Annotated in this window: 51 protein-coding genes and 3 pseudogenes (2 of these 54 only partly in view); 32 read left to right on the top strand and 22 right to left on the bottom strand. The window is 65.1% G+C overall.

What is annotated here, in order from left to right:
• The 3 genes from E3328_RS21270 to E3328_RS21260 form a co-directional block, all read right to left on the bottom strand.
• On the bottom strand, positions 1-2,151 hold the 5' portion of the coding sequence (locus tag E3328_RS21270) for a copper-translocating P-type ATPase (protein WP_209452260.1). 69 nt of this gene lie to the left of the window's left edge; only the first 2,151 of its 2,220 coding nucleotides appear in the window; it begins with the start codon at positions 2,149-2,151; its stop codon lies off the left edge, out of view.
• Positions 2,152-2,215: 64 nt separating this feature from the next.
• Entirely contained in the window at positions 2,216-3,217 is a 1,002-nt protein-coding gene (locus E3328_RS21265) for a potassium channel family protein (protein WP_135366651.1), read from the bottom strand.
• Positions 3,218-3,522: 305 nt separating this feature from the next.
• Positions 3,523-4,776 carry an RNA-guided endonuclease InsQ/TnpB family protein gene (locus E3328_RS21260; RefSeq protein ID WP_135366650.1) on the bottom strand — a complete coding sequence of 418 codons (1,254 nt, stop codon included), beginning with the start codon at positions 4,774-4,776 and terminating at the stop codon, positions 3,523-3,525.
• A gap of 226 nt (positions 4,777-5,002) precedes the next feature.
• On the opposite strand from E3328_RS21260, the gene E3328_RS21255 reads away from it, so the two are divergent.
• Positions 5,003-5,314, top strand: a complete 312-nt coding sequence (locus tag E3328_RS21255) for a hypothetical protein (protein ID WP_135366649.1) — start codon at positions 5,003-5,005, stop codon at positions 5,312-5,314.
• A gap of 36 nt (positions 5,315-5,350) precedes the next feature.
• On the opposite strand, the gene E3328_RS22785 is transcribed toward E3328_RS21255, so the two are convergent.
• From E3328_RS22785 to E3328_RS21235, 5 genes and pseudogenes are all read right to left on the bottom strand, one after another.
• On the bottom strand, positions 5,351-5,479 hold the full coding sequence (locus tag E3328_RS22785; RefSeq protein WP_281275824.1) for a TRASH domain-containing protein: 129 nt from the start codon (positions 5,477-5,479) through the stop codon (positions 5,351-5,353).
• Positions 5,480-7,009, bottom strand: a pseudogene (locus E3328_RS21250) (type B DNA-directed DNA polymerase); the annotation flags it as partial.
• 5 nt (positions 7,010-7,014) lie between these two features.
• A complete protein-coding gene (locus tag E3328_RS21245; protein ID WP_135366648.1) occupies positions 7,015-7,308 on the bottom strand; it encodes a DUF8156 family protein in 294 nt (97 codons plus the stop codon).
• A gap of 2 nt (positions 7,309-7,310) precedes the next feature.
• Positions 7,311-8,249, bottom strand: a complete 939-nt coding sequence (locus E3328_RS21240) for a hypothetical protein (protein WP_246023083.1) — start codon at positions 8,247-8,249, stop codon at positions 7,311-7,313.
• Between the two features lie 385 nt (positions 8,250-8,634).
• Positions 8,635-9,291, bottom strand: a complete 657-nt coding sequence (locus E3328_RS21235) for a helix-turn-helix domain-containing protein (RefSeq protein WP_135366647.1) — start codon at positions 9,289-9,291, stop codon at positions 8,635-8,637.
• 135 nt (positions 9,292-9,426) lie between these two features.
• On the opposite strand from E3328_RS21235, the gene E3328_RS21230 reads away from it, so the two are divergent.
• The 4 genes from E3328_RS21230 (at position 9,427) to E3328_RS21215 (ending at position 11,938) form a co-directional block, all read left to right on the top strand.
• On the top strand, positions 9,427-9,684 hold the full coding sequence (locus E3328_RS21230) for a hypothetical protein (protein ID WP_135366646.1): 258 nt from the start codon (positions 9,427-9,429) through the stop codon (positions 9,682-9,684).
• Positions 9,685-9,791: 107 nt separating this feature from the next.
• Positions 9,792-10,424: a hypothetical protein gene (locus tag E3328_RS21225; RefSeq protein ID WP_135366645.1), complete on the top strand. Its 633-nt coding sequence runs from the start codon at positions 9,792-9,794 to the stop codon at positions 10,422-10,424.
• Positions 10,425-10,463: 39 nt separating this feature from the next.
• Positions 10,464-11,612: an acyl-CoA dehydrogenase family protein gene (locus tag E3328_RS21220; protein ID WP_135366644.1), complete on the top strand. Its 1,149-nt coding sequence runs from the start codon at positions 10,464-10,466 to the stop codon at positions 11,610-11,612.
• A complete protein-coding gene (locus E3328_RS21215) occupies positions 11,609-11,938 on the top strand; it encodes a hypothetical protein (RefSeq protein ID WP_135366643.1) in 330 nt (109 codons plus the stop codon). Before E3328_RS21220 ends, E3328_RS21215 begins: the two co-directional genes overlap by 4 nt.
• Positions 11,939-11,992: 54 nt before the next feature.
• On the opposite strand, the gene E3328_RS21210 is transcribed toward E3328_RS21215, so the two are convergent.
• Positions 11,993-13,021, bottom strand: coding sequence for a Cdc6/Cdc18 family protein (locus E3328_RS21210; protein WP_135366642.1), 1,029 nt, complete (start codon positions 13,019-13,021; stop codon positions 11,993-11,995).
• Between the two features lie 403 nt (positions 13,022-13,424).
• On the opposite strand from E3328_RS21210, the gene E3328_RS21205 reads away from it, so the two are divergent.
• On the top strand, positions 13,425-13,949 hold the full coding sequence (locus E3328_RS21205; protein ID WP_246023082.1) for an SWIM zinc finger family protein: 525 nt from the start codon (positions 13,425-13,427) through the stop codon (positions 13,947-13,949).
• Positions 13,950-14,316: 367 nt separating this feature from the next.
• Entirely contained in the window at positions 14,317-14,556 is a 240-nt protein-coding gene (locus E3328_RS22925; protein WP_449404992.1) for a DUF7344 domain-containing protein, read from the top strand.
• A 233-nt stretch (positions 14,557-14,789) separates the two neighbouring features.
• On the opposite strand, the gene E3328_RS21200 is transcribed toward E3328_RS22925, so the two are convergent.
• Both E3328_RS21200 and E3328_RS21195 read right to left on the bottom strand, forming a co-directional pair.
• Positions 14,790-14,996: a hypothetical protein gene (locus E3328_RS21200; protein ID WP_135366641.1), complete on the bottom strand. Its 207-nt coding sequence runs from the start codon at positions 14,994-14,996 to the stop codon at positions 14,790-14,792.
• 293 nt (positions 14,997-15,289) lie between these two features.
• A complete protein-coding gene (locus tag E3328_RS21195) occupies positions 15,290-15,811 on the bottom strand; it encodes a hypothetical protein (RefSeq protein ID WP_449404991.1) in 522 nt (173 codons plus the stop codon).
• 181 nt (positions 15,812-15,992) lie between these two features.
• Here E3328_RS21195 and E3328_RS21190 point away from each other — a divergent pair, with 181 nt between their 5' ends.
• Positions 15,993-16,556 carry an OsmC family protein gene (locus E3328_RS21190; protein ID WP_135366640.1) on the top strand — a complete coding sequence of 188 codons (564 nt, stop codon included), beginning with the start codon at positions 15,993-15,995 and terminating at the stop codon, positions 16,554-16,556.
• A gap of 560 nt (positions 16,557-17,116) precedes the next feature.
• Here E3328_RS21190 and E3328_RS21185 read toward each other — a convergent pair.
• A complete protein-coding gene (locus tag E3328_RS21185; RefSeq protein ID WP_167837508.1) occupies positions 17,117-20,728 on the bottom strand; it encodes a tetratricopeptide repeat protein in 3,612 nt (1,203 codons plus the stop codon).
• A 12-nt stretch (positions 20,729-20,740) separates the two neighbouring features.
• Here E3328_RS21185 and E3328_RS22295 point away from each other — a divergent pair, with 12 nt between their 5' ends.
• The 3 genes and pseudogenes from E3328_RS22295 to E3328_RS21175 form a co-directional block, all read left to right on the top strand.
• Positions 20,741-21,148: a hypothetical protein gene (locus tag E3328_RS22295; protein WP_167837507.1), complete on the top strand. Its 408-nt coding sequence runs from the start codon at positions 20,741-20,743 to the stop codon at positions 21,146-21,148.
• 69 nt (positions 21,149-21,217) lie between these two features.
• A complete protein-coding gene (locus E3328_RS21180; RefSeq protein WP_135366638.1) occupies positions 21,218-22,654 on the top strand; it encodes an FAD-binding oxidoreductase in 1,437 nt (478 codons plus the stop codon).
• A gap of 287 nt (positions 22,655-22,941) precedes the next feature.
• Positions 22,942-23,469: pseudogene (locus E3328_RS21175) on the top strand (HAD-IC family P-type ATPase); the annotation flags it as partial.
• 67 nt (positions 23,470-23,536) lie between these two features.
• Here E3328_RS21175 and E3328_RS22420 read toward each other — a convergent pair.
• Together E3328_RS22420 and E3328_RS21165 are read right to left on the bottom strand one after the other, a co-directional pair.
• Positions 23,537-24,139 (bottom strand): hypothetical protein, encoded by a 603-nt coding sequence (locus tag E3328_RS22420; RefSeq protein WP_209452259.1) that lies wholly within the window; start codon positions 24,137-24,139, stop codon positions 23,537-23,539.
• 6 nt (positions 24,140-24,145) lie between these two features.
• Positions 24,146-24,448 (bottom strand): hypothetical protein, encoded by a 303-nt coding sequence (locus tag E3328_RS21165; protein ID WP_135366637.1) that lies wholly within the window; start codon positions 24,446-24,448, stop codon positions 24,146-24,148.
• Positions 24,449-24,740: 292 nt separating this feature from the next.
• On the opposite strand from E3328_RS21165, the gene E3328_RS21160 reads away from it, so the two are divergent.
• The 15 genes from E3328_RS21160 to E3328_RS21090 all read left to right on the top strand — a co-directional run bounded on the left by E3328_RS21160 (position 24,741) and on the right by E3328_RS21090 (position 36,911).
• Positions 24,741-25,088, top strand: coding sequence for a four-helix bundle copper-binding protein (locus E3328_RS21160; RefSeq protein ID WP_135366636.1), 348 nt, complete (start codon positions 24,741-24,743; stop codon positions 25,086-25,088).
• A 27-nt stretch (positions 25,089-25,115) separates the two neighbouring features.
• Positions 25,116-25,493 carry an SPW repeat domain-containing protein gene (locus tag E3328_RS21155; RefSeq protein WP_135366635.1) on the top strand — a complete coding sequence of 126 codons (378 nt, stop codon included), beginning with the start codon at positions 25,116-25,118 and terminating at the stop codon, positions 25,491-25,493.
• Between the two features lie 94 nt (positions 25,494-25,587).
• Positions 25,588-27,375, top strand: coding sequence for a DUF4396 domain-containing protein (locus E3328_RS21150; protein ID WP_135366634.1), 1,788 nt, complete (start codon positions 25,588-25,590; stop codon positions 27,373-27,375).
• Positions 27,372-28,607 (top strand): cell wall-binding repeat-containing protein, encoded by a 1,236-nt coding sequence (locus E3328_RS21145; RefSeq protein WP_135366633.1) that lies wholly within the window; start codon positions 27,372-27,374, stop codon positions 28,605-28,607. Before E3328_RS21150 ends, E3328_RS21145 begins: the two co-directional genes overlap by 4 nt.
• Positions 28,604-29,113, top strand: a complete 510-nt coding sequence (locus E3328_RS21140; RefSeq protein WP_135366632.1) for a hypothetical protein — start codon at positions 28,604-28,606, stop codon at positions 29,111-29,113. The genes E3328_RS21145 and E3328_RS21140 overlap by 4 nt, the downstream gene beginning before the upstream one ends.
• A 182-nt stretch (positions 29,114-29,295) precedes the next feature.
• Positions 29,296-29,559 carry a patatin-like phospholipase domain-containing protein gene (locus E3328_RS21135; protein ID WP_135366631.1) on the top strand — a complete coding sequence of 88 codons (264 nt, stop codon included), beginning with the start codon at positions 29,296-29,298 and terminating at the stop codon, positions 29,557-29,559.
• Between the two features lie 118 nt (positions 29,560-29,677).
• On the top strand, positions 29,678-31,030 hold the full coding sequence (locus E3328_RS21130; protein WP_135366630.1) for an FAD-dependent oxidoreductase: 1,353 nt from the start codon (positions 29,678-29,680) through the stop codon (positions 31,028-31,030).
• Positions 31,027-32,277, top strand: coding sequence for a M20 family metallopeptidase (locus tag E3328_RS21125; RefSeq protein ID WP_135366629.1), 1,251 nt, complete (start codon positions 31,027-31,029; stop codon positions 32,275-32,277). The genes E3328_RS21130 and E3328_RS21125 overlap by 4 nt, the downstream gene beginning before the upstream one ends.
• A gap of 92 nt (positions 32,278-32,369) precedes the next feature.
• A complete protein-coding gene (locus E3328_RS21120) occupies positions 32,370-32,588 on the top strand; it encodes a YgaP family membrane protein (protein ID WP_209452258.1) in 219 nt (72 codons plus the stop codon).
• A gap of 2 nt (positions 32,589-32,590) precedes the next feature.
• Positions 32,591-33,184 (top strand): class I SAM-dependent methyltransferase, encoded by a 594-nt coding sequence (locus E3328_RS21115; protein ID WP_135366628.1) that lies wholly within the window; start codon positions 32,591-32,593, stop codon positions 33,182-33,184.
• Between the two features lie 130 nt (positions 33,185-33,314).
• Positions 33,315-33,551: a sulfurtransferase TusA family protein gene (locus tag E3328_RS21110; protein WP_135366627.1), complete on the top strand. Its 237-nt coding sequence runs from the start codon at positions 33,315-33,317 to the stop codon at positions 33,549-33,551.
• Entirely contained in the window at positions 33,548-34,693 is a 1,146-nt protein-coding gene (locus E3328_RS21105) for an NAD(P)/FAD-dependent oxidoreductase (RefSeq protein WP_135366626.1), read from the top strand. Before E3328_RS21110 ends, E3328_RS21105 begins: the two co-directional genes overlap by 4 nt.
• 2 nt (positions 34,694-34,695) lie before the next feature.
• Positions 34,696-35,322 carry a helical membrane plugin domain-containing protein gene (locus E3328_RS21100; protein WP_135366625.1) on the top strand — a complete coding sequence of 209 codons (627 nt, stop codon included), beginning with the start codon at positions 34,696-34,698 and terminating at the stop codon, positions 35,320-35,322.
• 116 nt (positions 35,323-35,438) lie between these two features.
• Positions 35,439-35,777, top strand: a complete 339-nt coding sequence (locus E3328_RS21095) for a thioredoxin family protein (RefSeq protein WP_209452257.1) — start codon at positions 35,439-35,441, stop codon at positions 35,775-35,777.
• A 15-nt stretch (positions 35,778-35,792) separates the two neighbouring features.
• Positions 35,793-36,911 carry an aminotransferase class V-fold PLP-dependent enzyme gene (locus E3328_RS21090; RefSeq protein ID WP_135366624.1) on the top strand — a complete coding sequence of 373 codons (1,119 nt, stop codon included), beginning with the start codon at positions 35,793-35,795 and terminating at the stop codon, positions 36,909-36,911.
• 122 nt (positions 36,912-37,033) lie between these two features.
• On the opposite strand, the gene E3328_RS22865 is transcribed toward E3328_RS21090, so the two are convergent.
• Entirely contained in the window at positions 37,034-37,261 is a 228-nt protein-coding gene (locus E3328_RS22865; RefSeq protein WP_167837511.1) for a HalOD1 output domain-containing protein, read from the bottom strand.
• Positions 37,262-37,293: 32 nt separating this feature from the next.
• Here E3328_RS22865 and E3328_RS21085 point away from each other — a divergent pair.
• Positions 37,294-37,555: pseudogene (locus tag E3328_RS21085) on the top strand (NAD(P)/FAD-dependent oxidoreductase); the annotation flags it as partial.
• 166 nt (positions 37,556-37,721) lie between these two features.
• Here the strand turns inward: E3328_RS21085 and E3328_RS21080 are convergent.
• The gene (locus E3328_RS21080) at positions 37,722-37,994 is read right to left on the bottom strand and encodes a hypothetical protein (RefSeq protein WP_135366623.1); all 273 of its coding nucleotides are present in this window, start codon (positions 37,992-37,994) and stop codon (positions 37,722-37,724) included.
• A gap of 143 nt (positions 37,995-38,137) precedes the next feature.
• Here E3328_RS21080 and E3328_RS21075 point away from each other — a divergent pair, with 143 nt between their 5' ends.
• On the top strand, positions 38,138-41,497 hold the full coding sequence (locus E3328_RS21075; RefSeq protein WP_135366622.1) for an alpha-L-rhamnosidase: 3,360 nt from the start codon (positions 38,138-38,140) through the stop codon (positions 41,495-41,497).
• Positions 41,498-41,689: 192 nt separating this feature from the next.
• On the opposite strand, the gene E3328_RS21070 is transcribed toward E3328_RS21075, so the two are convergent.
• Positions 41,690-43,051: a restriction endonuclease gene (locus tag E3328_RS21070; RefSeq protein WP_135366621.1), complete on the bottom strand. Its 1,362-nt coding sequence runs from the start codon at positions 43,049-43,051 to the stop codon at positions 41,690-41,692.
• 435 nt (positions 43,052-43,486) lie between these two features.
• Here E3328_RS21070 and E3328_RS22285 point away from each other — a divergent pair, with 435 nt between their 5' ends.
• Complete coding sequence (locus tag E3328_RS22285) at positions 43,487-43,624, top strand: hypothetical protein (protein WP_167837506.1); 138 nt, start codon at positions 43,487-43,489, stop codon at positions 43,622-43,624.
• A 1,315-nt stretch (positions 43,625-44,939) separates the two neighbouring features.
• On the opposite strand, the gene E3328_RS21065 is transcribed toward E3328_RS22285, so the two are convergent.
• The 4 genes from E3328_RS21065 to E3328_RS21045 form a co-directional block, all read right to left on the bottom strand.
• Positions 44,940-47,069: an ABC transporter substrate-binding protein gene (locus E3328_RS21065; RefSeq protein ID WP_246023081.1), complete on the bottom strand. Its 2,130-nt coding sequence runs from the start codon at positions 47,067-47,069 to the stop codon at positions 44,940-44,942.
• Between the two features lie 80 nt (positions 47,070-47,149).
• A complete protein-coding gene (locus tag E3328_RS22280) occupies positions 47,150-49,378 on the bottom strand; it encodes an endo-1,4-beta-xylanase (protein WP_167837505.1) in 2,229 nt (742 codons plus the stop codon).
• Positions 49,379-50,344: 966 nt separating this feature from the next.
• Positions 50,345-51,826, bottom strand: coding sequence for an alpha-N-arabinofuranosidase (locus tag E3328_RS21050; RefSeq protein ID WP_135366620.1), 1,482 nt, complete (start codon positions 51,824-51,826; stop codon positions 50,345-50,347).
• 818 nt (positions 51,827-52,644) lie between these two features.
• Positions 52,645-53,751: a Gfo/Idh/MocA family protein gene (locus tag E3328_RS21045; RefSeq protein ID WP_135366619.1), complete on the bottom strand. Its 1,107-nt coding sequence runs from the start codon at positions 53,749-53,751 to the stop codon at positions 52,645-52,647.
• 175 nt (positions 53,752-53,926) lie between these two features.
• Between E3328_RS21045 and E3328_RS21040 the strand changes: the two genes are divergently transcribed.
• Positions 53,927-55,072: a Gfo/Idh/MocA family protein gene (locus E3328_RS21040; protein WP_135366618.1), complete on the top strand. Its 1,146-nt coding sequence runs from the start codon at positions 53,927-53,929 to the stop codon at positions 55,070-55,072.
• 42 nt (positions 55,073-55,114) lie between these two features.
• Here the strand turns inward: E3328_RS21040 and E3328_RS21035 are convergent, their stop codons facing one another.
• Entirely contained in the window at positions 55,115-56,482 is a 1,368-nt protein-coding gene (locus E3328_RS21035; RefSeq protein WP_135366617.1) for a nickel pincer cofactor-dependent isomerase, group 22, read from the bottom strand.
• Positions 56,483-56,599: 117 nt separating this feature from the next.
• On the opposite strand from E3328_RS21035, the gene E3328_RS21030 reads away from it, so the two are divergent.
• Together E3328_RS21030 and E3328_RS21025 are read left to right on the top strand one after the other, a co-directional pair.
• The gene (locus E3328_RS21030) at positions 56,600-57,445 is read left to right on the top strand and encodes a fumarylacetoacetate hydrolase family protein (protein ID WP_135366616.1); all 846 of its coding nucleotides are present in this window, start codon (positions 56,600-56,602) and stop codon (positions 57,443-57,445) included.
• A gap of 121 nt (positions 57,446-57,566) precedes the next feature.
• On the top strand, positions 57,567-57,671 hold the 5' end (the start) of the coding sequence (locus E3328_RS21025) for a mannonate dehydratase (protein ID WP_135366615.1). It continues 942 nt past the right edge of the window; the window shows 105 of its 1,047 coding nt (coding positions 1-105); its start codon is at positions 57,567-57,569; the stop codon falls past the right edge of the window.

Genomic DNA, 57,671 nt, shown 5'->3' with positions numbered 1-57,671 from the left:
GCGGAGGAGCTGGGCGTTGATCGCGACGATGACCGTGCTCAATGACATCAGGAGAGCGCCGATGGCGGGCGACAGGAGGACGCCGATCGGCGCGAGGACGCCCGCGGCCAGCGGAATGGCGATGACGTTATAGCCGGCGGCCCAGACGATGTTCTCCTGCATCTTCCGGTAGCTTGCGTTGCTCAGCTTCACGAGGCGGACGACATCCATCGGGTTGTTCTGGACGAGGATGACGTCGGCCGACTGCACGGCAACATCCGTCCCGCTGCCGATGGCGATGCCCACATCGGCTCGCGTCAACGCGGGCGCGTCGTTGACGCCGTCGCCGACCATCCCGACGAGTTTGCCCTGGTCCTGAAGCTCCTGTACTTTCTTGTCCTTGTCGTCGGGCAGTACCTCGGCGAAGACTGTGTCGATCCCCAATTCGTCGGCGACGGCCTCGGCCACGTCCCGAGAGTCACCCGTCAGCATGGCCACCTCGATGTCTAAGTCGTGGAGCGCGTCGACGACCGCGTAACTCTCTTCGCGGATAACGTCGGCCATCGCGAACGCCGCGAGCAGTTCTCCATCCCTGACTAGATAGACCACAGTCTGGGCATTTTCGCCGGCCTCGTCGGCAAAGGTCCGCAACTCGTCGGGAACGTCGCTGTCGAGATGGTCGAGGAGGTTCGGGCCGCCGACGTAGACCTCCCGACCATCGACGATGGCGCGAACCCCTCGGCCCTTCATCGCCTCGAAGTCGACAGCGTCAGGGGCATCGATTCCTCGCTCAGCGGCGGCCTCCCTGATGGCACGGGCGATCATGTGCTCGGAGTCGCCTTCGACTGCGGCGGCGAGTTCGAGCGCTTCGTCTTCGTCCACGCCGTCGACAGTGGCCGTCCCGACAACACCGTGTTCGCCTTGCGTGAGCGTTCCCGTCTTGTCGAAGATGATCGCGTCGAGGTTTCGCGCGTCCTCCATCGCGATCCGGTCGCGAATGAGCATCCCATTGCGGGCGGCGAGCGACGTGTTGATTGCGACCACGAGCGGGATCGCGAGGCCGAGTGCGTGCGGGCACGCGATGACGAGGACGGTGACGACTCGTTCGATGACAGCCGCGTCGAACGTGGTCGCGATCGTCCAGGCGATTCCCGTGACGACGGCGGCGCCGAGGGCGACGTAGAACAGCCACCCGGCGGCTCGGTCTGCGAGGGCCTGCGTCTTCGATTCGCTCTCCTGTGCCTCCTCGACGAGGCGCATGATCCCCGCCAGCGTCGTCTCGTCACCCGTGGCGTCGATCCGCACCCGGAGACTCCCGTCGCCGTTGACCGTCCCGCCGATGACCTCGTCGCCGGGTTCCTTCGAGACTGGTTTCGACTCCCCGGTTATCATGGCCTCGTTCACGTCTGAATCGCCTTCTTCGACGACGCCGTCAGCGGGGACGCTCGCGCCGGGCCGCACTAAGACGAGGTCGCCCTCCGAGAGGTCGCTGACTGGTACTTCCTCGGTGCCTCCGGACTCGGTGAGCCGCTCGGCGGTGTCCGGCATGAGCTTCGCCAGTTCGTCGAGGGCGCTCGACGCACGCCGGACGGACCGCATCTCGATCCAGTGGCCTAGCAACATGATGTCGATCAGGGTCACCAGTTCCCAGAAGAACGCCGACTGGGTGGGGAAGACGACGCTTGCGAGGCTGTAGACGAACGCGACGGTGATCGCCATCGAGATGAGCGTCATCATCCCCGGCGCCCGGTCTTTCAGTTCCGGCACTGCCATCCGGAGGAACGGGACCCCACCGTAGGCAAAGACGACGACCGCGAAGACGGGATTGATCCACTCGCTGCCCGGAAATACCGGCACTGTGAAGCCGAGTTGGGTCTGGAGGAACTCGCTGTAGAGGAGGACGGGGATCGAGAGTAGCGTCGAGACAAAAAAGCGCCGTCGGAACATCTGTTCGTGGCCGGCGTGCATCCCACCGTGGTCACCGTGACCCTCGCCGTGGTCGTGACCACCTGCTTCGTGTCCCGTGTGGTGGTCGTGTTTCTCCTCGATCGCCGATTCAACCTCGGCGGTGTCGTCGGCCTCCTCCTCGATCATCGACTGTTCCGTCCGCGAGTCGGCTGAATCTCCGCTTTCCTCTCCGTTCTCCGTATCGTGGTGGGAGTGGTCGTCCATTGGTCTCTCAGTGGGCAGAAGTACGGCACCAGGGGTGATGGATTTGTGGTTTGTTCTGGCGTCCTCACTGACGATCTGAGAGGGGCCAGCGCCGTTCGTCGGCTTCGATGAGTCCCAGTAGTGTCCGCCGGCGATCGTCGATCGAATCGAGCGACTCGTCGAACTGCTGGTCCGATACCGTCGGGATCCCGCTGTCTCGAAGGACGCCGAGCGCTGGAGCCGGAGGCGTCCGTTGGGCCGGTTCGACAAATGCTGTGTCGAGCGTGTTCAGGTAGTCCTGAACACTCGATCGGGCCTGGCCGATGGCGATTTCACTTGGACGATCCTGTTCCGAGACCCCGAATTCTAGAAGAGTCAGCCCCTCATCGAGCACGGCAATATTCGTCACCGGTGCCTGTTCTGTCTGCGGCGTGTAGAAGTAGTGAAGGATCGGGTACGCCTTGTGGTTCGACGTGAGGGTATCGAGCTGGCCGGAAATCGAGTTGAGCGGTACTTCCAGTCCCTGGAACGAGTCACCGTCCCAGCTTCGCTCAAGAATTTCGGTACTCCCCCCGCCAAGGCCGTGGATGCTACTGGCGAGCGACCGTTTCTGCGTGACCGCACCGAGGACGTTGAGCACGTACGTCACGCTCAGCGTCACGAAGAGCATCCCGCTGGCGGTCGTGAGGCCGGTGACGATCTGCCAGAGGCCGTCCCGCGGGGTGAAATCGCCGTTCCCCATCGTGAAGACCGAATAGCCCACGAAGTAGAACCGCTCCGTCCAAGCGATGGGGCCCGGATCACGAGTATCCATCAGCGTGCTCTCTCCGCCGGCGAAGAGGAACGTCCAGCCGAACCACAGAAGACAGATCCAGACAGTGAGACTGAGTACGAGAACTATTGGTCCGGCGAGCGAAAGCACTCGGGGTCGGTGACCTGCTACCCTTCGAAGCAACCGCCACGTCCAGCTCATCAGTCGAGTCGTAAGCGGACCGGCCCCACCTTCGACCCAGAGCGTCGTCCACAGTAGATCGATGACGACCAGAACGAGAAACGACGTGCCGAGAAAGAGGTAAGCGAGATTCATCACCCGAATACACTAGAATCGCACTCGTAATATCGATACCACGGCGCGTCTGAAACGCCGACCCGACGGATTGTGTCGAGGACGTTTAAATACTCGAACAGCCCAACCATCACCGCTATTTCGCTCTCGAGACGGAAAGTCACCCACATTGCGCTCCAGTTACAGTTGATCCTCCCCTACTACGTGCTTCGATGGCTGGGAAAACGCACCGGAGGGCTGGACGAGTCTGGAGTAGGTGATTCTCTTGAGGACTCCGGATGACATCCTCCGCACGTGAACGGCGCGGTTTCCCAAGCGTTGGGATATTATGGTTCGCGGGTCACCTGTTCTTGTGGGGCTACTCGCCCCGTGGATTTGTCGAACAGGCGCACCGCTGGCTGTGCCATCCAGCCGGTATCCCTATCTCCCCCGTCACAGGCGAGAGTCGGGAGTACCTTCTGCCGGATGTTCTCGGCTCCGTTCACGTCGGCGTTGGCGACCAGTCCACACGCCTCACAGACGTACAGTCCGCGCTCGACGCGCTGGCTGTCGTCGGTGGTCCCACACGACCCACAGGATTTGGACGTCTCACGCTCATCTACACGCTCAACGCTGATACCGCGTTCAGCGGCTTTGTATTCCAACATCTCCGTGAACCTGTCGAACGCCCATCCATGCAGGTCAAGGTTGCCGTGATCGCCCCAATCGGCGCCCTCACGGATACCAGTCAGGTCGCCCACGGCGATCGTCCCGACGTTTCGGGCGGCACACTCAGTTACGATGTCCTTCGAGACAGCGTGAAAGAAGTGTGTCCGGCGCTCGTCGCGCTTCCGGTCCAGTCGGTGTGCTCGTCGGGAGGAACTGTCGTCGCACTTCGCTCGCTCCTTCTGGAAGTAGTACTCATCCTCTTTGAGCGCGCCACCGGGATACAGTAACGCGTCGTCGCCAACTGCAACGGCGGCGAAGTTGCAGATGCCGAGGTCGATACCTGCTACTCGGTCACCGGGTGGGTCCGGGTTGTCAACCTCGACATTGCAGACGATGTGCAGCTCCCATTCGGTGCCGGTCCAGACCGCCCGGACCTGCTGGACGTTCTGGACGGTCACATCCGGGTCAGCGGCGTACTCACAGAGGATGAAGTCTCGCCGTCCATCTTTCAGGTTTCGACCCTTCGAGAGTCGAATCCGGTTGTGGTCGGAGTCGTGCTTGAACCCGTCCTCTTTGAACGTGACTGTCGAGCGCGGGTGGTCGTCGCCGTGCTTGCGGTAGCCGGGCGGGTTCGCGTTTTCGTCACCGTTTCCACGGAGTGCGTACCACGAGTCGAACGCCTCAGCCAATTCTTCGAGAATTGCCTGACTGGATTGTGCGTTCAAATCCGCGTAGCGTTCGTGACTCTTGAGGTACGCTTTGAGAACACCGTGGTCTGGTATCGTCCCGGTTTCGTGCCAGATGCGGTCACACGTCCACCGGGCGATATTCCAGAGTTTCGAGGCTGCGAACCCGAGCAAATCGAGATCGTTACGCACCTGCCGGTGGTTGCGAATGGACGCAACGTAGGTGCGAGTGACCCGATTCGCCATACAGAGTCTATTGGAGGTGAGGCTGATAAGTTATCGCCTACCAGAGTGAAAGTGAACGGAGAATATCCGACCTGGCTGTCACCCGGGTCCGTTGTATCAGAGCGTACGCGATTCACGCCCGGCCTGCAGGCCGGGATTCTCTCGCTGGTAGCAGATAGTTTGTGGAAACTAAACGCAACAGGATTGCGCCAAGCCACTTCCGTGTCAGACTCGTACTACGCTTGCTATGAGTACCGACACAGAGACGGTCGAGGGCTACGTCATGGACGTTGGCTGCATCCGAAAGAACGCGCGAGACGAGCTATTGGAGAACGCGAGGGTCCACACCCGCGACTGTGCACTCATGGGTCACTGTATCGAGAGTGGATACGGAATCGTCACTGAGGACGACCGTGTGACGATACTCGATCCCGAAGCCACCCCAGAAGTCGTGAACGTCGTCGAAGCCTCGGACAGAGACGAGGGAATCCGCCTCCGGGTGACTCGCGAGCAACATGACGATGCCATGGAAACGACAGATGTCACCGAAATCGAGTGAGCTTGCCCACGTAATTCAGGCTTCGCCAGCTACCGCCTATAATGTCTCGTACTCTTCTTTGAACATCGACTCGCACGACGAACAGCAGGGATAGTATCGTCGCTCCTCGACCGTCACCGAGATCCCGTCCCCGGTGATCGGCTTTCCACACTGGGCGCACTCGATGGTGATGTCGGCCGCAAGCGTGTCGAGGTCGGTCTGGTCGCCGAGTGGGACATCGGGTGCCGGCGTCACCCAGATCGAATCGACGATGCCGTGGACGACCTCGCAGCCTCCGGCCTCCAGTCGCTGTTTGGCGTCCAGCAGGATCTCCCGGGCGAAGGCGTTGATCGCCTCGTGGCACTCGATCCGGCCGAACTTGGCGTTCGCGAAGCCCTGGTAGCCGAAACAGGCGACCAAGATCCACTTCAGCGCGTCCGAGCGACCTTCGAGGGCGGCCAATCGGTCCTCGTCGGGGTCGTCGGCTGCACGCTCCTCGCGGATGGCCGCCTTGATCGCGTCGCGGTCCTCGATGATCGGTTCGAGGACGTCGACGAGATACCCCCGCTCGTCACAGATCGCGTAGTCGAGGCCGGGCACGTCCGCGCGGTCACGATGGCAGTCACACCGGATCACGTCCGGCGAGACATTCCGCGTGCAGATGATGTTCGGATAGAGACTGGAGAAGTCCAGTTCGTGGACATCCTCGTGGACCCCCGTATCGGGGGCGAAGATGAACCCGCCGCGGTCGGCGTCGTGCAGCGTGTCCATCGGCTTGAACAGCTCGTGGCGCCAGGAGTTCCACGGGACGAGCACACCGCGGGCGGTCGCCTCGCGTACCTGGATCGCGGTGAGGACGGTGCCGATCGACGCCCAGGCGAGTTCCTGGACGGGCTTGTGCGAGCGCTCGACCAGGTCGACGACGCCGGCGAGGTTGGTCTCGTCGTACAGGAACGTGGCCGACTCGTCGATGATCGCTCGCCCGGGGACGTTGTACCGCGCCGGCGAGTGGCCCACCCGGCCGTAACTCGTGTAGGTCGACTGCCCGGCGAGTTGCTGGGAGTCCACATCTGGCCAGCGGCTCAGCGTGAACTCCTCGATGTCGGCCCGGGCAGCCATGCCGTAGAGCGTCGGCACGATATCGGCGGTTGAGCAGACGAGTACATCGGGGTCTCGTGCTTCGACGGCGGTCGCCACAGCGTCGAGGATCGTCGCCGGGCTGCCGGTGACGGTGTCGCCGGCGACGGTCAGCGTCTCGTACGTGTCGCCGGCCGTCTCCGTGAACGGAACCGACAGCGAGAGCGTCGTCAGGTCCCCGGTGGGCGTCGGGTCGACCCCGCGTTCGAGACAGTAGCGGAACTCGCGGGTGAAATCGACGTTGTAGCAGGCCAGTTCGCCCACGGGGTAGGCGTCGAGCCGGCGGGCTTGCCGGGCGAGCGACGCCACGCGGTCGATGTGGGTGGCGTCGACGGCGAGCAGGCGTTCGGGGTCGCGCCGGAAGCCGGGGCGTCGCTCGACGACTTCGACGCCAGCCACGGCCGGGTGGCGCTCGTAGCACTGGCGGAGGCGTGCGAGGTCGATATCGGCCTCGGGATCGCGAGGCCCGACGAAAAAGCGGGGCGTGTAGTGGTCGACGACCGTGGGTTCGGCGCCGTCGTCGGTGACCGTCCATTCGAGGACGCGCCCGTCGTCGAGGAAGTCGATCGTGAACGGCATTGCAGTCAGTGAGCCTCTTCGGGGTCGTCGGGGACTGATTCGACGCGTGCTTCGAGCGTCTCGACCCGCGATCGGAGGGTATTGATCGCTCGTTGCTGTTCGAGCGCGATGCTCACGAGCACGGGATACATCGGCTCCCGGTGGTTCAACAGGCCGCTTGCGTCGGCGTGCTCGCGAGCGTGGGTGAACAGCTGGTCGAAGTACGGCTGGTCGCCCCGGCGCAGGGCACGGCGGTAGTCGTCCCAGCGGGTTTCGAGCGCGGTGAGCGTGTCGCGGAAGGTCGGGTTGGTGCGACCCATCCTCAGTACCCCCGGCCGGGCTGGCCGGCCCACGTGTCCAGCAGCGGGGCGCCCGGTTGGCGGGTTGGTGCAGTCGTAACCCCGTCGTCCGTGTCGGCGTCCAGCGACGGGCCCGTCGGGGTGGCGGGCTGGCACCCGGCCCCCTCGGCGCGGGCGGCCAGCAGGTCCGCCCAGTAGGCCAGCGTCGTCTGATAGGCGTCGCCACCGGCGACGGGGTACCACTGGGGTTCGAAGTCCTCGCCGGTAATTCGTGGGCCCATCCGCGTCGCCTCGCACGTGTAGCGGTGGGTCGCGGCCGCCTCGACCGGGTCGGTCAGGCCGTCCTGCTTCGTTCGAGTGCAGAGGACGGGCACGTCGTAGGCGTCGGCGTACTGGCGGAGGCGGGCGAGGCTTCGGGCGAGTAGTCGGCGTGTCTGGGCGTCACACAGCGTGTCGTCGGCCCGGTAGAGCGCATCGACGGCGGGGGCGACAACGAGCCCGGGCGTCGGCTGGGCGTCCGTGCCGTCGGTGGTCGCGTCGTCTTGGCGGAACGCATCGGTAGTCGCCGTCGCTTTGACGTGGGCGTTGACTGCGGCGGGCAGGTCCGCGAGCGCGCTGAAATGCTGGTAGGCGGTGAAGCCGCGGGCGACGTGGATGCGGTCGAGGAGGCATCGACTCGGCGCGATCTGGGTTAACGTCGCCGTCGTCGCGTAGCCCTGCGCGTCGACCCAGAAGGCGGGACCGTCTGCGTCGAGCAGGTGGTCACAGACCAGCGCGTGGACGACCGGGACGTTGCGGTCGGCCTCGATATCAAGGAGCGTCAGGCCGGGATCGAGCGCGGGGAGCAGGCCGTCGACACGCTGGTCGGGCGCGCCGGCGACGGTCGACTGATTGTGCTGGGCCGGTCGCGTCGGGGTTTTTGACCGGCGCCGTGGCGCGTCGTTTCCGGTGGTCTCTGGCATACCCGATCGTTGCCGGGACCACTCGGTAAGGGCTCGCGTGTCGCTTCCGGAGTTCTGGAGAACGGTTAGCGTCGGGGGCTTGCGGCCGGAACCGTCGGATCGGCGGCGTGCTTCTGGCTTCCGGATCCATTTCCTGAACGCGTCTGGTGGCTGTCCAATTCGGACCGCGCTGCCATTTCTGCGGGTGTCGTGGGGCTATTCACTCGGTGGTTGTTTCACCAGAAGACTAGCTGAATTCGGTGGTACGGTGACCTGCGTATGACTCGATGGTGGTCTAGTCACCGCAGCGAGGGTAACGTCGGTCATCGCCGGCTGTCGTTCAAACGAATAGGCAACACTACCGAAAGAACGCCTCGGGCCATCGATACGGTTCCTGACATTCATCTCAGTCCCTGAATAGACCCTGAACGAGTTTCGATTCGGCCTTTCGGAGGTGCTCAGCTGCGGTCGATACTCCACAGTCTAACACGTCTGCAATGTCCTCAGTTGTCGCCTCGCGGGGCGTGCTGTAATACCCGAGTTCGAGGCCAGCCTGCACCGCAGTGCGTTGCCGCTCGGTCAGACGATGGCGAATTTGTTCGGCGCTGACCTGCGTGCCGCCGACCGACTCGATCTCGACCCGAACCGTTGGCGGGACGCGTTCGATAGCCGTCTGGATATCGGACTCACGACCCACGAGCGTGAACGTATAGCTCCCGTCGGCGTTCCACGTCGCCGGGGGTACCGTCATCAGACTCCCGCGCTTGAAGTTTTCCCAGAGAGCACGGGCATCGGAGGTCCCAATACCGGACACGAAGCAATAGCTCTCGCGCTCAGATTCTCGGAGCAGTTCGTATTCTGTGATGGCGTCGTCGTTTTCGAGTGCGGTTTCGAACCGGTCGACGTCGCCGGAGAGACGGAGCAAGAACGCCACCGGCGTTGTCGTTACGTTCCAGTTGATCACCTCGACCTGGACAGGTTGGTCATCGGCTTCCGTCACGTCGTCGAACGTCTGCGGTAGCTCGGATTCCTCGGGATGGATCGTAATCCGGGTCCGCTTCATTATGAGGGCTGCCTGGCAGCGGAAGTGGGGCCTGTCAACGGACTACACACGGTAGATCCGTCGTCCAGGTCTGGTATAAATGGGAGGGAAATGTGGGGCAGAACCGGCTTGCCGCCATGCCGCCTGTCAATACCTATGTCACGAACCGGTACCGACGTCCAGACCACCGAACCGACCTCGCCAGAGCGCGACGCCGTACGGCCGAGTTGGCGGGCGGGGGTACTCAGCGCCGTGTTTATTTCGCTGCTCGTGATCCCCGCTGGATTGACGTACTACTTCCTCGTACTCGGGCCGCCCGAGACCGGCTACGAACAGCTCACTATCGGATTGCTCGCCATGCTCCCGGGGTTCGCGATGGGCGGAGCCGGATTGCTGGTAGCTGCCCTCGATTGAGCGATGAGAGCACCTCCCCCTCGCCGCAATACTGACGGTCGTAGGCCCCGATTGAGCGATCGAACATCTCGAACCGGTGCGAGAACCAGTGCCCGTCCAAACCACCGATGAGCGCGTCAGACCAGCGCACCCAGTGGCTCACTGTCAGCCGGGGTCTGAGCAGCCTCGCTCTCGGCGCCACTGTTGTCGCGAGCGGTATCCTCTTGATTCCGTCGCCGCTTAGTGACGTGTTCTTCAGCGGCATCGTCCTCAGTAGTGTTCTCTTCGCCGCGATCGGAGTCCTGGGTGCTTGGACGAACCGAACGCCGCTCGTCTGGCTCGCTGCGGCCCTCTTGACCGGGCTCGCGATACTCGGCCTGCTGTCGATCGGGTTCCTCATCGCCCCAGGGGCGCTCCTGATGATCGGCGCTGCCATCTCCAGTCATCTGGGTGGCTCTCGTTCGGGCGTTCGAGACGCGATCATCGCCGATCCACCGACGAGACAGAATCGGGTCGTGCGGACGCTAATTGGTGGGGTCGTCACGGTCGCTGGAATCGGGTTCGTGTACACTGGTGCGTTCAGACAGGAACTGTTCGGCGCCTGTGCGACTGAATCCCTGTCCTGCGCTCTGGCGATGGCACACTGGGACGCGATCGGCCTCACCGTAGTCGGACTCTCCGCAGTTGCCATCGGCGGTTGGCTCCTCTGGCAGCAGATGCGCATCACCAGGACGCTCTCCGCGGCTCGAAGTAATCACTGACATGCCACGATACGATCACACGCCGCAGAGGTGGCTACGATGAATTTCGAATTGACGGACACACAGCGTGACCTTCGGGACGAGGTCCGGACGATCGCACAGGAGGAGATCAGGCCACAGGCGATCGACCTGGACCGTCGCGAGGCCTACCCGGCGGACATCCTCGCTGAACTCGGTGAGCGCCGGCTCACGGGTCTGACGCTCCCGGAAGAGTACGGGGGGCGAGGGGAAGGTCTGGTCGAGTTGGTGGTGATGACCGAGGAACTCGCGGCGGCGCTGATGTCGGTTGCGAGCACAGTTGCACTTCACCTCGGCGTCGCATCGATCATCGCTGAGCACGGGAGTGAGCCGCAGCGTGAGCGGTATCTCCCCGAGATGGCCTCCTACGACATGGTCGGCGTCCTCGGATTGAGCGAAGCGAACGCCGGGAGCGACAAACTCGCGATGGAAACGACGGCCCAGCGTGATGGCGACGAGTGGGTACTGAACGGCCACAAGCAATGGGTGACGAACTACCGGGACGCCGACGTCGTATTGACGTACGCGAAGACCGGGCCGGACGAGGACGCACCGCGAAATATTAGCGCCTTCCTCGTACCGACCGACGCATTCGAGGTCGAGAACGTGTGGGAAACGCTCGGCGCGAAGAGCGCGAAGGCGGTCAAAGTCTCCCTCTCGAACGTCCGTGTGACGGACGAGCAGTTGGTCGGCGAGGAGGGCGAGGGGTACGTCGATCGGCGGTCCGTCTCGACCGGTGTGAACGTCCCAGCACGAGCCGTGGGGATCGCCCGGGCTGCCCTCGATGATACCGTCGAGTTCACGAGACAGAGAGAACAGCACTCCCGGACTATCAGCGACTTTCAGGGCGTCAGGTGGCGGGTCGGGAAGATGGCCGAGCGCGTCGATACGGCCCGGCTCCTGACCCTCCGGGCTGCGGCCCGGGCGGACAGCGGTCTGGACGTGAATCGAGAACTGAGTATGGCGAAGATCCACGCGACAGAGGCAGCGGTCGAGAACGCCAACGACGCAGTTCAACTCCACGGTGGAATCGGCTATACGACCGAGCGACACGTCGAACGGTACCTTCGGGATGCCCGACTGCTCACCATCGCTGGCGGCCCGAACGAGGGCCACAGGGACACACTAGCAGACGCGGTTTTCTCGAGAGATCGGACGGGAGTGCAATGACTGCCACGAGAGAGTCCATCGCGATCGGGTCGACAGCCGTAGTTGTCGCGGCTTTTCTCGGTGTGCTCGGATACTATCTCGTTCAACCGGGATACTCGCAGACTCGACTGGTGTTTTTCATCGTTCTCGGCGGGCTGGCGGTGCTGGGGGCGGCGGGAGTCATCTTCCAGCGCGAACGGGTTGCTGTTAGCGGGGCCGGTGGGTTGCTAGTAGTCGGCTTCTGGCAAGCCGTCCTCTGGGTATACATTGTTCCCGTTGTCGTAGTGCTCTTCGCTGCAACGTTCAGTATGCTGAAAGACCGCTCGTCCGATCCGATCATACACTGATATGCCCAGTGAACAGGCGGTTCCCTATACTGCACAGAAGCCACTGCCCCCCACTCACTGCGTCGGCGATGTTGTCGCCGGATCGACGAGCGCGTATTCGCGGTCGCGGCTCGTCCCTTCTGCGGTGAGGAGATTGTACTGAGTCATCTTCGAGAGGTAGTTCCGGACGGTCCGCTTCGTGCGCGGGTCCTCGACTTCGTCCGTGTAGTGGTCGTGGATCTCGCCGGGCCCCAGCGGGCCGTGCTCGCGAACGATGTCGTAGACGACCCGCTGGTGGGGCGTCAACGAGTCGAGGTTGGTCTGTCGGATCGAGTCGCGGGCGTCGCTCGCGGCGTCGAGCAGCAGCTCGTCGGTGATGCGGTCGGTGCCGCGGCGGTCGGCCGCACTCGCGGCGGTCCGGAGGATGCCGATGGCGAGGCGGGCGTCGCCGGCCGCGGCGTCGGCGATCCGGCGGAGCTGGGCGTCAGTGATCGCGTCGGGGTCGAGCCCGCGCCGGACGCGGGCGGCGAGGATGTCCTGCAGCTGGTCGACGTGGTACTTGTCCATCCGGACGTGCTCGCTCGACCGGAGGCGACTGACCAGCCGGTCGTCGACGCGGGCGATGAGGTCCTCCTCGCTATTCGCGATGCAGATCAGCCCGAACTGCGGGAGGCTGTGCAGGTCGTAGAGCACGTCGGGGTTCTCCAGCTGGTCGGCCTCGTCGAGGATGACGACGGTGCGGGGCCCGTCGTACTGCTGGAGGCGTTCGACAAGTTCGTCGTGGGGCGTCGACTGGCGGTGGATGTCGATAGTCTTGCCGAGCGTATCCAGGATCTGGTAGAGCGTCCGGAAGCGCGTGTAGTTGCGCCAGCAGTTGACGTAGACCGTCTCGATGTCCAGCACCTCTTCACGCAGCCGTTCGGTGACGAACTTCGCGAGGCAGGTCTTGCCCGCGCCGCTCGGGCCGGTCACGAGGGCGGTGTCGGCGGGTTCGCCCTCGGTGATCGGGTCGAGGACGCTGGAAAGGTGGTTGACTTCCGCGTCGCGATGCTCGATCTCCCGCGGGACGAACCCGGCGCGCAACACGCGAGCATCGCGGATCATGTCTGGTACGGAAGTGATCCGACTTGGACTACTAAAACGTATGCGGGCCGTTTCCGGAAAGGGTCGTGTGAGGACGGCGAATCGGATGATCAGGGCCGCTTTCCGGTGGTCTGAGTCGGTCCGGTCGTCGCTTTCCGGAAACTGCCCTGGGGATCGGCGGGGTCAGCATTGGGTCGACCGGGGGCCGGTGAATTGGGCCGATTCCCGTCTTATGTAACAACTGCTCTTCGAGACTCGTGGAATGTTACATAAGACCGATCGAATCAACGAGAGGCCTCCCACGGGAGACACCTCTGGCCGAGAATTGCCTGTTTCAGTCCGCTGCCCCGAAGTGCGTGAGTCATTGGAATCAGGTGAGCGCTCGGGTTGGTTTGTGTGCGCCACTAGGGGCGGGGCGCTCACAATGGGGCGCTCCGATGAACCCATGCATCCGTTACAAGCACTCTCGTTCAACAGTCGCATCGCCAAGCGTGCCCAGTACGAAGCCTTCGAGTTCGAACTCCTCTCTACGGAGATTCTTGTCCGGAATGGGAGTCATGCGAATCCGAGCGACCACGAGTATCTCGTAACTGTCGAGGACGGCATCCCCGCTACGTGCGAGTGTCCGGCTGATACGCACTACGAGGGCGCGTGCAAGCATCGCGTCGCTGTCGCGATTCGCCGGCCCCTCCTCGAAGCGGTCTCGGCGAACCAGAAACCCCAACCGATAGCTGCGGACGGTGGACAGTTCGAACCACCAGCGCCACAGAACGAATCGAACACTGACGTCGATCCGAATAGTAACGAGGAGAAGCCAGCGACGGATGAGGGGGCTGTCCCGACTGTATCGACGACTTTCCCTGCTGGGAGTGCGTTCGAACCGGCAAGCGAGAACTCCCAAACACTGTGTGAGTTGGTTCTGTGCCACAGAAAGGGCACAGCGTTCTGAACTGGCCCAATCACAGCGGATTCGATTTGGACACCGGTATGGGTCCAACCAGTAACTCGTCGGACTCCTCGACAGACCGACACGCGATCTGAGGAGTTTGAAAGTACATCAAACACCGGGTTCGGGTCCTCGAAAACGACATCTGAGTTCTTAACCAACGGTTGATTCAATCGTTACTTGGTTGGTTGATAATCTCCATCGGCGATAGTGAGGTCTCCATAACTACCGACCTAGCAGAACTGTAGCGGAAACTATCTTCACCACGCTATTCCAGTTTTTCGGTGGAACCAGTGGTCTCACCGGCCTCAGACTTCGTACGAACCGCTCTGGCCCAAAACTCTACCGGGCCGAACTATAATATACTATCATGAAGTATAATGCCAGACGAGGACGGGCCGTCAAACGGATCGCTCGCCAGGTCGCCGTTCACCGAGAGGAACAACCGAATACGGAAGATATCGAAGTAGCCCTTCAACATCACCACCTGCCGAAATTAGCCAGTGCGGGGATTATCGAGTACGACATCGGAAGCGAGACGATACGGTACCATGGCAACGACCAGCTCAAGGAGGCGTATAGCCGAATCCGCGGCCTCGATCAGAGATGAACGACGGCACTGCCGACTGTTGCCGCCACTGACCCACATCAATTGGTACAGACAGACGCATAGCCAAATCGAGATGGGAGCCGAGAGCTGTCTTGTAGGGGTGTTCGGTTTACCAGGTGAACCAGATAAGGTGCGCCGACCAAACTAGCTCCTACGCTCGCTCTTCTCGGATCCAAGTGTCCACTTGCTTCGCCAGTAGCAGAGCTTTCTAGGAACGGCCCGTCGTCGCTCGGTTAGCGCTCGATCGGTACGGGGTTAGAGGTACAGACCACGCCGGTGTCGTTCCCAACGATGAACCACTCGGTTCCCTCGGGGTCTTCGATGTGCGTCGCTATGGTGGGGTCGTCGCCGTCTACCTGTTCGTGACCCGGCCGCTCATCGGATGGGACACGTTCGGACCTGAACCTGTCTGAGGCGCTCTCGTGGTTTGTCTCGTTCATGGCCTCTCACCGTGCTGAAAGTGACCGAATCCGGAATGGGGCGACCGACTCGCTTCATCTGTATACTCGTCCGGTAGCCCGGTGAGTGTTCGGCCTACAGACTCTGGTCCGTGACACTCGACGAGGATGACTGGGGCCCAGTTGCGCTCGAGTATCATCTACTCGCGGTAACTGGCGTTCAGATTCTTCGAACGGTGTCTCGGTAAGACAGCCCTGAGGTCACGGTTCGGTGAGTGGGGCCTCGGTGATGGCGACGTCAACGACGAGTGCGTCGTCGGTATCGTTGATGCCCTCTACTTCCCGGCGATGACGAGATTCGACAGCGGTGTGGGGCCGATAGCAACCGGGTCACCGGCCTCGATCCCGCTGGCCGCCTGCTGGAGAGCGACGTGGGCGGTGCATTCCTCGGGGTGGTGGACGTTGGTGAAGTCGATTTCGTCGACAGTGACATCGATCCGGTCGCAGTTGCCAGAGAGCGTGACGGTCTCGTGGTCGTCGATCCGGTCTCGGTCGAGAACGGTGAAGGCGTGCTCTGTCGGTTCGTAGCCGCCACTCGGCCCCGGAATTCCCGCGACGAGATTCAGCGTTTTCAGGCCCTGATCTGGTTGCGGATCGAACCGGGATCGCGGTCGATCGTCTCGGCGACGCGCTTGGCTGTGACAGGCCCGTCGGTCTGCTGGTAGCGATTCACGAGAGCCGTGAGAATTCGATGTCGGCTTTCGGAGATCTCTGCCTGACTCATTTCCGATCGGTGTACTCTCCGCACGCTGGTAAACCGTTGCCTTTGGCTCCTCCGTGAACCGCCCCGGGGTCAAGCCCCGAGGCACTCGGCCTGCCCCGCCTGTAGAGGTCGATATGTCGAATAGCTTGATCTGGTCGCAGTTGGCTGTTGCTGAACATCGAGCGTCTATCAGCCCCGGAAATGCGTGTAATCGACTATCATACGTCAATACGGTGTTATCAGGTCTCCCGACGTAGCGATGGTGGTGAATCCAAATGGCAGCCTCAGAACGGTCGGTCGTAAACGGTGTCGACATCTCGGCGCTTGAAGGAGCGGTCGAAGGGATTACTGACGATCCCGATGTCGGTTCGTTCACGTTCCGGGCCGAAACCGAATGGAAAGACGCACTCAAATCCGTGACGACGATCGACGAGTTCGATCAGGCGGGCGAGACCATCCACAGTCGCGAGTTCGCGCTCGAGGGCGACGAACCCGAACAGATCCTCGGCGAGCGGACGGGTCCGAACGCCGTCGAACTCGTACTTGGCGCACTCGGTTCGTGTCTGAGCGTCGGCTACGCGGCCAACGCTGCACACATGGGGATCGAACTCGACAACCTCCGGTTCGAGATGGAAGGCGACGTCGATCTCCGTGGATTCCTCGGCATCTCAGAAGACGTCAGACCCGGCTACGAGTCGGTCACGTGCACGGTGTACGTCGACGCCGACGCGCCCGAGGACGAACTCGCAGAGCTACACGAGCGCGTTGAATCAACCTCCCCGCTCGTAGACATAATCGCGAACGAGGTCCCGCTGCAGACCCGACTCGTCGTCGAATAACAGTGTCACCCGACACTGTCCACCAATAGAGATTATATTATCAGTTGAGGAGCTATTAATGGCCGGTGTGAGAAGGTCAAGTACTCGACTGACGATCTCGCGTATTCCTATATAAATTAATTACAGGTAGGGGATTGAGAGTTAAGGGCCAGGAGTACCTAAACAAATTGGCCAAAAGCTGATACCAATCCGCTCTTAAATGAGCATGCCCGCACACACGGGCAACGAAGCCATCCACTTCGTTACGGGCACCGAAGCCCGACCACCCACACACCCACCCAACTTCGCTGCGGGATGCGCTCAGTGCCCGAAAACTCGGGCACCCCTTCCCGCTGATCTGTTCATCGTCAGTGACGCGTCGGCTCTCAGTTTTGAGTTTTGGACCGACAGGAGCGACGATGACGGACACTGATAGCGACCGATCTCTCGTGAGTGAAGGCGACGCCCGAGCACACTTCGAGTCTACCGTGTCACCTCGACCACTACCCGCGGCGGCCCCCTCTATCTCGCCGAGCTCAACACGAGTGCCTCCGTTCCGGGGGGCTCTGCGAGGTACCGTGCTACACCTGCTCTGTTTTCGCAGTACGGTCGTGGGGACTGGTCTGTTCGACTCGGTCGATCGTTCGCTGGACTCCGGCCTCGTGAGCAAGGTCTCTCGCTTCGTCGAGGTACGAGCGCCCCCGCTCGGTGTTACCCCGGTCGAACGCGACGAGCGCCAGGACGTGAAGCGTCTCGGCGGCGCCTTTCGTCCGATCGGTCGAACGATAGGTATCCAGCCCGGCCTGTGCCCGTTCTTCCGCCTCGGACAGTCGTCCCGCTCGATACGCGATTCGCGAGGCGATCTCGTCACAGGCAGCGAGGCTGGCCTGCGTCTCCATCTCTTCGGCGAGCGTCCGTGCTTCTTCGAGGTACTCCCGTGCGGAGTGGTACTGCTCCGCCGCAAGTTCGATACGGGCGAGGTTTCGATAGGCGGCCGCTACGCCGTACCTGTACCCGCTCTCTTCGAACGCGTCCAGGCTGTCCTCGGCGTACTGGCGGCTCTTCGTCAGGTTCCCACGCTGGCGCTCGATCTCGCCGAGCAAGTGGAGTGATTCGGCGACGACACGGCGAACCTCTACAGCTTGACTCAGTTCGAGCGCTTTCGTCGCGTGGTCGACCGCCGTATCGAGGTTGCCGCGCTCGGACTCGACGCTCGCGATGTTCCACAGCGCGTTGGCTTCGGTGTGTCGCTCGCCCAACTCCCTGGCCAGCCGCAGCTTCTCCCTGAACCGGTCGAGCGCCCGTTCGAGTTCGTTCCTGTCCCGGGCGAGCACGCCCATGTTTCCCAGTGTGTTGGCCTCGTTTCGGCGGTCGTTGATCTCGCGGGAGAGTTCCAGGGCCTGACCGTACCGCTCGATCGCCCGGTCGTACTCCCCTCGTTCCGAGAAGATCGCCCCCGATGCAGTCAGGGCGCGGGCGCGTGTTTTTTCGTCCCCAGTGCGTCGTGCCGCCTCGATACAGCCCTCGTAGCGCTCCAGTGCCTCGTCGAAGTCGGCCCGCTTGTACGCGATGTGGGCGTAATCCAGTCGAGCTGACGGCTCCCGGTCGTTGATGTCTCCTCGCTTTGCGACGCGGATGGCCTCTTCGGCGAGTTCCGCAGCTTCGTCCAACTGCCCCCGGTCACTCAGGATCGATACTTTCCCCGTCAAACAGTCGACCCGCAGTCGTGTGACTTCGGTTGACGGCAGTTCAGTCGTCGACTCAAGCCGCCGCTCGAGCGACTCGTACTCCGCGAGCGCCTCGTCGTGCATCCCGTGGACCCGATACATCCGCCCCCGCCAGCCCGTGATGCGAGCGGCCACTACGTCGGGGCACTCGGACGGCAACTCCAGGCTCGTCTCCGAGCTGGTACCGAACATCGGCGCCAGTCGGTAGTAGGTTAGTCCGACCTGGAAGAGGCGAGTGACGAACTCCTCGCTCCAGGTCGTGGGATGGTGTTCGATCTGGCTGAGGTACGGGGTGGTGTGTTCGAGTTCCTCCAAGATACGGTCTCGGTGCTCCGGGTCGTCGACGAGCGAGAGCACGGGCTGGATGCATCGCTCGAACCGAGCGGCCGGGTCGGGAGACGAGCGGACGAACTGTTCGAGAAAGCGGACGGACCAGAGTTCGCTGTTCGTCCGGTACTCGCGCCCGAACTCCCGGTTCGTCGATTCGAACAGAAGAGTCCCCTCCAGCCGTTCGAGCGCCTGTGAGACGGTCGATGTTTCGTACCGGCTCGACAAACTAGAGAGCAACTCCGGAGCGATAGGGAGCCCTGCCGCGTTGAAGACGTTGACGAGCAGCGCGAGATCGCCCAGCGAGTCCGCCTCGCTGTCGACGAACCGATCGTACCAGTAGCGGACATCTTCTTCGAACGTCGTCGCCGTCGACGTCTCGTACGACGCCATCGAATCGAGTCTGGTTAGCAGGAGCTGCTGCGCCAGAAACATCTCCCCCGGCGTCACCTCGTCGTCCGGTCGGTTGGTGTCGTGAATGCGCTGGAGGACCGTTCCGCCGTCCAGGTCCATCTCGCCGTCCGTCGCCCGGGTAGCCGTCTCGACGAGACTCTGTGCCTCGCTCTCGGTGAGTTCCGGCATCGACACCTGTGAGAGTACCTGCCGGCGAACGGAGTCCAGTCGGGCGTCTTTGAGCGGTTCCGTCGGATCGTCCCACTCGCGCTGTCGGGAGTCGAGCAGGAACGTCACGTCCTCGTCGTCTCTGAACGTCTCGACCACGGAGAGGATCCGACGGGATTCCAGCCGGAGAGCGTCCTCGACGACCACCAGCGCGTGACCCTCGGAACGCTGGAGAAAGGCTTCGAGCGTAGCGACCGACTCGAATGAACGCCCGTGGTCGGTTTCCCGATACACCACCGGGCCACGGTCACGAGCGTACCACTCGCGGGCGACCATCTTGCAGACGGTGCTCTTCCCCGACCCCGGCGGCCCGAGGAGGACGGTGTCCGTTCCGTCGAGCAATCGGTCGACGAGTTCGCTCGTCAGGGACCGCTCCGCTTCACCGTCCGATTCGACCGTCCGATCGATGGCCAGCCCGTCGTCTATCTCTGCGAAGGAGAGGCCGACGCGTAGTGCCGTGTCCGGGGGTAGCCCCTCCGATTCGAAGTCGGTCTCGGCGAGCACCTCGAAGCCTTCCTCGCGAAGGTCGAGCGGGACGGCGCCGGATTCTACAGTCGTGTGAGAGGACTCGCCGACCACCGGCGACAGCCGTGACTCCGCCCCCGTTGAGATCGCTTCGAAGTCTTCGGTTCGATCGGTAGCAGCGGCTTCGAGCTCACGGACCCGGTCGAGTGCCCACTCGACGGCCGTATCGTCTTCCGTTGCCAGCCCGCCTTGCATCGCACCGTCCTCGGAGTACACGGTGACGGTGGCTTCACGCTGTTCGGGAGATTCGGAGACGACAGCACCGTACGACGGGCCGTCGTTCACGAACTGTATCTCGAAGTCGCCCTCGTCGGCAAGCTCGCCGAGGATCCCGGGATAGTACGACAATAGCGATTCACCGAGGTCGGTCGAGACGACCAGTTTCAGTGACCCCGCTTCCTCGACGACGAGCCGGCGGAAGACACGGAGGAGATGCGGGCCGGAGAGTGTTGGCAGATAGACGTGGACGCGTCGACCGGTAGCGATCTGCTCCGAGATGACCTCGAGTGGTCGAAACGGCGGAGACTCCGTCAACCCGATCGTTGTGGCGTTCGCAACGAATTCGCGGGCGACCTGTTCGTCGTCCGGGAGCGACGCGAGTAGCTGTCGGGCCCCGAATATCGACCGGGCCTCGGATCTGTAGTCCCGGTACTGCTCGGCCAGGAGCGCCCCGTGTGGCGTGACCGTATAGCCGTCCGCCCGTTTCTCTATCAGGTCGGTCTCCTGCAACTGCCGAAGCGCTCGCGAGACCGTCGACCGCGAATGCGGGAGCTGGTCGACGATCTCGTTGGTCATCCACTCGCCGTCCGAAAGCAACTCGAGAAACTCGATCCGCTGGGCGACGCGGTCGAGAACGTCGTCGAGATCAGCTGCACCATCCGCCATTGCCTCCTGTTTCGTAATTCCCATACTATGAAATCGGCGGAAGCGGCCGAACTCCTGAGACAGTGTGTCGGGGACTGCAAATACGATGTCTCCGGCGAACAGTCCCACCGGGAACTTCCCATGACGGAGATCACAAACACCGACTACCTGCACAACAGCCGCCCCTTCATCGTTCGAGCGATTGGACAGACCGACGACGGCCGTCGCGTCGAAGGGCTCGGGGCGTCGTACCTGACGCGGGGCCGGGCGACTGACAAGGCGATCGCGGACGCCGAGCGGAACGCCGAGGAGTTCGATGTCGGATTTCAGATCCTGAACGTCGACCACCGGAAGACGGCGATCGCCCTCAAGGAAGACGAGTTCGACATCCAGAAGCGGCGGCTGGCCTTCCCACCGTACAAGGTCCGGATCTCCGCTTATCGTGGCGAGAAGAGCGTCGACGCATCGAGCAGTGGCTGGCTGCGTTTCTCGGGAACGGTCGCCAGTGCGGTCCAGAACGCACAGGCACGACTCGGGACGTTCGACTGACTGTTTCAGGTGGTGGGCCAGCGTCTCACCCGGTGAGTATCTGGTGGTAGTGCGTCTTTTCTCGCCCGAATGTCCGACCACAAGCATCCCCTCGGTACTGTCGCGGAACTCGGTGATGAGGCTATCGCGGGGCTCGATGAAGGCCTGCGTGGCGACCTCGTCCTCCCCGACAGCGAGGGCTACGAGGATGCCCGCAACGTGTGGAACGGCCTGATCAACCAGTATCCAGCCGTCATCGCTCGTGTGAAGGGCGCGACCGACGTGGCGACGGCCATCCAGTTCGCCCGCGAGCACGACCTCGAGATCGCCGTCCGGGGCGGTGCGCACCATCAGGCGGGTAGCGCTATCGTCGAGAACGGTCTCGTCGTCGACCTCGCGGACATGGACGGCGTCCACGTCGACCCCGAGGCGAAGATCGCCCGAGTCGAACCGGGCACCCGCGCCGAGGACGTACTCGCCGAGACCCAACAGCACGGCCTCGCGTTCCCCACCGGCAGCGCAGGCGACGTCGGTATCCCCGGCTCGACGCTCGGGGGTGGCATCGGGTGGATGCGGCGCAAGAACGGTCTCGGGATCGACGCCCTCCGGAGCGTCGAACTCGTCACTGCCGAGGGCGAACTCCTGAAGGCTTCAGCCGACCAGAACGAGGACCTGTTCTGGGCGCTACGCGGTGGCGGCGGCAACTTCGGCGTCGTCACGAGCTTCGAGTTCGACCTGTACGAGGTCGGCCCGATGGTGCAGGGCCTGGGTATCTTCTACCCCTTCGATCTCTCCGAGGAGGTCATGGAGACCCACCACCAGGTGATGGCGGACGCGCCCGAGGAACTGACCACCATCCTCCTCTCCGGGCACGTCCCGAACCTCCCGCCGATGCCCGACGAACTCGCGGGCACGGACGCCGTCGCGATGCTCGGCTGCTACGCGGGCGACCCTGAGTCAGGTGCGGAAGTCATCGAACCGCTTCGCGAGATCGGCGAGCCACTTATCGACATGAGCGACGTGATGCCCTACGAGATGCTCCACGACCTCGGGACGCAGATGTACCCGTGGGGCCGCAAGTACACCCATCGGTCGGTGTTCGTCGACGACCTCTCCGAGGACATCCACGAGACCGTCGTCGAGCAGACGGAGGTGGCGCCGACGCCGATGTCCGCCGTCGGTATCTGGCCGCTCGGCGGGAACATCGGTCACGGCGGCGACTACGCGTTCCCCTGGGACGACAAGCAGTACATGATTACCATCGAGGGCAACTGGGAAGCGTTCCAGAACGAACCGACCCTCGACTGGGCCGCCGAAACCGAACGAATGATCCGCGAAGCAGGTGGTGAGGGCGCCTACGCGGGCTTCACCGGCGTCGAGGAACGCGACTGGGAGGACTGGACCGAGCAGGTGTACGGCGAGAACTACGACCGTCTCTCCGAGATCAAGGCCGAATACGACCCGGACAACGTGTTCAGCCGGAACGTCAATATCGACCCTCAGGAGCGACTAGTCACCCAACAATAGCTGCCATCCAAATCGAGGTTTCGCGGTGGTGAACGCTGGTCGAGATTGAAACACGGTCTTCTCCCGTACGAGATCGGTTCTTCTGGCCCGGTGTCATGCAACTCACCGTCCTGCACGCACGTATCTCCGACGAAGCTCGGCTATTCATGGATTCAGTAGTCGGTAACGCATCCTATCTCGATTCGTCCAGTCAGTGGTCCCATATCGTTCGTTCACCCCGTTCGTGGTAGCATAGACGAGACTACCGTCCACGATGGCATCACCTACGCCGAGCGCGACGCCGGCGAGATGAAACTCGATCCGCAAACGCTGTCGCAGATGAACTGGGGATCGATACGGTGTTTGCCGAGGTACTCCCCGAAGACAAGGATAAGAAAGTTCAGGAGCTACAGGACCAGGGCAAACTCGTCGGGATGGTCGGTGACGGCGTGAATGACGCGCCCGCCCTCACCCGTGCTGACGTCGGGATCGCAATCGGAAGTGGCACGGACGTCGCCGTTCAGTCGGCGGATGTCATCCTCGTCCAGAACAATCCGATGGACGTCGTGCGACTCGTGAAATTGAGCAAGGCGAGCTACCGGAAGATACAGGAGAACATCGTCTGGGCAGCGGGCTACAACGTCTTCGCCATCCCGCTGGCTGCCGGAGTGCTCGCGCCCATCGGGATCCTTCTCTCGCCGGCCGTCGGTGCTCTGCTGATGTCTCTCAGTACAGTCATCGTGGCGATCAACGCGCAACTCCTCCGACGGGTCGATCTCTCGGTAACGGATCTACCGGGTGTCTCACCGTCTGGACAGGCACAGCCAGCGGACTAGAACAACGGCTAATCTCAGGGAACAGTTCGCGAATCCACCCGGGAAGCCATCATCCCTTCGAACACTTCTAGGGGGGTTCATACCCCCGGTACTCTCTCCAGAAACGCCGTACTTGAGCGAGCACTCCCCGGGATACGACGCCAGTAACGTATTGTCTCCCGAGCGTCGTAATACGGTATTTCCCCCGCTCGACCTTCGTAACGAGGTCGTGGCACTCCAGGACACCCAAGCGCCGGTTGACCTCTTCACGGCTGTAATCGATATTGTAGGCGATGATCGTCGGAGTCAGGACCAATTCTTTCGAGTGAAAGAGTTCGAGGATCGCGTCGTCGATCGGCGACATCCAGTCTGCTCGCTCTCTCACCTGGCTGGGGTGCTCCAGGAGGACGTCCGCCCACGCGTCACGACGGAGATCGTTTTCAAGGGGGTCGTAGAGTCCGATAATGACCAGAAGGGCGGCAAGACCGTGGATCCAGTGAACGAGAGCCGGGAGGAATAACTCTGTGGCCGGCCCACCAACGAGAAACAATACCAGACCAGCGACGGTGAGCAGTAGATACCGCTGGTAGTCTACGACCGACTGCTTGAAAAAGAGGAAATAGTAGATGCCGATCCCGGTCACGAGCCCGATTGTGAGGTTGTAATAGACAAAGAGAGATGCGTCAAGCATCACCACTCACCCCGCTCCGGCGCTGTTGTCGATCTGTCGGTGGGTAACGACCACCAGCCAGAGGAAGATCGCCACGACAGTATAGAGTGCACTCCGGAGCGTCTCGAGCAGCACGGTGTCCGGTTCGACGAGAAAAACCACGACATGGTACACGATCATCGCCGACATCGTGAGCGTGAGCAGGGCGATAACCGTCCCAAACGGCGATTCACGGAGCGTCTGCCAGTAGAGGATAGAAAGAACCCCTGCTCCTGTTGCAGTGATGACCGCAAAGAGTGTACTCAGGGTGTGGACGGTCGTATCGACCATACCCAAGATAGGGCCTTGACATCCTTTAGTCCGGTTACCAAGTAAGCCCGTAGCCCGGGTGAGCACCCAGTGATCTTGGGAATGTCGTATCTAAGATGAGATTACACGCTAGACTGACTACATTGCTTCCGACCCCGGTGATATCGGTAGTTCCATTCTGCCGAAATCCAACGTTATACCCTGTCTCACGGATTAGAGTTACAAGACAGCTCCGTGATTGAGCCATCTCACTAGTTTCCAGTTCTAACTGACGAGTGGATAACAAAGACCGATGCTCTCGTGGTCAGAATCGATGGCTCTGACCCAGATCGACCACGTGAGCGAGAACGATCTGATGGCCGAATGCATCGACAACTGCTTCGCAGCCGTTCAAGCTTGCGAGTGGTGTGCCGACGAGTGTCTGGGCGACCCGGAGATGGAGCAGTGCGCGCGGCTCTGCCGGGATGTCGCCGACTTGACGGCGATGCACGCCCGGTTCATGGCCCGCAACTCGAACTACAGTCCCCAACTCGCCCAGGCCTGTGCCGGCGCGTGTGAGGAGTGCGCCGAGGAGTGCGAGCGCCACGATGCCGACCACTGCCAGGTCTGTGCCGAGGTACTTCGTGATTGTGCCGAGACCTGCCGCGAAATGGCGTCTTGAGCGCCATCTCGGAGTACGCTTAATCAAATGAACTCTCCAACCCGTTGGATCACGCTCGCAATCGGAGGGCTCGGTATCTGGCTCATGGCAGCTCCGTTCGTACTCGGAGCCCCGTCGATCGATTCCTGGAACGACGTGATCGTCGGTGGTGCACTTTCGCTCCTCGCCGGTCACAACCACTCGTACGAACGGAGACAGGGCAAACCGAGTCAGTGGATTGCAAGTGTCCTCGTTGCACTTGGAGTCTGGCAGTTTTTTGCCCCGTTTCTCGTCGGCGTCACCGGGCTCCTCCGATGGAACGACGTCGCAGTCGGCGTGTTAGTGTCGGCGTTTGCCGGATATAACGTGTACGCCGCACAGTTCCTCAATCGTCCGAGTAGCCACACCGCACTGGACGAAACCTGACACTCAACAATGAAACCGTGTAATAGGAAAGTTCAGCGGGGGAGTCCCCCGGTGTTCGATTGTACTGGGCGACAGTCATGGAGGCGATAGCAGTATGGACGTCTGGAAGGGTCTCGCGATCGGTGTCGCCGCCATCGTGGCCATCATAGTCGCGATGCAACCAGTCTACGTCCTCGGGCTCACGATATTCGACTACGGTGACGTCCCAAGTCAGTCGTACTCAACGATGCAGACGAAAGACGTCAGCCGCATCCCGGCCGACGATCCAGCCCGCCAGAGCGAACTCACGGCGCGAGCAGCACGACCGCCGCAGTCCGGCCTGAACTACTCGACTGTCGTTCGGGTACCCGAGAACGACTGGCAGGCGGCACTCGCAGCGTCGTCGCTCCGGGAGCGTGAGGATGCAGTGTTACTGTTCGGAAACGCCAGCCGCCCGAACAGCTCGAATACGACGGCCCCTGGCAACGTTTCGACCGTGAATATCTCCGGCGGGGATCCCGTCGAGACGGCAGCGTCCATCGCAACCCGCCAGAACGGCTCCGACGAGATGAGTCCGAACAACGTTATCATCGTGAGTTCGGAGGAACCACAATGGGCGCTTCCGGCCGCCGCGTGGAGTGCATACTCGGGCGATCCAATTCTCTATGCGAACGAGGACGGCATTCCGGATGCCTCGCAGCAAGCGATCGCTGAACTCAACGCTTCCCACGCGTACGTCCTCGCCCCGCCCGATCTCGTGGGCGACGGTGCACTGTCGGACCTCAACATCGAGTGGACGCGCGTGTCGGGAGATACGCCGCAAGTCCACGCGGTCGAGATCGCCGAGTATCGTGACGAGTCGCGCGACTTCGGCTGGGGGATTCACGAGCGCGACAAGGTCGGGTACTACAACTTCATGCTCGTCAATCCGGGCCAGCCCCAGGATGCAGTCGCGACGACGAACCTCCAGTGGGGGAAAGCAGGGCCGCTCCTGCTCGTCCACGAGGACGGCAGCCTCCCAGCGATCACGGAGAACTACGCCTGGCAGACGCAGCCAGCGTGGTTCATGACGCCGGCAGAAGGACCGTTCAACCACCTCTTTGCGATGGGGACGACCGACGACGTGTCTTGGGTTTCGCAGGGCCGTCTGGACTATGCGGTCGAGATCACCCAGTATCGCCACCAGGGCGCCGGACTGAGCCCACTCGAGGTCTTTGCGGCCATCTGGGCTGCGTTCAGTCTCCTCGGTGCGTCGTTCGTCTTCGCACACGCCCGCCAGCGGCTCCCGGAGATGAACGACTGGACGACGATGGTCTGGCCGCTGTTGACCCTGATACTGGGTCCGTTCGGGCTCGCACTGTATTGGCTCTCTTACCGGGGACGGCAGATCATCGACACGGAACAAGGGCCACGCGTCCTACGGCCGTACTGGCTCAGAGCGGCGACGGCGACCGCGATGGGAGTCGGATTCGCGGCGAGTACGATGATCGCGACGGCGTTCCTGCTCACCTACTTCGGGATCCCGATGTTCGTCCTCGACGGCCCGCTGTTCTGGCTCGGGAACGCGATGACCGTCCTCATCGCCGTCGTGTACGTCGTCGCATTCCTCGTCTCGTGGCTCGTCTTCCACATACCCATGCTCACGGATTCACAGGACCTCGACACGAGTGCGGCAGCGAAGAAAGGCGCGAAGATCGTCGCGGTTAGCATGACAAGCGTCTCCATCGGCATGATGGGCGGCATGTGGGTGTTGATGATGCTCGAGCTGCCGATGATGCCGGGCGACCACAACATCCTCTGGTTCGGCGTGATGACGTTCGCCACCCTCGTCGGATTCGTCATCGCGTGGCCGGTGAACGGACTGCTCGTCCGGAAGAACCTCAAACCGGGTGGTGCGCTATGAGCGACCGCAGTCGTCGGAAGTTTCTGCGCGACCTCGCCGCACTCCCGGCCGGGGCGACCCTGGGCGGTGCCGCGCTGACCTACCGAGAGGTCCGCTCGTCCGGACAAGAAGGACAGGGTGGGCCAGAATCCGCTGACTTCGACGCCGGGACCGTCACGACCATGACGACCCGACTCGCCGGTGCGAACGACTACGAGACGGCGACGGCGTTCACGCAGAACGTCTACCAGGCCATCAACGATCACACCCGCCCGGGGGCAGCGATCCTCATCAACGACAGTGATCTCGCCGCAGCGCTCCCGGGTGTTCCCCTCATCCATCATCCAATCGACGGTGCCGTCCTCCTGACAGCGCAGGACTCTCTCCCGGACGCGACGCGCGAGGAAATCGAACGGCTCCACCCCGAAGGTGTCCACGTCGACGGCGACGTTCAGGTGTATATCGTGGGCGGTGAGCGATACATCAGCCGCGATGTCGAGGAGACGGTCGAACAGATGGGGCTGAAGACGAGGCGGACCGAAGGAGACACACCCGCGGAAGTCGCGGCGAACGTCGACCAGTACCTTAGTACGATCCACGCGAATCACCGTGACACGGCCTTCATCGCGGACATCGGCGACCCCCGGCTCGGAATTCCGGCGCAGTCCTGGAACGCCCACGGCGGTGACGGCTTCCTCTACGTCGACGGTGATCGCATCCCAGAGGTCACGCAGCGACAGCTTGAGGCTCGCTTCGACGAGGCATACATGTACCTCCTTGGCGACGAGAGCCGGATCAGCACACAGGTCGCCCGCGAACTAGCACGGTTCGGCCACGTCCAGCGGATTCCACAGGGATCGAATCCGTACAGGCTGAGCGTCGGCTTTGCCGGCTACAAAGACGTCGGCCGTAATCAGGGGTTCGTCGTCGGCGAGTGGCCCCGGAACATCGGCTGGGGGATCGCCGAGAGCGGGCACAACTTCATCTTCGCGAATCCCGAAAACTGGCAGACGGCGCTCCCGGCGAGCGTCGAGAGCCACCGCGGGAAACACGGCCCGATGCTCCACGTCGAACAGGACTCCGTGCCGAGTACTGTCGAGAACTATCTAACCAATCTCATCCGGCCACACGAGGCCGCACCCTACGACCGGAAGTACAACCACGGCTGGATCGTCGGAGATACAGACCAGATCAGTCAGCGCGTCCAGGCACAGCTTCACGCAATGCTCCAAGAACCAACCGGTGGACAATGAAACGCATCGTCGCAGCCTTCGAGAATGCCGACGACGCCGCGGAGGCCAAGCAGGCGCTCCGTGATGACGATCTAAAACCGAAGGAACCGGACATCGACAACCCGTTCTTCGATCCGGCGACGAAGATGCCCGAGAGCCGCGGACTCCTGTGGGGCGGTCTCATCGGTGGCGTGATCGGTGCTATTCTCCTGTTCGCCTGGAACGAGAACGTGTTCTGGATACCTCGCCTGAGTCCGATTATGACCGCTGGCCGGTACGAACTCGTCGCCCTCGGATTCGGTCTCGGAGCCGCGGTCGGTGGGTTTATCGGCGGTGCTATCGGGACTGTCCGTCAGCTCCCAGAAGAAGAACTGTCTCGCGTTGCCGTGGTTGTCCCAGACCATCGAACTGGTGAGGCAACGTCGCTCCTCCGCTCTCACGGGGCGACGACCATCGAGGGTGCTGTAACGCATCACGAACACCCCCAGCAGTCGAAGGCGACAGAGGCAGGCACATCTTCGAGCTAGGCGACCGGTCTTTCTCTACTGCGGCCTCGTAGCTCGGTCGTTGAAGGATAATCCACCATCAGGACCGTTCACAGTGATAGAGGCAGGTTTGCGCGTAGCCAGCGTACTTCCCGAATCGCTCTCGGAACGCTGTTGCGGTCGCATCGTAGGATTCCGCGGCAACGTCCGGGAAGTACTGCTCGATGAGACGCCGCGTCCACGTATCGATCGGGACTGCCTGGAGGTGGTTGAGCGCGAATAGCTCACTTGCAGATGGCGTTGCCCCTCTCGAATCGACACTGAGGGATGCCCTCGGTGAAGCGTTGGTCGGTCTGGCTTCCTACGAAGATGGCAAGTACATCAACCAGTCGACGTTCACCCAGCACCTCCGCGCCGCGGAGCGAAAGCTGTTCGCGGCGCTGTTCGACCGTGCGGACGACGCAGTCGCCGAACCGGCTGGTCTGTGAGCTTCGACGATACCCCGGGCGGGATCGCCTCGATACCTGAGACTGGCGGTCGAGCGCTCGCCCTCGATATTGTGGGATCCGAGAAATACTTTAGTTCGAGCCAGTCGAACCTACGGCTATGAGCGAGACGCTCGTGGTCGTCGGCGGTGACGCCGCGGGGATGAGTGCCGCGAGCAAGGCCAAGCGTGAAGCCCCGGAGCTGGACGTCGTCGTCTTCGAGAAAGGCGAGTGGGTCTCCTACGCCGCCTGCGGGATGCCCTACTACGTCAAGGGCGAGGTTGAGGACCTGGACGACCTGGTCGCCGTGACGCCCGAGGAGTTCCGCGACGAGCGGGATATCGACCTCCGGACCGGACACGAGGTCGTCGGCATCGACCCCGAGGTCAAAACCGTCACCGTCGAGGGTGACGGCGAGATGTTCGACCGGCCCTACGACCGTCTCCTCGTCGCGACGGGGGCGAGCGCCATCGAACCGCCGCTCGACGGCCTCGACCTCGACGGCGTGTTCACCATCCACGACATGGACGAGGCCGACGCCATCGAGACCTACGTCACCGAACACTCGCCCGACTCCGCAGCTATTGTCGGTGGTGGATACGTCGGCATTGAGATGGCCGAGGCATTGTCGGCACACGGCGTCGATGTCCATCTCTACGAGATGCTGCCGCACGTCCTCCAGCCGTTCGGTGACGCGGTGGCCGAAGTCGTCGAGGACCATCTCCGAGAGAAGGGGGTCCAGCTGCACCTCGACACCGCTGTCTCGGGCTTCGAGGGTGCCGAGCGTGTCGAGCGCGTCACGCTCGACGACGAGTCCCACCCTGCCGAGGTCGCAATCGTCGGCGTCGGTGTCGAACCGAACGCCGACCTCGCGGCGGACGCCGGCATCGAGCTGGGGGAGACCGGGGCGATCACGACTGACGAGTACGGCCGGACGAACTACGAGAACGTCTACGCCGCGGGTGACTGCGCCGAGGCGCGCCACGTCGTGACCGGCGAGCCGGACCACGTGCCACTGGCGCTGACAGCCAACCGCGCCGGTCGGGCAATCGGCCAGACAGTCGCCGGCGATCCGGAGTCAGTCGGCGAGATCGCCGGGACGGCGATCGTCAAGGCGTTCGACCTCGGAGCCGCCCGAACTGGACTCCTCGACGAGGAGCGGGCCCGGGACGCCGGCTTCCACCCCGTTTCGGTCACGATATCGGCGCCGACGCGAGCCCACTACTACCCAGGCGGTGCCGAACTCACCGTCACGCTGCTGGCCGACCGGGACTCCGGTCGGCTGCTGGGCGGGAGCGTCGTCGGCCGGGAAGGCGCGAAGCGCATCGACACGGTCGCGACGGCGCTCAGGGCGGGCCTGACGGTGACCGAGCTCCGGAACGCCGACCTGGCGTACGCGCCGCCGTTCAGCCCCGTCTGGGACCCAATTCTCACGGCGGCGAAGGTTCTCGAGGGGGAGTTAGAGAGCGAATGAGCGACACGACTCCCCCCGAGTACGTGCGAGCCCACCGCGAGGAACTGCTCTCGCTGACCCTCGATCTCCTCGCGATCGACACGTCGAACCCGCCCGGCGACACGCGCGAGATCGTCGCCGAAATCGAGCGGTTCCTCGAACCGCTTTCGGTCGACGTCGAGCGTTTCGTGGTCGATCCGGCGAAGCCGAACCTCCTCGTTCGACTCCCCGGCGAGTCCGACCGCACGCTGCTGTTCAACGGACACCTCGACACGGTGCCGTTCGACGCCGACGCGTGGACCCGCGATCCGCTCGGCGAGCGCACCGACGACCGCGTCTACGGTCGCGGTGCGACCGACATGAAAGGGGCCGTGGCGTCGATGCTCATCGCAATTCAGGCCTTCGCAGCCACCGACACCGACCCGCCAGTCGACCTCCTGTTCGCGTTCGTGAGCGACGAGGAAGTCGGCGGCGACGCGGGTCTCCCGGCGCTGCTGGAGGCCGGGAAGCTCGATGCGGACGCGTGCGTGATCGGCGAGCCGACCTGCGAGGAGGGTCGCCACTCCGTGACCGTCGCCGACCGCGGGAGCATCTGGCTGACGCTCGAGGCCACTGGAGACGCCGCCCACGGTTCGCGGCCAATTCTCGGCGAGAACGCGATCGACCGGCTCTACGGGGCCGTCGAGACCCTCCGCGATCGGTTCGGGGAGCGCCGGCTGGAGATCCCGGAGACGGTGGCACCAGTCGTCGAGGAGTCCGTCGAGTACTACGCGCCGTCGATGGGCCGAGCGGTCGCGCGCGATCTCTTCGCGTACCCGTCGATCAACCTGGGGACGCTGGAGGGCGGGGAGGCGATCAACAGCGTCCCGCAGTCCGCCCGTGCCGAGATCGACGTCCGTCTCGCGGCGGGCGTGGAGACGTCGTCGGTGCTCGCCGACATCAGGTCCTGTGCGGCCGACTGCGAGGGCGTCTCCATCACGGACGTGTCCTGGAGCGTGGGGACGGCCGAACCGATAGACAGCCCGCTCGTCGACGCGGTGGCGTCGACCGCGGAATCGGTAAGCGGCGAGCGCGTCTTCCGACGGAGCGCCACCGGCGGCGGCGACGCCAAGACGCTCCGTAACGCCGATATCCCGACCGTGGAGTTCGCGTTCGGCACCGACACCGTCCACGCCGTCGACGAGTACACGACCGTCGACGCGCTCGTGGACAACGCCGTCGTCTACGCGCGTCTGCCGGCGGCGTGGGCGTCGGCGACCGAACGGTAGCGGCCCGCCGGACGACCGCCGGGCGGAGCGAGCGGATCGCGGGCGGCCCGCTCCGGGCAAGACTTAGGTTTCTGTGTTGTGTACTATTGGGTATGAAGAACAATATCGGTGCCACAGACAGAGTGGTCCGGATCGCCGTCGGCATCGCACTCGCGGCCGTGGGACTCGCGTCGCTCGGCGACCTGCTCGGCTTCGGCCTGACGGTCGGCGTAGCCCTGACGCTACTGGGTCTCGTGCTCGCTGGGACCGGGCTCGTCCGGGTCTGTCTCCTGTACCGTCTGCTGGGAGTGGACACGTCGGGGTCCCGCTAGGGATGGACCGGTTCCAGAACACCGGCCAGCCCGACTGGGACTGGTGGAGCAGACTCTGGCCCACGCCCGGCGCGACGCTCCGGAAACTCGGCCTCGCGTCCGGCGAGTCGGTCGCCGAGGTCGGCTGTGGGAGCGGCTACTTCGCGCTTCCAGCCGCCCGGATCGTCGAACCTGAGTCTGTCTTTGCGATCGACTTGGACGCGTCACTGCTCGCCGAGCTCGCCGAGCTCGCCGAACAGCAGGACATCGAGAACGTCGTTCTGATTCACGGTGACGCCCGGAACCTGACCGAAGTCCTCCCCGAACCAGTTACCACGCTCGTCGTGGCGAACACGTTCCACGGCGTCGACGACCAGTCGGGATTGGTCGAGCAAGCGTTCGAAGCCATCGAGTCCGACGGGCGCCTGATCGTCATCAACTGGCACGAACGCCCGCGGGAGACGACGACCGTCGGCGGTGAACCCCGGGGGCCCCCGACGGAGCTTCGGATGACGCCCGGCGAAACCGAAGATGCCGTACTCTCGGCGGCCCCCTTCGAGCGTGACCGACAGGTCGAGCTGCCGCCGTACCACTACGCGCTCGTGTTCGAGCGGTAGTCGCGCAACCCGCCCTTCGGTTCTCCGATCGCCATCCGATAACCCACCCCCACCCACGGATTTTCAGAATCTTGGAACACAAATACAATACTAATACTGCCCGTTCCCAACTGCTTCCTGTGAGATATCCGTGACCGACATCGAGCCTGACGATACGGTCGACGCCAGAGGCGCAGCCTGCCCCGGTCCGCTGATGGACCTCATCGGAACGATCCGGAGCGCCGAGTCGGGGGACGTGATCCGACTCCTGAGCGACAACGACCAGTCGCTCACCGACGTGCCCGAGTGGGTCGAGGAAGCCGGCAACGAACTGCTCACGGTCGAGGAACGCGACGACCACAACGCGTTCTACGTGGAGAAAGCATGACCGAGCACGTCGTCATCGTCGGCGGCGGGACCGGCGGGACCGTCCTCGCGAACGACCTCGCCGACCGGCTCGACTCGGAACTCGACGCCGGCGACGTTCGCGTTACGCTGGTCAACGACGACCCCGACCACGTCTACAAACCGGTCTGGCTGTACGTGCCGTTCGACAAGCGCGAACCGACAGACGGTCGGCGCCGCCTCGGCGAACTCGTCGACGACGCCGTCGACCTCCGGATCGACCGCGTGACCGACATCGACACCGACGGCCAGCGACTCCGATTCCGCGGGGCCACCTCGCCGATCGAGTACGACTACCTCGTGCTGGCGACCGGGTCGACGCTGGAGCCCGACCAGATCCCCGGCCTCGCGGAGGGCGGTCACAACTACTACAGCGAGTCGGGCGCGACCGACCTGCGCGAGGAACTACTGGAGTTCACGGAGGGCGAGCTCGTGTTGAGTGTTATCGGAACCCCCCATATGTGCCCGGCTGCGCCGCTGGAGTTCGTCTTCATGGCTGACGACTGGTTCCGCAAGCGCGGCCTCCGTGAGGACGTCGACATCACCTACACGTACCCGATACAGCGCGTCCATGGCAACCCCCACATTGCCGAGTGGGCCCAGCCCATCATGGAGGAACGGGACATCCAGGTGGAGACGTTCTTCAACGCCGAGTCGGTCGACCCCGAGGCGGAAACGATCACGTCGATGGAGGGGACCGAACTCGACTACGACCTCCTCGTAACCATTCCACCCCACGGCGGCGTCGACCTGATCGAGGAAGCCGGCCTTGGCGACGATGGCTGGGTCGACGTCGACAAACACACGCTGGAAGCCGAGGCCGCCGAGAACGTCTACGCGCTCGGGGACACCGCCGATACCGGCGTCCCGAACGCCGGGAGCGTCGCCCACTACCAGGCCGGCGTCGTCGGCCAGCGGCTCGCCAGCGAGATCCGCGGCCTCCCGGCGACGGCGACCTACGACGGGAAGACGCTGTGTTTCATCGAGACCGGAATGGACGCGGCGTCGTTCGTCGAGTTCGACTACGAGACTCCGCCGTCGCCGGCGCCGCCCTCGGAGAAACTCCACTGGTCGAAGCTGGCGTACAACGAGTCCTACTGGCTGACTGCACGGGGACTGCTCTGACCATGTCCGACCAGCAGAGTCCCGAGCGGTCCGAGCTGGAGGCGGCGATCGAACAGAACCCCGAGGCGGTCGCCGAGTTTGTGGACCACCTCGACGCGGTCAACGAGCTCCTGAACGTGCTCTCGCTGGGCGAGAGCGCACTCGACGACGAGATGGTCCGGGAGCTCTCGGCCACGGGATCGACGCTGGCGGAGTCGGCCGACGGGCTGGCGACCGACGAGACCGTGGCGCTCGCCGAGACGGTCGGAGAGAACGGCGACGAACTGCGGGACGCACTCGATACGTTGCTCGCGCTCCAGCGCAGCGGCACGCTCGACGAGCTGGCCGAACTCGCCGAGGTCGGGTCGCTGGCGACCGCGGCGCTCGACGACGAGATGGTCACGTCGCTAGCCGGCACCGGTGCCGCGCTCAGTGAGGTCGCGCAGACGGCGTCCGACGACGACACCCGCGACGGCATCGAACGGCTGCTGGAGAGCGTCGGTGAAGCGGAGCGGAACTCCCCCGAGCAGGTTGGGGCCGTTGGCCTGCTTCGCGGATTACGTGATCCGGACGTCCAGTACGGGCTGGGCTATCTGCTGGCACTTGCAGGTGCGCTCGGCCGTGCGCAATCCACCGAGGAGTCACGCTAACGGGTACTCCCCGATCCGGGTCACTCTCCCACTCGATGCAGACGAGGATCGACCGCCCCAATACTATTGTGTGGTTAGCCCAAGACTATTAAACATCCGGTGCGTAGAGTCCGGTAATGGCAACACAGACAGTAGAGACGGACAGCGTGGTTTCGCTCGGTGATTCCGACATCGAAACGATCGTCGAAGACAGCAGCGTCGCGCTCGTGGAGTTCTACACGGAGTGGTGTGGCACCTGCAAACGGATGGAGCCGGTTCTCGAGACGATCGCCGTCGACACGGACGCGACGGTCCTGACGGTCGACATCGAATCCAATCTCGAAACCGCGATCGAGTTCGGTGCCCAGAGCACGCCCACGTTCGTCCTGTTTGTGGACGGCGAGCCGGTGAAACGACTCCGCGGCGGCCAGACCGAACAGTCGCTTCGAGACCTGATCGCCCGGTACAGCGACTAATTCTCGGAGAACGAGATGAACCCCAGAGAGCTCCGCGCCGACACGCCCGCCCTGCACGAGGACGTCTACATGAATTTCGGCGCTCACGGGCCGAGTCCGCAGTACGTCGTCGAGGCCGCCGACGAGTTCGTGCGGTCACACGAGTACGAAACGAGCACGCGAAACGACCCCTACGAGGTGGCGTTCGACGCGTACGACCGAGTACGGGAGCGCGTCGCCACCTTTGTCGGTGGGGACGACGACGAGATCGCGCTCACGGAGAGCACGACCGCGGGCATCAACGCCGTCGCGAACGCCATCGACTGGGAGCCCGGCGATACCGTCGTTCGAACCGACCTCGAACACCCGGCCGGAACGCTCCCGTGGCAACGCCTGGAACAGGAGGGCGTCGACGTTCGCGTCGTCGAAACCGAGCGCGGCCGCGTCGACCGCGACGCCTTCGCCGAGGCCGTCGACGGCGCGAAGCTGGCGTGTTTCAGCGCCGTGACCTGGACGCACGGTACCCGGTTGCCCGTCGGCGACCTCGTCGACATCGCTCACCAGGCCGGCGCGTTCGCCCTCGTCGACGCCGTGCAGGTGCCGGGACAGCTCCCGATGGATGTCGGCGAGTGGGGCGCGGACGCAGTCGCGGCGGCCGGACACAAGTGGCTGCTGGGGCTGTGGGGCGGCGGCTTCCTCTACGTCGACCGCAACGCTGCTGAAGCGCTCCGGCCCGCCACAGTCGGCTACCGGAGCGTCGAAACGCCGACTGCGGACCCCTACGAGTTCGCGGCCGGGGCCCGTCGATTCGAGGTCGGGTCGTCGAACCCGGCTCCGCACGTCGCTCTGGGCGAGGCCATCGACGCGATCAACGAGGTCGGCGTCGACCGTATCGCCGACCGGAGCCAGCAATTGGCCGGCCAGCTGGCCGATGGCGTCCCCGAGGACCGCCTTCTCAGTCCCTCGGATCCCGAGTCAGGACTCGTGACAATCGACGTGGACGACCCCGAAGCGACGGTCGACCGACTCGCGTCGGAGGGAATCGTCGTTCGTGCCTTGCCGACGCCCGATGCCGTCCGCGCGTCTGTCCACGCGGTCAACACGCACGCCGAGATCGAGAAGCTACTGGACGCCCTCGAATCGGAGTGGTCCTGACGCGACCACCGTTCTCCGCTGCCCCTGCTACGATAGTTTCTCGGAGACGACTCGTTGAAATCGGACGGCGCTGCTGGAGTGGCCGTCGGTGGATCCGCTATCGGAGAGAAGTTCCGTCCGCTTCAGTCGACCTGTACGCGACCGCTGTCGTCGACGACGATGTCGTGACCACGATACGCGGACCGAACCTCGAGGTCAGACGCCGTGGAATCCTCGATCAACGTTTCGAGCGCGTCCGGGTCAACGATCTCTGCTAGCGGCGGGTCGAGTGTCGCTGGCTCGACGCCCTCTGCCTCCGCGACGGCATCGACGACGTGGGGAACCGGCCTTCGAGTTCGTTCATCGGTGATTAGACGAGGAGCTGGATGTCGGCGTCGGCCATGTCCTGGAGGGCGACGAGCCCGGCGGCCAGCTGACGCTGACGACCGATGTCGAGAACTACCTCGGGTTCCCCGAGGGCGTCGGCGGGACGGAGCTGATACGGCGCGTTCCACCGCGGCGACGACGTGCTCGTCGTCGTCGGCGACAGCGCGATGGAAGAAGCGCTGTTCCTCGCGAAGTTCGCCGACTCGGTGACGGTCGTCCACCGCCGCGACGAGCTCCGCGCAAAGCTCTCGTCGAAGACGCCGGCGAGGAGACGGCGGACGACGCCGACTGAGGCGTTTCAGGCCCACTGGTTCCGGGGACGGGTCGCGTCGAACCGTTCGGGACGGTCCCGCTGGCTTTCTTCGACGGACGCGGTGTCGAGCGTTCCCGGGCTTCGGTCCTCTCTCGGAACCGCCTTCGCCGGCAAGGGTTCGGCCCGACGAGCTACCCCTCGGTGATCTCGAAGTCCTCGATCGACCGGCCCTCGCGGACGACCTGGTCGCTGACGAGGAACTTCTCGGCGCGGTCGAGCCGGTCCCAGTCGAGGTGTTCCGGCGGCGAGTCCTCGAAGGCGCGGTACTGCTCGAACACGTCGTCGTTGACGAACCGGGCGAACTCCCCGCAGTCCTCGCAGGTCACCGAGAGGTGCGACACGTCGAAGTCCCGCGCGACGGTGCTGTCGAGGCAGTTCGAGCACCGGTACGTGCGCTCTGCCATTGCCGGTTCCACGGGCCCGGAGCGGTTCAATCCCTCGATCCGGCGGGGAGTGGAGAAGCCGCGCTCCCGCGGCGACACAGTCGGCAGCCGGCGACGGGTGCCGGGTCCCGACGCTTTACGTGACTGGCCGCGCGCCACAGTCCATGAACGACACAGCGGACGACCGGAGCTCGCCGGCGCCGACGGCCCTGGCCGTCGAGTACGAACGGGCGCCGGGCAACGTCGACCCGACGGACACACCCCGATTCGGCTGGCGTATCGCGACCGAACGGCGCGGCGCGCACCAGACCGCCTACCGGGTCGTGGTCGGGCGCGACCGCGAGCGGGTCGCGGCCGGTCGCGGCGACCTGTGGGACTCCGGGCGGGTCGACTCGGAGCGCGCGACGAGCGTCGCCTACGGCGGTCCCGACCTCGCCGCGGACGCGACCTACTACTGGTCGGTGAGGCTGTGGACCGACGCGGGCGAGACGCCGTGGGCCGACCCCGCGGAGTTCGCGACGGCGCTGGCCCCCGAGGACTGGCGCGGCGAGTGGATCACCCACCAGCCCGGCGAGGGCGACACGGACGGCTGGCGCAGCCGGTGGCGGGATCCGGACGCGACTGCCGACCCGAGCGCGGCCGGCGACGCCGACGATGTGGGCGACCGTGACGACCCGTGGGTCCGGGTCGACCTCGGGGAGCGACGGGACATCGCCGAGATCGAACTCCACCCGGCCGACCCGGTCACGGTCGTCCGGACGCCCGACGACTACGCGGTCACGACATCGTGGGACGACGACCCGCTCGCCGCGTTCGGCTTCCCTGAGGGCTATCGCGTCGAAGTCGCCGACGACCCCGACTTCGACGCGGCGACGACGGTCGCCGAGGTATCGACCGACTCGGTCGCCGACGCCGGGTCGACCGACGGCCAGCCGGAGCGGGCGGTCCGCACACGGACCCACGACGCCGGTGACGCCCGCGGCCGGTACGTCCGCGTCACCGCGACCGACCTTCCCACCGTGACGCCCGCCTCCGGGGACCCGTCCTCCGCCGACGGGCCCGACCGACGCGTCGAGTCCCACGACGAGTGGGCCTGTTTCGCCCTGGCCGGGCTCACCGTCGAGGGGTTCGACGGGACCGACCTCGCCCGCGGCGGCGACGTGGCCGCCTCGTCGAGCGTCGAGACCGATACCTGGGGACGCGAGCACCTCGTGAACGGCGTCACCGAGTCGCGGATGGCCGCGGCGTCGCCGCTGCTCCGCCGGGAGTTCGACCTCGACGGCGAGGTCGGCGCGGCGCGGGTCCACGTCGCCGCCGTCGGCTACGGCGAGCTGTACTGCAACGGCGACCGCGTCGGCGACCGCCGGCTCGACCCCGTCTGGACCGACTACGAGTCCCGCGTCACCTACGCGACTCACGACCTGACCGACCGGCTGAAAGCGGGGAAAAACGCGCTCGGGATCTGGCTCGGCCGCGGCTGGTTCGCCAAGCGCAGCGCCCACTGGCTGGCCGACGGGTCGCCCCGCGCCCGCGCGGTGCTCACCGTCGAGTTCGCTGACGGACGGACCCGCCGGATCGCGACCGGACCGGACTGGGCGGCGGCGGAGAGCCCGATCGTCGAAAACGACATCTACGACGGGGAGGTCTACGATGCCCGGCGCGAACGACCAGGCTGGGCCGCCCCGGGGGCGGACGGCGACGACGGAGACGGCGACTCCAGCGCCGGGGACCCCGACGCAGACTGGGACTCCGCGGCCGTCGTCGACGCGGCGGGCGGCACGCTGCGCCCCCAGCGCGTCGAGTCGATGCGCGTCGTCGAGACGTTCGAGCCCGAGGCCGTCCGCGACCACCCCGAGGGACCGATCCTCGACTTCGGGCAGAACCTCACCGGCTGGGTCGAATTCGCGGTCGAGGGCGCCGACGCCGGCGACGAGGTCACGGTCCGCCACGCCGAGGCGCTGACCGACGCGGGCGACCTCTCGACGACCGACCTCCGCAGCGCCGACGCGACCGACACCTACCTCGCCCGTGGCGACGACCGCGAGACCTACGAACCCCGGTTTACCTACCACGGGTTCCGCTACGCGCAGATATCCGGGTACCCGGGCGAACTGAGCCCCGAGGACGTGACCGCGAAGGTCGTCCACACGGCGATGGACCGCCGCGGGAGCTTCGACTGCTCGAACGACGACCTCTCGGCGGTCCAGCACAACGCCGTCTGGGGCCTGCGGGGCAACACCCACGGGATCCCGGAGGACTGCCCCCAGCGCGACGAGCGGTTCGGCTGGACGGGCGACGCCCAGATATCCACGCGGGCGCTCCTCTTCAACTTCGACGCCGTCCGCTTCGAGGAGAAGTGGCAGCGCGACCACGCCGACGCCGCCTCCGAGATGGGCTACGTCCCCGACGTGATCCCGGACAAGTCGCCGGAGGACCCCGCCGACCCGACGTGGTCGGTCACCCGCGTGATGCTCCCGTGGTACTGCTACCGCCACGACGGCGATCTGGGGATCCTGCGCGAGCACTACGAGGGAATGGGCGACTACGTCGACTACTGGCTCTCGGTCGCCGAGGACGGGGTCCTCCCCGGCGAGTACGGCAAGTACGGCGACTGGCTCGCCTTCGAGAACACCGACCCCGAGGAACCCCGGCGCGGCCTCCCTCACGACCTGTTCAACACCGCGTTCCTCTACCAGGTGACCGAGACGTTCGCGAAGGTCGCCGGCGTCCTCGGCAACGACGCGGACGCCGAGCGCTACCGCGACCGGGCCGACGATGTCGCGGCGGCGTTCCGCGACCGCTTCTTCGACGCCGACGCGGGCGAGTTCGGCCCCGGCACGCAGTCGTCCTTTGCCGTCCCGCTCTTTCTGGGGCTGGTCCCCGACGAGGAGGTCGACCGCGTCGCCGCCAACCTCGCCGAAAAAGTACGCTCGGACGGTGGCAAACTCCGGACTGGGTTCCTCGGCACGCGGCCGCTGATCCACACGCTCGCCGCTCACGGCTACGCCGACGTGGCCTACGAGGTCGTCAGCCAGCCCGAGCGGCCGGGCTGGGTGTACATGGCCCGGCAGGGCGCGACGACGATGTGGGAGCGGTGGGACTCCGACGAAGCCGTCGGCTCCGGGATGAACTCGCTCAACCACTCGCCGTTCACCCACGTCTCGGAGTTCTTCTACGAGGTGCTCGCGGGGATCCGGATCGGCGACGAGCCCGTGACCGCCCACGTCGAGATCGCCCCGGCGCTCGTCGACGACCTCGACTGGGCGGAGGCCAGCGTCGAGACGCCTAACGGCGATCTCGCGAGCGCGTGGGAGCGCACCGACGACGGCTACTCGCTGTCGGTGACCGTCCCCTGGAACGGGACGGCGACGGTTCGACTCCCCGACGCCGCCGACGCGACCGTTCGCGAGTCGGGCTCGCCCGTGGACGGATCGCTTCCCGAGGGCGTGACCGAAACCGCCCGCGACGACGGCGACCTCCTGGTCGAGGTCGGCGCCGGGACCTACGAGTTCACGGTGGTCTGACCGCCGTCGTTTCGGCGGCGCCCTCGCAGCGGCTATCCCCGAGATCCGCCGACTGGAGGACTGCTTCCGTACTGTCTTCTGTAACGATACTCGGGAGAGCGAACGCGTTTGTTACATACGGCTCCGAGGGGCGCGCCAGCGCAGGCGCCTCCGTCGTTCGTTCGGAACCGCGTATCGCGACGGACGGTTCGCTCAGACCAGCCCGGTCGAGACGACGAGTGCCACGAACGCCAGCAGCGCCGTCGCCACGGCGCCGACGACCAGGGGCACGTTCTCCTGTGCCTTCTCGTGGACCGGCATGGCCTCGTACTCCTCGCGGAAGGCCTCGCGGTTTGCCTCGTCGTAGAAGTACTTCGTCTTCAGCGCGAACCGCCCGGTGACGGCACAGCCCGTACACACCGGCTCGCCCTCCAGGCGTTCGGTCCTGACGTGGCTCGGACAGCTGATGCTCCCGCAGTTCTCGCAGTAGGTGTAGGTCTCGTCGTCGCCCGCCGTCTCGCAGTGGACGCAGCGATGGATCCCGTCTTCGATCGTGGCCCGGGAAGGCCCGGCCGCGTAGTACTCCAGCGGGTACGTGTACTCGCCCGACTCGACGGTCTGGCGGACCTGCGGGAGGTACACCGGGTCGATGGCGCGGACGGAGATGTCCGACTGGTTGGGCTCGCAGGTCTTCTCGTAGGTCACGTTGTTGTCGCCGGTGTAGGTGACCGTCGTCGCGTACCGCTCGCACAGGCGCTCGACGGCCCACTCCCTGTACTCCGTCTCCGTCTGGCCGAACCGACGCTCGGTCACGGCGTCGAACGCTTCGACTAACTCGTCGTCCAGGTCGACCCGCGCGTGGGAGTTGTTCTCGACGAGTCGGGCGACGGTCCCGCCCGCGACCTCCGGGTGCCCGCGGTCGGCGTGGACGACGAGCGTCGTCCGGTCGTCGACGCGGTGGATCACCCCGACCGACGTTTCGAACACGGCGTCGGCGTCGGCGGTGACCGACACCACCGGCCGGAAGGTCACCTCGGCGTGGGGCCGCGGCAGCGTCGCCGGGTCGAGGTTCTCGACGTCCCGCAGCGCGGTCTCGACCGGCCGGTGCACGCCGCCCGCGGGGTCGAACGGCCGCAGCGTCTCGTCGCAGAGGATCTCGATCCGCCCGTTGTACAGGTCGAGTCCGACCTCCTCGGCGATCTCACGCAGGTCGGTGCCGTCGACGAGTTCGATGGGATAGGGGTCGTCCCGCTCCCGGAGGTCGGCCGCGTACGCCTCGGCGGGCCCGGTGAACCGGCCCGTCGTGACGACCATCCCGCGTTTCGGCCCGTCGAACTCGAACGTCGCGATCGCCGAGTGGAGCTTCTGGACGACCGGGCGCCCGACCGACTCCGTGTGCTTGCACTCGACGATGACGGCCCGGCGACGCCCGTCCACGACCTCCTCCATCAGGATGTCCCGCCCCTCGTCGGCGGTCTTCGACGCCTGGCGCACCCGCTCGTACCCGAGGTTCCGGAACACGTCCTCCATCAGGTCCTCGAACTCGAACCCCGAGAGGTCGTCCAGCACTGCCATCTGATTACCGACTACTGCGCATCGGTCCACAAATACGTTCCCCTGGAGATCCTCGTCCGGATCTCGGCCCGGCCCCACACCGCGTTTCCGGTGAACGACCGCCGTCCCGACCGCTCCGTCGACCGAAGCACGATCTTACTCCCGTTCGCTCCCGGGCCGGCGCTGTCGCGATCACCGCGCTCAGACGGTGTCCCGCTAGCCTGCGCCCCGACCCTCGAAACCGGAAATTACCGGCGGAAAATCACTTCCTATGGCACCGATATCGAACCGTAGAGCGCTCCTCCTCGTCGAAACAGGCGCGGTCCCGCAACGGCACCTTCCGCGCGTCTCTCGCCGGATTATGAGGTCCCCATCGCCGGGTGGGACGGTTCGAACTGTCCGGAATCCGGGCAACGTCGTTCCCCCTTCAAGGGGGTCTGAGACAGTGGTGTAGCCATGCGCGAAGTCGTCTGTGAGGACTGCCAGCACGTACAGCAGGTCACCGACCTCGAAGCTCCGGAGTGCAGCAAGTGCGGCTCCCGGTCGCTGACCGCCACCGCAGGCTACGAGTCGGCCGGATCACCGACGGCCTGACGGCGCGACTCGACGAGGCGGTCGGTGACTCCCCCGCAACGAGTGGCGAGCCGGGAGGCTCGTCGGTCGTCCCGTGGAGTTTGACACCGGGGGATCGATCCGCGCTCGCGATCGGGGCAGACACGGGGAGAGTATCCCGGCCACAGGACTGACGTGAGGGGCGAGTTCCCGCCCCTTCACGGTGAGACCGGACTGACGTTCGCCCGGGAGTCGAACCGTCCGCTATCGCGCGTTACGGCGCCAGCCGGGAGACGCATCTCCCGCCCCAGTCGGCGCCCCCGACTCTTCGCTCGGATTCGAATTCACGGGGATCGACGAAACATACGATACATTTTGATTCTCTATTATAGTCAGAATAAACGTCTTTACTGACCGTGTTCGTCCTCTTCGGTCGGTGGAACTGGTCCCTCCGGGAAAATCCGATCTCCTGTTGATCTCGGGGAAATGTCGATATTTTCCACCTCTCCCGAACTATGTCCGTTTTCGACGGACGAGTGTCCACGGCTTCGACCGTTCGATGGACGGTCAGCGCCACCCGGTCGGCCGAGATCGGGGAACGGATATCCGACGGGTGCAGGCCGCTTTGAGTGGCGTTCTGGTCTCGACCTCGCCGTCGCCCCTCGTGCGCCGTTCCCGACTCGATTACGGGCGTTCGGCCCGCCTCGACAGACCCAGAAAGATAGGAATCAAATATATACTGTCGATTTGGTAACTCTGTGGACAACGCGGGTCGAGGGTTCACGGCGGTTGGGCTCCCGGAGTGGCGGGACGAGCCGCCTGCGTGGTTCCATCATTACTGGATTCTCTCCCGAAATTCCAGTATTATGTCTGTAATCTATTCCCGCCGGGATCTGTGTGGAGAGGTACCGGTATGAACTGTCGCTGTGCTCGACCTCGACGCTGTCGGAGGATCACAACGGACGTTCCCGCTATGAGCGCATTCCAGCGATAGTGGAAAGCTTGTGTTACTCGTTGACGTGGGGGACGCTGTGGAGGGCGGTTCGGTCTAGGCGGACAGTCGGACTCGGGAAGCGAGGCGTCGATCGCCGAACGGTCCCGATCGCCGAATCAGACGTTTCGGGGCGAATCAGGGGCGGCGACCGGACGTGGCCTCCGGTCTGTATCGCTGCCCCGCGGGAGGGCTATCGAGGCGTCGCGCGGTTCGCTCGCGACTGCTGTCCGCGCCGGAACGCGGCCGTGTCGGCGTCTCGACGGTTCCGATGGGTCGGGGACCGGCAGGTGACGCCTCGGCGGCGAGGTGACACAGCGAAAATTCGATCGGCTCAGCGTCGATTCGCGGCGGCTCGCGACGGGCTCACTCCGGCGGCTGGAACTCGGTGTCGTAGCTGGCCTGGGTCACGCCGCCGAGGACGGAGGCGTCGACGACCCCGGCGCGCTTGAAGTCCAGCGCCCTGTTGTCAGCGGGGGGCCAGTCGAAGTCCCGGACGTTGCCCCAGGCGCCGGAGAGCCCCTGGCGGAACACGAAGTTCGGGAGGTAGAAGTTGTACCACCGGGCGCAGGTGCGGTACAGCTCCATGAGTTCCTCCTCGGAGTTGCCCGGCTGCTGGATCTTCTGGACGACCTCGAACATGTCGACCTCCTCGCCGTTCTCCAGGTCCGGTTCGAGCCCGGCCTGGTCGGGCGCCTCGATGGAGCCGACCTCGCTGGGGATCTCGCAGTGGACGGGCCGGCCCTGGGTGTCGTAGTCGTCGTCCTCGGTGAGCCGGTAGGGCGACTCGGCGGTGGGACTGCCGCCCAGCAGCGTCTCGCCCCACCACGCGCCGCGGTCGGTGTAGTAGCCGAAGACGTTGTTCGTCCCGGCCCAGAAGATGGTCGAGTCGTAGTTGAGCCCGCTGTTGGGGTCCATGTTGTTCGACCACGTCGAGTAGTTCACCGTGCTGAAGTTGACGCCGAAGCCCCAGTTGGCGAGGTTCGCCCGGACCGTCTGACAGCCCTGGACGTAGCCCGTCCCGCCGGAGTGTTGCATCAGGTCGATCTCGGCGGGGTTGCCCGACGGGTCGACCCACTGGTCGCCCTCCTTGCTGTAGCCCGCCCGCCGCATGTACTCGTTGGCGTTTTCGAGGTTCTGCTCGCGGGAGTAGGTGTGCAGCTGGTCGAGGAACTCGTCGGAGAACGTGCTCTCGGACTGGGCGTCCAGCAGGAACGTGTCGTGTTCGGTGACGATCGACGACTCCTCGCCCCAGCCGTTGGCGGCGACGGCTTCCCAGTCGATGGCCTCGACCAGCGCGCGGCGCACCCAGAGGTTCTGGAGGTGTTCGTCGCGCATGTTGAGCTTCCAGACGTGGCCCGCGACCGCGTCGAGGAAGCGGGTCACCTCCTGCATGTGGTCCGGGAGCGTCTCGCGGTTCATCGACCCGCTGGGCGTGACCGCGCCGGCGTTGAAGTCGACCGCGCCGTTGGTCTGGAGCGTCTGCAGGCGGTCGCCGGATGCCCACAGGATCTCCAGCTTCTCGACGTTGGTGTTGTCGGCGTTGGGGTGGTCCTCGTCCTTGTGGAGTATCATGCTCTCCGACCCCACGTCGTCCATGGTCTCGAGGACGTACATCCCCGAGCCCCAGCCGTTGCCCTCCTCGACGGCGAGCTCCTGGAGCGGGATCCGGTCGCTCTGCAGGTCGTCGGTGATCGACTGGCTCTGGTCGGCGTTGCCCGCGTCCTGATAGCGCTCGATGTACGGGTCCGTGAAGTCGGGGTGCATCATCGCCGAGAGCTGCAGCTCGTAGGCCGCGGCCGCGATGACCTGGCGGGCCTGCGGGCTGGGATCCTGTTCGGGGACCTCGCCCTTGTCGAACCAGCCGTGGTACCGCCACTGAGACTCGGCCTCGGAATTGAACGTCGCGCCCTCGGTGAACTTGTTCCCGGCCTGGAAGAAGTTCACGTGGTCGTGTTTCTCCCGGGTGACCGCGTCGTAGGGGTCGCCGTTCCAGAACCGCGCCCGGTCGTCGAGGTCGTGCCACCAGTCGAACGGCGGCTCGACCTCCTGGCTCTCGAACCAGGTCATGACCTCGATCTCCTCCCGGTCGGGCTTGTGCGGCGCCGGCAGCGTCACGCCGCTCATGTGGACTTCCCGCGTGTGGACGTTCCGGAGCCCCGTCAGCTCCTTCATCATCTCGTCGCCCGCCGCGTTGTCCTGGGGCGTCCAGGCGTTCCAGTCGAACACGCTCGGCGAGTTCAACACGGCGTACGACAGCGTGTCCGTCGCCGGTTCGCGCGCCGTGGCGGTCTCGTCGGCCGACGTGGGCGTCGCTTCGTCGTCCTCGCCGTCGCCCCCGGGCGTGTCGGTGTCCCCGCCCCCGCCGCTGGTCGGCGTCCCGTCCCCGCCGCCGCTCGGACAGCCCGCCAGCCCGGCGACGCCCATTCCGGCCAGTATCTGCGCGTACCGGCGACGTGATACGCTCCGCCCGCTTCCGTTGTCACTGTCTCGCATACGTCACACTCCATTCGAGACGGATTGATAAAAATTATGTTAATATTCGATCATCATCCGCGTCGAATCGGTCCCCGGCGCTACTCGTCGTCTTCGGTCCGCCGCGAGAGCCCGTAGCCGGCGAGTCCCGCCAGCCCGGCGAGGCCGGCGACGGCGCCCGAACCCGGCAGCGCACCGCTCCCGGACGTGGGCGTGTCCGTCGCGGCGTCGCCGTCCCCGGCCGCGGACGCCTCGGTCGCACCGTCGCCGCCCGTGGCCGTGCGGTCGCCGCTCGTAGCCGCGCCGGTGGGCGGAGACGTGGTCGTGTCGGCGGCCGAGGCCGGACCGGACGAGTCGGTTTCGGTCGCCGTCCCGGCGTCCGACCGCTCCTCCAGCGCGATCTCGACCGTCTCGCCGTCGGCCGCGACCGTCGTCGTGACCGTCTTCGACCGGTCGCCGTCGGCGGCGGTGACCTCGTAGGCCCCCTCGAACGCGCGGGTCGAGTACGTCCCGTCGCCGTCGGTTTCGGCCGACTCCTCGGTCCACCACTCGTCGAAGACCAGCCGCTGGTACTCCTCGCCGTGCGGGCGCAGTTCCCAGTCCTCGCCGTAGTACCGCCGGGGGTCGCCGTCCTCGTCCCAGAGACACCACGACATGACCCCCTCGACGGCCTCGTGGCTGAACGCCGCCGTCAGCACGTCCCGGACGTAGTCAGCCTGGGCGGCGACCTTGGCCTCGTTGTCCCGGGTGTCCATCTGCACGTCGAACTCCGTGATCTGCAGCGGGACGCCGTGCTCGCCGAACCGGTCGAACACCGACAGCAGCTCCTCCGGCGGGGTCAGGGCGGTGATGTCGAAGTGACCCATGAACCCGATCCCCTCGACGCCGGCGTCGTTTTCCATCAGCCACGAGATGTACTCGTCGTAGGGGTCCCGGTAGCTGCTGCCCGCGACGACGTTCATCTCGTTGACGTACATCTGGGCGTCGGGCGCGGCGTCATGGGCCGTCTCCCACCACTCGAGGGCGTGCTCCGGGCCGATCTGGTCGCGGATGTTCGACTGCCAGATCGGGTGGTTGTGCATGTCCCACTCCGGGAGGTCGCCCCGGAACGCCGAGGCCCGGTTCCGGATCCGCTCGGTGACCTGCTCGTCGATCTCCTCGTCGGAGCCGTCGGGGTCGACGTTCATCCAGCCCCACTCCTCCCAGACCAACGCGTGCCCGCGGGTCGGCACGTCGTTGTCCAGCAGCCACCGGACGGCCCGCGTCGCGGTCTCCCGGTTGACCGCCTCCCCCCACTCCCCGTTCCAGGGCGAGACCTTCAGCCCGTTCGTGAGCGCGGCCTTGTTGAAGTTCTCCAGGTGTTTCTCACGGTAGGTCTCCGCGAGTTCCGAGTCCCACCGGTCGCCGATCTGCGACAGCGTGAACTCGCCCCCGAAGTCGAACGCGTGTTCCCGCATGGACACGTCGACGGTCGCCCCTTCGACCGGGTCGCCGTCCGGGCCGACGACTTCGACTTCGAGGTCGGCCTTGCGGATCTCCTCGATCCGCTCGCTGGCCTCCCGGCGCCACTGGGCGTCCTCGGCGCGTCCCTCGTAGTCGTAGGAGACCAGCGCCTCGTTGAGGTCCTCGACCGTGGCGTCGGTGTCGCTGTAGTCGACCAGCGCCAGCCCGCCGAAGTCGACCGTCTGCTCGGCGAACCCCGTCCAGAACTCCACGTAGGGCTGGAACTCCGACCCGTCGGGCTTGGCGCCCACGTCGACGACAAAGTAGTACCGCTCCCAGTCCGACCCCGGCGAGACGTTCGCGGAGCTGGCGACCATGTTGGCCGAGTAGCCCGTGCTCCCGTCGGGGTTCGTGTACTGCCACTTGAACCCCGCCTGGGTCCGGGGGGAGGTGTCTTCCCCCGCGGCGTCGACCCCCCGGAGGTACGCGACCGCCAGGAGCAGGTCCCCCTCGCCGAACGACCGGTCCTGGACGTTCGCCTTGTACGTGTAGGAGTAGGCGTTCGCCGGCGCCTCGGTGATCTCGACCCGGTCGGCCACCGTGATCGGGACACCCTCGGCTGTCACGTCGATCTCCGACTCGGACCCGTTCTCGCCGCCCTGGAGCGAGAACGCCTCCAGTGCCCCCTCCTCGGTCGTGGCGTACACGAACTCCCCCTCGGGGAGCCCCTGGCTCCCCGTGAGGTCGGCCCGGAGCGTCTCGTGGTATTCGTCCAGCGACGACCGGGCACTGGCCGGCGCGGCCGGGACCGCTGCCCCCGCGGACACCGCCGCCATCGACTTCAGGAACGATCTGCGCTCGTGCTCGGCGATCTCGTCTCTTGTCATGTGGGTCCGTATAGCAGTCCAGTTTTCACTTTCTCACTTATCAGTTTCGGTGCCACCACGGTCGCCGGCACCGTTCCGGGGTCACTCCCGCCCGGTCGACTCGAAGCACGTCTCCCCCCGAGTTCTGCGGCGGTCGCACAGTCCCGGGGTCCGGTCCTCGAAACGATCCGGTCGGTTCTCCCCGTCATCTTGCGTCTGCGGGGAACATCGGCGGCTGTGTAGCTCGCAGCCCACAGCGTGGCATCGAAGCCGCCGGGTGCTGCGGCGTACCCAGTTGCGTCCGCTTATCCCGGATGGATTTCCAGAGTGACGAAACAACGACCGCGTTCGACGAGGGCGCTGAGCGCGAATTACCGGTGATTCTCCGCTACGAGTATGCCGTACGATCGCCGTTCAGCCCCGACATCGTCCAGTCAGGTCTTCCCCGCGGAGTCGCTGCCAGCGACTGAACGGTCCGGATCCGCCGGGGTATTCGACCGTGATCCGTCCGCAGTAGTGCGACGTGCTCGCCCTCCCGGGCTATCGTTCCCCGGAAAACCGCTCGGTAGAACGCTCGAACGGTGGTCTACTCTGTATCATCCGTCCGGTAATCCCGTCGACACCTCGGCCCACGAACGGTCGACTGGAGAAGCGACAGATCAGTCGGGAACGCGCCCCGAACGGGACACGATGGTTTTCCGTCGGCTCTCACCGTGATACTTTCCGTCCGTGGTATCGATCGTCGCTCGCCCACCAGTCTCGAAATACGGGAGAAATCCATCGAAGCGCCCGAAAATAGGGATTTACGGTATTACCGGTAAGATTAGAGTCGATGACACGGAATATCACGACGGTATCAGTGTACCTCAGACTCGGGGACGACGCCGTCGAACCGCGACACGCCGCGGTAGCCCGGGAGTTGCGGGGTTTCACGAAGCCGACGGTGATACGGTAATATCGGAATCGGATCCGGCGGCGCCGGTCGGTTCAGGCCGTCGCGATCGACAGGCCCGCGACGCTGTTCGGCGGGAGGTCGACGACGAGGTCACCGTCCTCGGTCGTCACGTCGAGTTCGGCCGACTCGAACGCGGCGGCGTTCTCGCGGGTGGAGTAGTCGGCGGGGTCGTGGTCGGCGAAGAGGACCTCGCCGCTGGCGTCGCCGACGTCGTCCCCCACGGCGACGCGGACTGTCCGTTCCCCGTCGAGCGACCGGTTGCTGAGCGTGACGTACGTGTCCCCGCCGTCGACGGTGGCCGAGGCGCTGACCAGGGGGACCTCCCACAGGTCCGTCTCGACCTCGTCGGTCTCGACGGGGGTCCGGACGGCCGTGGCGCCGACGTGGGGGCTGTACAGGTCCAGCACCCGGTAGGTCGGCGTCGGCCACGCGGCCTCCTCGTCGGTCTGGACGACACATTGCAGGACGTTCACGGTCTGGGCGAGGTTCGCCATCGACACCAGGTCCGCGCGCCTGTTGAAGTCGTCGAGGACGCCGGCGGCGGCGACGGCGTCGCGCACGCTGTTCTCCTGTTCGAGCCCGTTCTCGCTCGTCGCCTCCGGGTGCCAGGCGCCCCACTCGTCGACCGCGATCCCCACGTCGTCGGTCGACGCGTAGGTGTCGATGGCGGCCGCCGCGCTGTCGATCTGGCGGCCGACCTTCAGCGACTCGGCGAACAGCAGGTAGTACTGTTCCTCGTCGAACTCGGTGGCGCTCCCGCAGTCGCCGTCCCAGCGGCCGAAGTAACGGTGGATCGAGAGGTGATCCATGAGATCCGGCTCGGTGAGCTCGGCGAGGAACCGCCGGTTCCAGTCCTCGTCGACGTGCCCGCAGGCGATCGTCTCCTCGGCGCCGCGCAGGCGCATGTAGTGGGCGAACCGGCGGAACTCGTTCGCGTACGTCTCCGGGTCGAACTGCCCGCCGCAGCCCCAGTTCTCGTTGCCGACGCCCCAGTAGGTCACGTCGTGGGGCTCCGGCGAGCCGTTCTCGGCCCGCTCCCGGGCCAGCGCCGTGTCGTCCTCGCGGTTGCAGTACTCGACCCACTCCTTGGCCTCCTGGGGGTCGCCCGAGCCGACGTTCGCGGCCAGGAACGGCTCCGCGTCGACGAGTTCACAGAGGCGCAGGAACTCCTCGGTCCCGAAGGCGTTGGACTCGACGAACGCGTCCTCGCGGCCCTGTGCCCAGAAGTCGTTCGGCCGGGTGGGCCGCTCCTCGCGGGGGCCGACCCCGTCGCGCCAGTGGTACGCGTCCGCGAAACAGCCGCCCGGCCACCGGAGCTGGTGGACTCCGAGCTCCGAGAGCAACTCCACGGTGTCCTCCCGGATCCCGTCTGTCGTCGGGAGCGGGTCGTCATCTCCGACCCAGAGCCCGCCGTAGACGCACCGGCCGAGGTGCTCGGCGAAGTGGCCGTGGATCTCCGGATTGACGCGGTCGATCTCCTCGCTGGTTCGGACGCGGATAGTATCGGGTGCCATCGGCGATATCTGTCCCCGACTTCGGTGAGCGACAAATAAGTTCGTGAAGTGGCCGTCCCGAGGATCGGTAACGTAGCTGATCGACTAAGCTAATCGAATAAGCTATACCGCAACCCGCACGCACAGGTCGTTTCTATCGACTTCCCGGCTGCTGACACAGAGTTCCGGATACCCTGCCTGCTGTGTTCGGAATCCTGCTGCGGATCGCTCACGGAATAGTATAAGATCTACATACATCACTGGAATCCGTAATGAGGTGGGGATCCCCGACATCGACCGATGGCGTCTGCGAGCGCGACGGCCGGACGGTTCCGAAAGTGCCGTCCGGAATAGACGGCGCTTTATCCCGGTATACGCCGAAAATTCGCCATATCCTACCGGACCCTCGTGCTATCGCCGGTCGTTCACCTCGTGGCCGCTAACTGTGACCGATACTTCGGGAGAGGATCCCGAATCGTGCGGTATACGGCCCTAATCGGGCTATATCGCTGCACACGTCATCGATCTCGCGGGGTGCTGTGGTCCCGGAACTCCTGTTCGGACTGTAGTATATGATATCCCTCTTTTCTCTTGTATTCTAGAATATATTATGTATCCGCTCCGCGCGTTAGTCGACGCTGACGTGGCGAGCGCTCGGTGATCGCCGGCAGCGATCGCGTGGTCCGGAGCAGCTGGTGGGGGGACCGATCGCCTACCGAGAAATCCGTGGCAACCGGATTGACGGGTGTCGCGCTCCGGGAGAACGGGGCCGGAAGCCGCCGGAGACCGGGGGATGTGCGGTATCCCGGGCGGCGGAGGTGAGCGTCGGCCCGGCGGTCTCAGTCGCCGACGGCGACCCACTCGTCGCGGTCGGCCGAGTCGTAGGCCGCGTCCATGACGCGGAGCAGCTGGACGGCGTCGTCGACGGTCGCGGGCACGTCGCCCGTCTCGTAGCCATCGAAGTACGCCTCGAAGTAGTCGTAGACGAAGTCGCCCCAGGCGGGGAACCGGTCGTAGGTGCACTCGTACTGGACGGTCCGCTTGGGCGCGGCCGACCAGTCGGGGTCTTCCGAGGTGATCTCCAGGGGGATCGTCGGCTCGTGCTGCAGCGAGTCGTGGTGCAGCGGCGTCTGGGCCTGTGCGTCGGTCCCGTAGAGCCCGAAGTGGGTGTCCTTGCCGCGGTCGCTCAGGTAGTAGCCCGTGTGGTAGGTCCCGAGGGTGCCGCTCTCGGTCCCGAACTGGAGGACCGCGCCGGCGTCCACGTCGGCCTCCTCGGCGTCGTGGAAGCTGGCGTTGACCCGGGTGATCGGGTCGTCGAGCATCCACGGCATCGCGTCGAGCCAGTGGGGGCCGATCCACTGCAGCGCGCCGCCGCGGCTCACGGACGCGTCGTAGATGTAGTGGTCGGTGTCCCGGAAGGAGAGCTGGCTCGCGTTGAACCGGCCCTGGACGGTCCAGATATCGCCGAAGAAGCCGTCTTCGACCCGATCGCGGATGTCCATCGCGACCGGGTTCGTCCGGTAGTACAGCGTCGGCGACACGGTGACCCCGGCCTCGTTGGCCTTCTCGGCGACCCCCTCCAGGTCGGCGGCCGTTCGCGCGATGGGTTTCTCGCTGACGACGTGGACGCCGTGCTCGACCGCTGTCTCGATGATCGCCGGCGTCTCGTCGCTTCGGTAGGTGATCCAGACCACGTCGACGTCCGCTTCGGCGGCCAGCCGGTGGGGGTCCTCGTAGACTGTCGCGTCGGCGACGAGATCCGCCACGTCGCCGCCCTCCGTCGTGATCTCGTCGGGGCGGTCGTCCATCGCGGTCAGGCTGTCGAGGTCGACGCGCCGGCCCGGCTCGCAGACGGCCGTCACGTCCAGGTCGAGGCCGCTGGCGACCGTGAAGTACGGGTCCCGATGGTGGTGGTCGACACCGACGTATCCGATCTTCGTGGACATGATCGGCATTGCTCTAAGACGACACATCAAAGTATCGGTCACGGATACCGTCCGCGAGCGCTCGGCGAGTCCGGAGCGACCGGGGGTCGGCCGGCGATATCCGACCCGGCGGACGTGCTCACCCGCTGTGACCGAAATGTTATTGAGGTTCTGATAACCATTCAGTGACGACGCAATGCAAGAGATCGGTATCATCATGAACGGCGTGACCGGTCGCATGGGGACGAACCAGCACCTCATCCGGTCGATCTGCTCGATCCGGGAGGAGGGCGGCGTGGAGCTCCCCGGCGGCGAACGGGTGCTGCCGGACCCGATCCTGGTCGGCCGCAACGAGCGCAAACTGCAGCGACTGAGCGAGGAACACGGCGTCGACCGCTACGCGGCCGATCCCGACCTGGAGACGGTCCTCGACGGCGACGACGAGATCTACTTCGACTCGCAGATCACCTCCCGCCGGGCCGACTGCGTGCGGAGGGCCATCGAGGCCGGCAAGGACGTCTACTGCGAGAAACCCCTGGCCGGCGACCTCGAGACGGCGCGGGCGGTCGCCGAGACCGCCGAGGCCAGCGACTCCAAACACGGCATCGTCCAGGACAAGCTCTGGCTGCCCGGCGTGATGAAGCTCCAGCGGCTCATCGACCAGGGCTTCTTCGGCGACATCTTGTCCGTACGGGTCGAGTTCGGCTACTGGGTGTTCACCGGGCACAACCAGCCCGCACAGCGCCCCTCGTGGAACTACCGCGCGGAGGACGGCGGCGGCATCGTCGACGACATGTACTCCCACTGGAGCTACGTCCTCGAGAACCTGTTCGGGGAGATCGAGGCGGTCCGCAGCCACGAGGTCACCCACATCGACGAGCGCGTCGACGAGGACGGCGAGCCCTACGAGGCGACCGCCGACGACGCGGCCTACGCGATCATGGAACTGGAGGACGACGTCGTCGCCCAGCTCAACTCCTCGTGGACGACGCGGGTCAACCGCGACGACCTCCTCGAGATCCAGGTCGACGGCACCGAGGGCAGCGCCGTCGCCGGGCTGCGCGACTGCAAGTCCCAGCACCACGCCAACACGCCCAAACCGGAGTGGAACCCCGACACGCCGAAGGAACACGACTTCACCGAAGACTGGGAGACTGTCCCGAACAACCGCGAGTTCGAGAACGCGTTCAAGACCCAGTGGAAGGAGTTCGTCCGCCACGTCGTCGCCGACGAGCCGTTCCCGTGGGACTTCACCGCCGGCGCCCGCGGCGTCCAGCTCACCGAGGCGGCCCATCTCTCGCACGAGGAAGGCCGCCGCGTCGAACTGTCCGAACTCGACTGAAGAACGACCGCATTTCGGTTCTCTGCTGTTCTGTCGCGGTTTTCAGTCCTCACCCGACCCGTCGGCGACCGCCTCGTGGGCCGGCGGCGCCGCGAACTCGCCGTCCTCGAACTCGACGGGCGAGGGCTCGGCGACGACGCGGAGGTCGTCCCGCTCGCGCGCCTCGTCGACGAGCGCCGGCGAGGCGTAGAGGCGCTGGAGGTGCATCGTGTCGGGGGCCCGGACCACCCGCACGGTCTCGGGGTCGACGATGCCGATGGTCGACAGCGCCGCGATCAACCCCGCGCGGTCGGTCTCGACGGCCGGCGGGAGCCGGACGCCGCGGGTCGTGCTCGCGGTCAGCGCGTTGATCAGCGTCGTCGGCATGTCGATCCCCGCGAGCAGGTCCGCGTGGACGAAGTCGGCCGACCCCATCCCCATCGCGTTGCCGTGGGTCGTCTCGGTCAGCCCGCGGGTGTAGATCCGCTTGATCTCGGGCGTGTCGGGCTCGGGCTCCTGGATCGCGAACGGCCGGCGGCCGATGACGTTCGTGTCCATCCCCTGGCCGCTGATGTCCTTGCCCTGCCGGTCGAGGACGAGCACGTCGATGTCGTCGAACGGGAGCGTCGGCATCTCGTCGTAGGCCCGCTCCAGTAGTTCGGCCTCGCGGTCGAGGAAGCCTTCGGGCGGGACGCCCTCCAGCAGCGCGGTGTCGTCGCGCTGGTCTTCGAGGATCGCGACGCCGCCGACGACCGGCAACTCGTCCAGCAGGCGTTCGGTGATCTCGGGGATCATGTTCCGCAGCGACCAGTCGACCGCCCAGTCGTGGGCGGTCTTGGCGCCGCGCTGTTTGCCCATCCCGATGACGAGCATCTTCGAGAGCCCGCTCTCGACGGTCCCGTCGAAGTCGGTGTGGGGCTTCACCCGGTTGATCGGGACGATCGCGTCGGCCGCGACGGCGTTCGCGTCGGCGACGACGGGAACGTCGCGGTCTTCGGTCCGCCCGACCTCGACCACGTCCATGCTCGACCGGATCTCGCAGCCGACGGTCTCCTCGTCGACGCCGAGTTCCGCCAGCATCTCCCGCTGGCCCTCGGCAGTCGCGCCGCCGTGGCTGCCCATCGCCGGGAACACGAACGGTTCGTAGCCTCGATCCCGGGCTTCCGCGACGACGCCCGCCACGATCTCCGCGAGGTTCGCGATGCCGCGGCTCCCGGCGCCGATGGCGATCTCCCCGCCGTCGGGGACCTCGTCGAGCGGCAGCGACGCGAACGCCTCGCCGGCCCGCTCGGCGATCTCGTCGGTCGGTATCGGGTCGGTCTCCCAGACCTGCTCGATCACGCCTAGCTCCGGCAGCGGTGTCTCGCCGCAGGCCTCGCCGATCGCCGCCTCCGGGACCGCGAGCGAATCCCTCGATAGATCCGAGTCCATACCGCAACGTTGCCCGGTCCAATCTTAAAGATGTCCGTGCCATCCGCGGGCGAGTCCCGCTCGGGCTCGGCGTTCCGATCGGCCAATTTAAGTGAGAGTGCCGACCTATCCCGATCGATGCAATTCGTTCGATATTCCGACGGAAGCGGTCCCGCCTGGGGCGTCCAGACGGGCGCGGGCATCCACGCGCTCGCGGCGGACCCCGCCGGCGAACCGTCGTACGAGGACCTGACCAACCAGCGCTATCTCGACCGCCTGGCGAGCGCCGTCGACGACGGCGCGCTCCCGGTCGTCGACCCCGAGGAGGTCGACCGCCTGGCGCCGGTCCCGAGGCCCGGGAAGATCGTCTGTGCCGGCCTCAACTACCACGACCACGCCGAGGAGCAGGACGAGGAGGTCCCCGAGGTCCCCATGCTGTTCTCGAAGGCCTCGACGGCCGTCACGAACCCCGGCAGTCCGATCGTCCACCCCGGCGGCGACGAACAGGTCGACTACGAGGTCGAACTCGCCGCCGTTATCGGCCGTCGGGCGACCGACGTAGACGAGGACGAGGTCGACGACTACGTGGCCGGCTACACGGTGCTCAACGACGTGAGCGGCCGCGACGCGCAGATGTCCGACGGGCAGTTCTTCCGCGGCAAGAGCTACGACACGTTCGCGCCGCTGGGCCCGACACTCGTCGCCGGCGACGGCTTCGACCCCAACGCGGTCGACGTTGAGCTGCGGGTCAACGGCGAGACCAAGCAGTCCTCAAACACCGAGCAGTTCATCTTCGACATGCACGAGCTGGTCTCGTACATCAGCGCGGACGTGACGCTCGAACCCGGCGACGTGGTCACGACCGGGACGCCCGGCGGCGTCGGCATCTTCCGCGACCCGCCCGAACTACTCGAACCCGGCGACACCTGCGAGGCCGAGATCGAGGGCATCGGCACGCTCGAAAACCCAGTCGTCGCGGAGTAAGCGAGACTCCCGGACCGCGGCGGCCCGCCTCGCCGCTGACCGTCCGGGCGAACCCACTCCAGTTGCGGACGAACGAACCGCAGTGAGTGGGCTTTTGAGCCAGTAGCGCGACCCCGTCGGTATGGACGACACCCCTGCGACGCCGCGTGTCGGGGTCCGGACGCGGAACCTCTCGGCGAAGCGGCTCCGGTACCTCCGCCAGCTCGGCGCGACCGACATCTTCGTC

This window comes from Halosimplex halophilum (genome assembly GCF_004698125.1).
GTDB lineage: Archaea > Halobacteriota > Halobacteria > Halobacteriales > Haloarculaceae > Halosimplex > Halosimplex halophilum.
Note: the sequence above shows the minus strand (reverse complement) of the source record. Positions and strands in the feature narration are given on the sequence as shown.

Coding starts and splice junctions, on each gene's coding strand:
- E3328_RS22285 (WP_167837506.1), top strand. CDS start 43,487: ATGCGCGAAGTCGTCTGTGAGGACTGCCAGCACGTACAGCAGGTCACC.
- E3328_RS21035 (WP_135366617.1), bottom strand. CDS start 56,482: ATGGACTCGGATCTATCGAGGGATTCGCTCGCGGTCCCGGAGGCGGCG.
- E3328_RS22420 (WP_209452259.1), bottom strand. CDS start 24,139: ATGCTTGACGCATCTCTCTTTGTCTATTACAACCTCACAATCGGGCTC.
- E3328_RS21150 (WP_135366634.1), top strand. CDS start 25,588: ATGGACGTCTGGAAGGGTCTCGCGATCGGTGTCGCCGCCATCGTGGCC.
- E3328_RS21045 (WP_135366619.1), bottom strand. CDS start 53,751: ATGTCCACGAAGATCGGATACGTCGGTGTCGACCACCACCATCGGGAC.
- E3328_RS21240 (WP_246023083.1), bottom strand. CDS start 8,249: ATGCCAGAGACCACCGGAAACGACGCGCCACGGCGCCGGTCAAAAACC.
- E3328_RS21220 (WP_135366644.1), top strand. CDS start 10,464: ATGAATTTCGAATTGACGGACACACAGCGTGACCTTCGGGACGAGGTC.
- E3328_RS21140 (WP_135366632.1), top strand. CDS start 28,604: ATGAAACGCATCGTCGCAGCCTTCGAGAATGCCGACGACGCCGCGGAG.
- E3328_RS21205 (WP_246023082.1), top strand. CDS start 13,425: ATGGGGCGCTCCGATGAACCCATGCATCCGTTACAAGCACTCTCGTTC.
- E3328_RS21050 (WP_135366620.1), bottom strand. CDS start 51,826: ATGGCACCCGATACTATCCGCGTCCGAACCAGCGAGGAGATCGACCGC.
- E3328_RS21075 (WP_135366622.1), top strand. CDS start 38,138: ATGAACGACACAGCGGACGACCGGAGCTCGCCGGCGCCGACGGCCCTG.
- E3328_RS21160 (WP_135366636.1), top strand. CDS start 24,741: ATGGCTCTGACCCAGATCGACCACGTGAGCGAGAACGATCTGATGGCC.
- E3328_RS21260 (WP_135366650.1), bottom strand. CDS start 4,776: ATGGCGAATCGGGTCACTCGCACCTACGTTGCGTCCATTCGCAACCAC.
- E3328_RS21095 (WP_209452257.1), top strand. CDS start 35,439: ATGGCAACACAGACAGTAGAGACGGACAGCGTGGTTTCGCTCGGTGAT.
- E3328_RS21125 (WP_135366629.1), top strand. CDS start 31,027: ATGAGCGACACGACTCCCCCCGAGTACGTGCGAGCCCACCGCGAGGAA.
- E3328_RS22280 (WP_167837505.1), bottom strand. CDS start 49,378: ATGACAAGAGACGAGATCGCCGAGCACGAGCGCAGATCGTTCCTGAAG.
- E3328_RS21235 (WP_135366647.1), bottom strand. CDS start 9,291: ATGAAGCGGACCCGGATTACGATCCATCCCGAGGAATCCGAGCTACCG.
- E3328_RS21190 (WP_135366640.1), top strand. CDS start 15,993: ATGGCAGCCTCAGAACGGTCGGTCGTAAACGGTGTCGACATCTCGGCG.
- E3328_RS21030 (WP_135366616.1), top strand. CDS start 56,600: ATGCAATTCGTTCGATATTCCGACGGAAGCGGTCCCGCCTGGGGCGTC.
- E3328_RS21070 (WP_135366621.1), bottom strand. CDS start 43,051: ATGGCAGTGCTGGACGACCTCTCGGGGTTCGAGTTCGAGGACCTGATG.
- E3328_RS21265 (WP_135366651.1), bottom strand. CDS start 3,217: ATGAATCTCGCTTACCTCTTTCTCGGCACGTCGTTTCTCGTTCTGGTC.
- E3328_RS21115 (WP_135366628.1), top strand. CDS start 32,591: ATGGACCGGTTCCAGAACACCGGCCAGCCCGACTGGGACTGGTGGAGC.
- E3328_RS21100 (WP_135366625.1), top strand. CDS start 34,696: ATGTCCGACCAGCAGAGTCCCGAGCGGTCCGAGCTGGAGGCGGCGATC.
- E3328_RS21145 (WP_135366633.1), top strand. CDS start 27,372: ATGAGCGACCGCAGTCGTCGGAAGTTTCTGCGCGACCTCGCCGCACTC.
- E3328_RS21215 (WP_135366643.1), top strand. CDS start 11,609: ATGACTGCCACGAGAGAGTCCATCGCGATCGGGTCGACAGCCGTAGTT.
- E3328_RS21080 (WP_135366623.1), bottom strand. CDS start 37,994: ATGGCAGAGCGCACGTACCGGTGCTCGAACTGCCTCGACAGCACCGTC.
- E3328_RS21090 (WP_135366624.1), top strand. CDS start 35,793: ATGAACCCCAGAGAGCTCCGCGCCGACACGCCCGCCCTGCACGAGGAC.
- E3328_RS22925 (WP_449404992.1), top strand. CDS start 14,317: ATGAAGTATAATGCCAGACGAGGACGGGCCGTCAAACGGATCGCTCGC.
- E3328_RS21120 (WP_209452258.1), top strand. CDS start 32,370: ATGAAGAACAATATCGGTGCCACAGACAGAGTGGTCCGGATCGCCGTC.
- E3328_RS21200 (WP_135366641.1), bottom strand. CDS start 14,996: ATGAACGAGACAAACCACGAGAGCGCCTCAGACAGGTTCAGGTCCGAA.
- E3328_RS21245 (WP_135366648.1), bottom strand. CDS start 7,308: ATGGGTCGCACCAACCCGACCTTCCGCGACACGCTCACCGCGCTCGAA.
- E3328_RS21155 (WP_135366635.1), top strand. CDS start 25,116: ATGAACTCTCCAACCCGTTGGATCACGCTCGCAATCGGAGGGCTCGGT.
- E3328_RS21230 (WP_135366646.1), top strand. CDS start 9,427: ATGTCACGAACCGGTACCGACGTCCAGACCACCGAACCGACCTCGCCA.
- E3328_RS21210 (WP_135366642.1), bottom strand. CDS start 13,021: ATGATCCGCGATGCTCGCGTGTTGCGCGCCGGGTTCGTCCCGCGGGAG.
- E3328_RS21180 (WP_135366638.1), top strand. CDS start 21,218: ATGTCCGACCACAAGCATCCCCTCGGTACTGTCGCGGAACTCGGTGAT.
- E3328_RS21130 (WP_135366630.1), top strand. CDS start 29,678: ATGAGCGAGACGCTCGTGGTCGTCGGCGGTGACGCCGCGGGGATGAGT.
- E3328_RS21255 (WP_135366649.1), top strand. CDS start 5,003: ATGAGTACCGACACAGAGACGGTCGAGGGCTACGTCATGGACGTTGGC.
- E3328_RS21165 (WP_135366637.1), bottom strand. CDS start 24,448: ATGGTCGATACGACCGTCCACACCCTGAGTACACTCTTTGCGGTCATC.
- E3328_RS21225 (WP_135366645.1), top strand. CDS start 9,792: ATGAGCGCGTCAGACCAGCGCACCCAGTGGCTCACTGTCAGCCGGGGT.
- E3328_RS21065 (WP_246023081.1), bottom strand. CDS start 47,069: ATGCGAGACAGTGACAACGGAAGCGGGCGGAGCGTATCACGTCGCCGG.
- E3328_RS22295 (WP_167837507.1), top strand. CDS start 20,741: ATGACGGAGATCACAAACACCGACTACCTGCACAACAGCCGCCCCTTC.
- E3328_RS21040 (WP_135366618.1), top strand. CDS start 53,927: ATGCAAGAGATCGGTATCATCATGAACGGCGTGACCGGTCGCATGGGG.
- E3328_RS21135 (WP_135366631.1), top strand. CDS start 29,296: ATGAGACGCCGCGTCCACGTATCGATCGGGACTGCCTGGAGGTGGTTG.
- E3328_RS21105 (WP_135366626.1), top strand. CDS start 33,548: ATGACCGAGCACGTCGTCATCGTCGGCGGCGGGACCGGCGGGACCGTC.